Annotated in this window: 58 protein-coding genes (2 of these 58 cut by a window edge); 52 read left to right on the top strand and 6 right to left on the bottom strand. The window is 66.2% G+C overall.

Annotated elements, in window-relative coordinates:
* The 19 genes from rplX to dsbD form a co-directional block, all read left to right on the top strand.
* On the top strand, positions 1 to 79 hold the 3' end of the coding sequence (rplX, locus tag AC3WL8_RS11235; protein ID WP_010812387.1) for a 50S ribosomal protein L24. The gene continues 230 nt to the left of window position 1, outside the view; the window shows 79 of its 309 coding nt (coding positions 231–309); the start codon falls outside the window, past its left edge; the stop codon is at positions 77 to 79.
* Positions 80 to 104: 25 nt separating this feature from the next.
* Positions 105 to 647, top strand: coding sequence for a 50S ribosomal protein L5 (rplE, locus tag AC3WL8_RS11230; RefSeq protein ID WP_010812386.1), 543 nt, complete (start codon positions 105 to 107; stop codon positions 645 to 647).
* 9 nt (positions 648 to 656) lie between these two features.
* A complete protein-coding gene (rpsN, locus tag AC3WL8_RS11225; protein ID WP_010812385.1) occupies positions 657 to 962 on the top strand; it encodes a 30S ribosomal protein S14 in 306 nt (101 codons plus the stop codon).
* A 27-nt stretch (positions 963 to 989) separates the two neighbouring features.
* Positions 990 to 1,385, top strand: a complete 396-nt coding sequence (rpsH, locus tag AC3WL8_RS11220) for a 30S ribosomal protein S8 (RefSeq protein ID WP_010812384.1) — start codon at positions 990 to 992, stop codon at positions 1,383 to 1,385.
* 10 nt (positions 1,386 to 1,395) lie between these two features.
* Positions 1,396 to 1,929: a 50S ribosomal protein L6 gene (rplF, locus tag AC3WL8_RS11215; RefSeq protein ID WP_010812383.1), complete on the top strand. Its 534-nt coding sequence runs from the start codon at positions 1,396 to 1,398 to the stop codon at positions 1,927 to 1,929.
* 11 nt (positions 1,930 to 1,940) lie between these two features.
* Positions 1,941 to 2,297, top strand: a complete 357-nt coding sequence (gene rplR, locus AC3WL8_RS11210; protein WP_010812382.1) for a 50S ribosomal protein L18 — start codon at positions 1,941 to 1,943, stop codon at positions 2,295 to 2,297.
* A gap of 21 nt (positions 2,298 to 2,318) precedes the next feature.
* Entirely contained in the window at positions 2,319 to 2,837 is a 519-nt protein-coding gene (gene rpsE, locus AC3WL8_RS11205; protein ID WP_006160449.1) for a 30S ribosomal protein S5, read from the top strand.
* A gap of 10 nt (positions 2,838 to 2,847) precedes the next feature.
* Positions 2,848 to 3,030: a 50S ribosomal protein L30 gene (rpmD, locus tag AC3WL8_RS11200; RefSeq protein WP_010812381.1), complete on the top strand. Its 183-nt coding sequence runs from the start codon at positions 2,848 to 2,850 to the stop codon at positions 3,028 to 3,030.
* A 22-nt stretch (positions 3,031 to 3,052) separates the two neighbouring features.
* A complete protein-coding gene (gene rplO, locus AC3WL8_RS11195) occupies positions 3,053 to 3,487 on the top strand; it encodes a 50S ribosomal protein L15 (RefSeq protein ID WP_010812380.1) in 435 nt (144 codons plus the stop codon).
* Positions 3,488 to 3,530: 43 nt separating this feature from the next.
* Complete coding sequence (gene secY, locus AC3WL8_RS11190; RefSeq protein WP_013958241.1) at positions 3,531 to 4,874, top strand: preprotein translocase subunit SecY; 1,344 nt, start codon at positions 3,531 to 3,533, stop codon at positions 4,872 to 4,874.
* 23 nt (positions 4,875 to 4,897) lie between these two features.
* Positions 4,898 to 5,116 (top strand): translation initiation factor IF-1, encoded by a 219-nt coding sequence (gene infA / locus AC3WL8_RS11185; RefSeq protein WP_010812378.1) that lies wholly within the window; start codon positions 4,898 to 4,900, stop codon positions 5,114 to 5,116.
* A gap of 30 nt (positions 5,117 to 5,146) precedes the next feature.
* The gene (gene rpmJ, locus AC3WL8_RS11180; protein WP_008642959.1) at positions 5,147 to 5,263 is read left to right on the top strand and encodes a 50S ribosomal protein L36; all 117 of its coding nucleotides are present in this window, start codon (positions 5,147 to 5,149) and stop codon (positions 5,261 to 5,263) included.
* A 19-nt stretch (positions 5,264 to 5,282) separates the two neighbouring features.
* Positions 5,283 to 5,648 carry a 30S ribosomal protein S13 gene (rpsM, locus tag AC3WL8_RS11175; protein WP_010812377.1) on the top strand — a complete coding sequence of 122 codons (366 nt, stop codon included), beginning with the start codon at positions 5,283 to 5,285 and terminating at the stop codon, positions 5,646 to 5,648.
* A 24-nt stretch (positions 5,649 to 5,672) separates the two neighbouring features.
* Positions 5,673 to 6,071: a 30S ribosomal protein S11 gene (gene rpsK, locus AC3WL8_RS11170; RefSeq protein WP_010812376.1), complete on the top strand. Its 399-nt coding sequence runs from the start codon at positions 5,673 to 5,675 to the stop codon at positions 6,069 to 6,071.
* A 302-nt stretch (positions 6,072 to 6,373) separates the two neighbouring features.
* Entirely contained in the window at positions 6,374 to 6,997 is a 624-nt protein-coding gene (gene rpsD / locus AC3WL8_RS11165; protein WP_013958240.1) for a 30S ribosomal protein S4, read from the top strand.
* A gap of 167 nt (positions 6,998 to 7,164) precedes the next feature.
* A complete protein-coding gene (locus tag AC3WL8_RS11160; RefSeq protein WP_010812374.1) occupies positions 7,165 to 8,145 on the top strand; it encodes a DNA-directed RNA polymerase subunit alpha in 981 nt (326 codons plus the stop codon).
* Between the two features lie 135 nt (positions 8,146 to 8,280).
* The gene (gene rplQ, locus AC3WL8_RS11155; protein ID WP_010812373.1) at positions 8,281 to 8,676 is read left to right on the top strand and encodes a 50S ribosomal protein L17; all 396 of its coding nucleotides are present in this window, start codon (positions 8,281 to 8,283) and stop codon (positions 8,674 to 8,676) included.
* A 121-nt stretch (positions 8,677 to 8,797) separates the two neighbouring features.
* The gene (cutA, locus tag AC3WL8_RS11150; protein WP_013958239.1) at positions 8,798 to 9,181 is read left to right on the top strand and encodes a divalent-cation tolerance protein CutA; all 384 of its coding nucleotides are present in this window, start codon (positions 8,798 to 8,800) and stop codon (positions 9,179 to 9,181) included.
* A 73-nt stretch (positions 9,182 to 9,254) separates the two neighbouring features.
* Positions 9,255 to 11,162, top strand: a complete 1,908-nt coding sequence (gene dsbD / locus AC3WL8_RS11145; protein ID WP_211980377.1) for a protein-disulfide reductase DsbD — start codon at positions 9,255 to 9,257, stop codon at positions 11,160 to 11,162.
* A 21-nt stretch (positions 11,163 to 11,183) separates the two neighbouring features.
* Here the strand turns inward: dsbD and AC3WL8_RS11140 are convergent, their stop codons facing one another.
* From AC3WL8_RS11140 to yihA, 3 genes are all read right to left on the bottom strand, one after another.
* Positions 11,184 to 12,395, bottom strand: coding sequence for a magnesium transporter CorA family protein (locus AC3WL8_RS11140; RefSeq protein WP_013958237.1), 1,212 nt, complete (start codon positions 12,393 to 12,395; stop codon positions 11,184 to 11,186).
* A gap of 22 nt (positions 12,396 to 12,417) precedes the next feature.
* Positions 12,418 to 13,410, bottom strand: a complete 993-nt coding sequence (gene hemB, locus AC3WL8_RS11135; RefSeq protein ID WP_010812369.1) for a porphobilinogen synthase — start codon at positions 13,408 to 13,410, stop codon at positions 12,418 to 12,420.
* A 264-nt stretch (positions 13,411 to 13,674) separates the two neighbouring features.
* On the bottom strand, positions 13,675 to 14,376 hold the full coding sequence (gene yihA, locus AC3WL8_RS11130; RefSeq protein WP_013958236.1) for a ribosome biogenesis GTP-binding protein YihA/YsxC: 702 nt from the start codon (positions 14,374 to 14,376) through the stop codon (positions 13,675 to 13,677).
* Between the two features lie 500 nt (positions 14,377 to 14,876).
* Between yihA and AC3WL8_RS11125 the strand changes: the two genes are divergently transcribed.
* The 8 genes from AC3WL8_RS11125 (at position 14,877) to msrQ (ending at position 23,008) form a co-directional block, all read left to right on the top strand.
* The gene (locus AC3WL8_RS11125; RefSeq protein WP_010812367.1) at positions 14,877 to 15,536 is read left to right on the top strand and encodes a c-type cytochrome; all 660 of its coding nucleotides are present in this window, start codon (positions 14,877 to 14,879) and stop codon (positions 15,534 to 15,536) included.
* A gap of 187 nt (positions 15,537 to 15,723) precedes the next feature.
* Entirely contained in the window at positions 15,724 to 17,910 is a 2,187-nt protein-coding gene (locus tag AC3WL8_RS11120; protein ID WP_492378272.1) for a cytochrome c biogenesis protein ResB, read from the top strand.
* A gap of 49 nt (positions 17,911 to 17,959) precedes the next feature.
* Entirely contained in the window at positions 17,960 to 19,129 is a 1,170-nt protein-coding gene (ccsB, locus tag AC3WL8_RS11115; RefSeq protein ID WP_153955135.1) for a c-type cytochrome biogenesis protein CcsB, read from the top strand.
* 159 nt (positions 19,130 to 19,288) lie between these two features.
* Positions 19,289 to 19,717 carry a COG4315 family predicted lipoprotein gene (locus AC3WL8_RS11110; RefSeq protein WP_013958233.1) on the top strand — a complete coding sequence of 143 codons (429 nt, stop codon included), beginning with the start codon at positions 19,289 to 19,291 and terminating at the stop codon, positions 19,715 to 19,717.
* A 30-nt stretch (positions 19,718 to 19,747) separates the two neighbouring features.
* A complete protein-coding gene (locus AC3WL8_RS11105; protein WP_013958232.1) occupies positions 19,748 to 20,290 on the top strand; it encodes an RNA polymerase sigma factor in 543 nt (180 codons plus the stop codon).
* A complete protein-coding gene (locus AC3WL8_RS11100) occupies positions 20,287 to 21,129 on the top strand; it encodes an anti-sigma factor family protein (protein WP_041228210.1) in 843 nt (280 codons plus the stop codon). Before AC3WL8_RS11105 ends, AC3WL8_RS11100 begins: the two co-directional genes overlap by 4 nt.
* Positions 21,130 to 21,308: 179 nt before the next feature.
* On the top strand, positions 21,309 to 22,310 hold the full coding sequence (gene msrP, locus AC3WL8_RS11095; protein WP_153955115.1) for a protein-methionine-sulfoxide reductase catalytic subunit MsrP: 1,002 nt from the start codon (positions 21,309 to 21,311) through the stop codon (positions 22,308 to 22,310).
* A complete protein-coding gene (msrQ, locus tag AC3WL8_RS11090) occupies positions 22,310 to 23,008 on the top strand; it encodes a protein-methionine-sulfoxide reductase heme-binding subunit MsrQ (protein WP_013958229.1) in 699 nt (232 codons plus the stop codon). The genes msrP and msrQ overlap by 1 nt, the downstream gene beginning before the upstream one ends.
* 21 nt (positions 23,009 to 23,029) lie before the next feature.
* Here msrQ and lysA read toward each other — a convergent pair whose 3' ends face one another.
* Positions 23,030 to 24,289 (bottom strand): diaminopimelate decarboxylase, encoded by a 1,260-nt coding sequence (gene lysA, locus AC3WL8_RS11085; protein ID WP_211980375.1) that lies wholly within the window; start codon positions 24,287 to 24,289, stop codon positions 23,030 to 23,032.
* A 381-nt stretch (positions 24,290 to 24,670) separates the two neighbouring features.
* Between lysA and cyaY the strand changes: the two genes are divergently transcribed.
* Positions 24,671 to 25,006 carry an iron donor protein CyaY gene (gene cyaY / locus AC3WL8_RS11080; RefSeq protein ID WP_010812358.1) on the top strand — a complete coding sequence of 112 codons (336 nt, stop codon included), beginning with the start codon at positions 24,671 to 24,673 and terminating at the stop codon, positions 25,004 to 25,006.
* Between the two features lie 71 nt (positions 25,007 to 25,077).
* Here the strand turns inward: cyaY and AC3WL8_RS11075 are convergent, their stop codons facing one another.
* A complete protein-coding gene (locus AC3WL8_RS11075) occupies positions 25,078 to 27,450 on the bottom strand; it encodes a penicillin-binding protein 1A (protein ID WP_211980374.1) in 2,373 nt (790 codons plus the stop codon).
* A 402-nt stretch (positions 27,451 to 27,852) separates the two neighbouring features.
* Between AC3WL8_RS11075 and pilM the strand changes: the two genes are divergently transcribed.
* The 11 genes from pilM to AC3WL8_RS11020 all read left to right on the top strand — a co-directional run bounded on the left by pilM (position 27,853) and on the right by AC3WL8_RS11020 (position 43,638).
* Positions 27,853 to 28,923, top strand: a complete 1,071-nt coding sequence (pilM, locus tag AC3WL8_RS11070) for a type IV pilus assembly protein PilM (protein ID WP_035820419.1) — start codon at positions 27,853 to 27,855, stop codon at positions 28,921 to 28,923.
* Positions 28,924 to 28,940: 17 nt separating this feature from the next.
* The gene (locus AC3WL8_RS11065; RefSeq protein ID WP_013958225.1) at positions 28,941 to 29,600 is read left to right on the top strand and encodes a PilN domain-containing protein; all 660 of its coding nucleotides are present in this window, start codon (positions 28,941 to 28,943) and stop codon (positions 29,598 to 29,600) included.
* Positions 29,601 to 29,602: 2 nt separating this feature from the next.
* Positions 29,603 to 30,274: a type IV pilus inner membrane component PilO gene (locus tag AC3WL8_RS11060; protein WP_114132203.1), complete on the top strand. Its 672-nt coding sequence runs from the start codon at positions 29,603 to 29,605 to the stop codon at positions 30,272 to 30,274.
* The gene (locus tag AC3WL8_RS11055) at positions 30,271 to 30,822 is read left to right on the top strand and encodes a pilus assembly protein PilP (RefSeq protein WP_013958223.1); all 552 of its coding nucleotides are present in this window, start codon (positions 30,271 to 30,273) and stop codon (positions 30,820 to 30,822) included. The genes AC3WL8_RS11060 and AC3WL8_RS11055 overlap by 4 nt, the downstream gene beginning before the upstream one ends.
* Complete coding sequence (locus AC3WL8_RS11050; protein ID WP_211980373.1) at positions 30,819 to 32,951, top strand: type IV pilus secretin PilQ; 2,133 nt, start codon at positions 30,819 to 30,821, stop codon at positions 32,949 to 32,951. Before AC3WL8_RS11055 ends, AC3WL8_RS11050 begins: the two co-directional genes overlap by 4 nt.
* A 345-nt stretch (positions 32,952 to 33,296) precedes the next feature.
* Positions 33,297 to 33,857 (top strand): shikimate kinase, encoded by a 561-nt coding sequence (locus AC3WL8_RS11045; protein ID WP_492378276.1) that lies wholly within the window; start codon positions 33,297 to 33,299, stop codon positions 33,855 to 33,857.
* The gene (aroB, locus tag AC3WL8_RS11040) at positions 33,854 to 34,960 is read left to right on the top strand and encodes a 3-dehydroquinate synthase (protein ID WP_492378271.1); all 1,107 of its coding nucleotides are present in this window, start codon (positions 33,854 to 33,856) and stop codon (positions 34,958 to 34,960) included. Before AC3WL8_RS11045 ends, aroB begins: the two co-directional genes overlap by 4 nt.
* Before the next feature lie 48 nt (positions 34,961 to 35,008).
* The gene (locus AC3WL8_RS11035) at positions 35,009 to 36,145 is read left to right on the top strand and encodes a deoxyguanosinetriphosphate triphosphohydrolase (protein ID WP_013958219.1); all 1,137 of its coding nucleotides are present in this window, start codon (positions 35,009 to 35,011) and stop codon (positions 36,143 to 36,145) included.
* A gap of 101 nt (positions 36,146 to 36,246) precedes the next feature.
* On the top strand, positions 36,247 to 36,972 hold the full coding sequence (locus tag AC3WL8_RS11030) for a transposase (protein ID WP_211980371.1): 726 nt from the start codon (positions 36,247 to 36,249) through the stop codon (positions 36,970 to 36,972).
* 288 nt (positions 36,973 to 37,260) lie between these two features.
* Positions 37,261 to 42,054 carry a glutamate synthase-related protein gene (locus AC3WL8_RS11025; RefSeq protein ID WP_492378270.1) on the top strand — a complete coding sequence of 1,598 codons (4,794 nt, stop codon included), beginning with the start codon at positions 37,261 to 37,263 and terminating at the stop codon, positions 42,052 to 42,054.
* A gap of 120 nt (positions 42,055 to 42,174) precedes the next feature.
* Positions 42,175 to 43,638 carry a glutamate synthase subunit beta gene (locus tag AC3WL8_RS11020; RefSeq protein WP_013958216.1) on the top strand — a complete coding sequence of 488 codons (1,464 nt, stop codon included), beginning with the start codon at positions 42,175 to 42,177 and terminating at the stop codon, positions 43,636 to 43,638.
* An 84-nt stretch (positions 43,639 to 43,722) separates the two neighbouring features.
* Here AC3WL8_RS11020 and AC3WL8_RS11015 read toward each other — a convergent pair whose 3' ends face one another.
* On the bottom strand, positions 43,723 to 44,262 hold the full coding sequence (locus tag AC3WL8_RS11015) for a GNAT family N-acetyltransferase (protein ID WP_492378269.1): 540 nt from the start codon (positions 44,260 to 44,262) through the stop codon (positions 43,723 to 43,725).
* Positions 44,263 to 44,551: 289 nt separating this feature from the next.
* Here AC3WL8_RS11015 and AC3WL8_RS11010 point away from each other — a divergent pair, with 289 nt between their 5' ends.
* The 13 genes from AC3WL8_RS11010 to hisD form a co-directional block, all read left to right on the top strand.
* Positions 44,552 to 45,574, top strand: a complete 1,023-nt coding sequence (locus AC3WL8_RS11010; RefSeq protein WP_371827379.1) for a Bug family tripartite tricarboxylate transporter substrate binding protein — start codon at positions 44,552 to 44,554, stop codon at positions 45,572 to 45,574.
* 133 nt (positions 45,575 to 45,707) lie between these two features.
* Positions 45,708 to 46,526: an ABC transporter ATP-binding protein gene (locus AC3WL8_RS11005; RefSeq protein WP_211980368.1), complete on the top strand. Its 819-nt coding sequence runs from the start codon at positions 45,708 to 45,710 to the stop codon at positions 46,524 to 46,526.
* Positions 46,523 to 47,302 carry a lipid asymmetry maintenance ABC transporter permease subunit MlaE gene (mlaE, locus tag AC3WL8_RS11000; RefSeq protein ID WP_211980367.1) on the top strand — a complete coding sequence of 260 codons (780 nt, stop codon included), beginning with the start codon at positions 46,523 to 46,525 and terminating at the stop codon, positions 47,300 to 47,302. The genes AC3WL8_RS11005 and mlaE overlap by 4 nt, the downstream gene beginning before the upstream one ends.
* Before the next feature lie 62 nt (positions 47,303 to 47,364).
* Positions 47,365 to 47,877 (top strand): outer membrane lipid asymmetry maintenance protein MlaD, encoded by a 513-nt coding sequence (mlaD, locus tag AC3WL8_RS10995; protein ID WP_153955118.1) that lies wholly within the window; start codon positions 47,365 to 47,367, stop codon positions 47,875 to 47,877.
* Positions 47,874 to 48,896, top strand: coding sequence for an MlaA family lipoprotein (locus AC3WL8_RS10990; protein ID WP_492378268.1), 1,023 nt, complete (start codon positions 47,874 to 47,876; stop codon positions 48,894 to 48,896). The genes mlaD and AC3WL8_RS10990 overlap by 4 nt, the downstream gene beginning before the upstream one ends.
* 214 nt (positions 48,897 to 49,110) lie before the next feature.
* Entirely contained in the window at positions 49,111 to 49,740 is a 630-nt protein-coding gene (locus AC3WL8_RS10985; RefSeq protein WP_153955120.1) for an MlaC/ttg2D family ABC transporter substrate-binding protein, read from the top strand.
* Between the two features lie 110 nt (positions 49,741 to 49,850).
* A complete protein-coding gene (locus AC3WL8_RS10980) occupies positions 49,851 to 50,189 on the top strand; it encodes an STAS domain-containing protein (protein WP_492378267.1) in 339 nt (112 codons plus the stop codon).
* A gap of 251 nt (positions 50,190 to 50,440) precedes the next feature.
* The gene (locus tag AC3WL8_RS10975) at positions 50,441 to 51,391 is read left to right on the top strand and encodes an ABC transporter ATP-binding protein (protein WP_153955121.1); all 951 of its coding nucleotides are present in this window, start codon (positions 50,441 to 50,443) and stop codon (positions 51,389 to 51,391) included.
* Positions 51,388 to 52,209, top strand: a complete 822-nt coding sequence (locus tag AC3WL8_RS10970; protein WP_371827378.1) for an ABC transporter permease — start codon at positions 51,388 to 51,390, stop codon at positions 52,207 to 52,209. The genes AC3WL8_RS10975 and AC3WL8_RS10970 overlap by 4 nt, the downstream gene beginning before the upstream one ends.
* A 40-nt stretch (positions 52,210 to 52,249) precedes the next feature.
* Positions 52,250 to 52,498: a BolA family protein gene (locus AC3WL8_RS10965; protein ID WP_010812335.1), complete on the top strand. Its 249-nt coding sequence runs from the start codon at positions 52,250 to 52,252 to the stop codon at positions 52,496 to 52,498.
* A gap of 81 nt (positions 52,499 to 52,579) precedes the next feature.
* Positions 52,580 to 53,830, top strand: coding sequence for a UDP-N-acetylglucosamine 1-carboxyvinyltransferase (murA, locus tag AC3WL8_RS10960; protein ID WP_013958206.1), 1,251 nt, complete (start codon positions 52,580 to 52,582; stop codon positions 53,828 to 53,830).
* A 9-nt stretch (positions 53,831 to 53,839) separates the two neighbouring features.
* Positions 53,840 to 54,514 carry an ATP phosphoribosyltransferase gene (hisG, locus tag AC3WL8_RS10955; protein WP_010812333.1) on the top strand — a complete coding sequence of 225 codons (675 nt, stop codon included), beginning with the start codon at positions 53,840 to 53,842 and terminating at the stop codon, positions 54,512 to 54,514.
* Positions 54,515 to 54,553: 39 nt separating this feature from the next.
* Positions 54,554 to 55,780, top strand: partial view of a histidinol dehydrogenase gene (hisD, locus tag AC3WL8_RS10950; protein WP_013958205.1) — the 5' portion only. 114 nt of this gene lie beyond the right edge of the window; the window shows 1,227 of its 1,341 coding nt (coding positions 1–1,227); it begins with the start codon at positions 54,554 to 54,556; its stop codon lies off the right edge, out of view.

Genomic DNA, 55,780 nt, shown 5'->3' with positions numbered 1-55,780 from the left:
GTCGCGCGTCGGCATCAAGGTGGAAGACGGCAAGCGCGTGCGCGTGCTGAAGACCACCGGCGCCGTCGTGGCAGCTTGATTCTGGGCACGTATAGGAGTTGAGCATGGCAGCACGTCTGCAAGAGTTTTACAAAGAACAGGTTGTGCCGAAGCTGATCGAACAGTTCGGCTACAAGTCGGTCATGGAAGTGCCGCGCATCACCAAGATCACCCTGAACATGGGTCTTGGCGAAGCCATCAATGACAAGAAGATCATTGAGAACGCCGTGGGCGACCTGACCAAGATCGCCGGTCAGAAGCCGGTCGTGACGAAGGCCAAGAAGGCTATCGCCGGCTTCAAGATCCGCCAGGGCTACCCCATCGGTGCGATGGTGACCCTGCGCGGCGAGCGCATGTTCGAATTCCTCGATCGTTTCGTTACCGTGGCCCTGCCGCGCGTGCGTGACTTCCGTGGTGTGTCGGGCCGGTCGTTCGACGGTCGCGGCAACTACAACATCGGTGTGAAAGAGCAGATCATTTTCCCCGAAATCGAGTACGACAAGATCGACGCACTGCGTGGTCTGAACATCAGCATCACGACGACGGCAAAGAACGACGAGGAAGCCAAGGCACTCCTCGGTGCGTTCAAGTTCCCGTTCCGCAATTAAGGGGTAACCGTGGCTAAACTGGCTCTGATTGAACGTGAGAAGAAGCGCGCCAAGCTGGTGGCGAAGTATGCCGCCAAGCGCGCCAACCTCAAGGCCATTATCGACGACCAAGAGAAGTCGGAAGAAGAGCGTTACAGCGCGCGTCTCGAGCTGCAACAGCTCCCGCGCAACGCGAACCCGACTCGCCAGCGTAACCGCTGCGCGATCACCGGTCGTCCCCGCGGTACCTTCCGCAAGTTTGGCCTGGCGCGTAACAAGATCCGCGAAATCGCCTTCAAGGGCGAAATCCCGGGTCTGACGAAAGCCAGCTGGTAATTACGCACAGGCTACAGGAGAAACAGTATGAGCATGAGCGATCCTATCGCCGATATGCTGACGCGCATCCGCAACGCCCAGGGCGTGCAGAAAGCGTCGGTTGTCATGCCGTCGTCGAAGCTGAAAGTGGCAATCGCCAAGGTCCTGAAGGACGAAGGCTACATCGACGACTACGCCGTCCAGGAAGATGGCGGCAAGGCACAACTGAGCATCGGTCTCAAGTACTACGCCGGCCGTCCGGTCATCGAGCGCATTGAGCGCGTCTCGAAGCCCGGCCTGCGCGTGTACAAGGGCCGCAGCGACATCCCCCAAGTGATGAACGGCCTGGGTGTGGCGATCATTTCGACCCCGCAGGGTCTGATGACCGACCGCAAGGCTCGCGCCACTGGCGTGGGCGGCGAAGTTCTCTGCTACGTCGCTTAAGGAGAGAACCATGTCCCGTGTAGGTAAGGCTCCCATCGCGCTCCCCAAGGGCGCGGAAGTGAACGTGGCGGCTGGCGTGCTCTCCGTAAAGGGCCCGCTCGGCACGCTGTCGCAGCCGATTCACAGCCTGGTCAAGGTCAATGTCGAAAATGACACGCTGACCTTCAGCCCGGCTGACGAATCGCGTGAAGCAAACGCTCTGCAGGGCACCATGCGTGCTCTGGTGGCCAACATGGTCAAGGGCGTAACCACCGGTTTCGAGCGCAAGCTGAACCTCGTCGGCGTGGGCTATCGTGCCCAGCTGCAAGGCGCTGCGCTGAAGCTCCAGCTTGGTTTCTCGCACGACGTGATCCATGAGATGCCGGAAGGCGTGAAGGCGGAAACGCCGACGCAGACCGAGATCATCATCAAGGGTGCGGACAAGCAGAAAGTCGGTCAGGTTGCCGCGGAAGTCCGCGCGTACCGCCCGCCTGAGCCCTACAAGGGCAAGGGTGTGCGTTACTCGGACGAGCGCGTCATCCTGAAGGAAACCAAGAAGAAGTAAGGGGTGCAATGATGAACAAGAAAGACGCTCGTTTGCGCCGTGCACGTCAGACCCGCGCCAAGATCGCGGAGATGAAAGTCAATCGTCTGACCGTGTTCCGTACGAATTCGCATATTTACGCCCAGGTTTTCTCGGAGTGCGGCACCAAGGTGCTGGCTTCCGCGTCGACCGCCGAGGTGGAAGTGCGCAAGGAACTGGATGGCAAGGGCGCTACCGCCGCTGCCGCCACCGTGGTTGGCAAGCGCATCGCCGAAAAGGCGAAGGCTGCCGGCGTGGAAACCGTCGCGTTCGATCGCGCCGGCTTCCGTTTCCATGGCCGCGTTAAGGCCCTGGCAGACGCCGCCCGCGAAGCCGGCCTGAAGTTCTAAGCGCATACAGAGAGATACGTCATGGCAAAGATGCAAGCAAAAGTCCAACAGGACGAACGCGACGACGGCCTCCGCGAGAAGATGATCTCGGTCAACCGCGTCACCAAGGTGGTGAAGGGTGGCCGGATTCTCGGTTTCGCTGCGCTGACCGTGGTTGGTGACGGCGATGGCCGCATCGGCATGGGCAAGGGCAAGGCTAAGGAAGTGCCGGTTGCTGTTCAGAAGGCAATGGACGAAGCCCGTCGCAAGATGGTCAAGGTCTCGCTGAAGAACGGCACGCTGCAACACGAAGTCGTTGGCAAGCACGGCGCCGCCAAGGTGCTGATGATGCCCGCCAAGGAAGGTACCGGCGTGATCGCCGGCGGCCCGATGCGCGCGATCTTCGAAGTGATGGGCGTCACCAACGTGGTGACCAAGTCGCACGGTTCCACCAACCCGTACAACATGGTTCGCGCCACGCTGGACGGCCTTCAGAAGATGAGCACGCCGGGCGAAATCGCCGCCAAGCGTGGCAAGTCGGTCGAAGACATCCTGGGTTAAGGTGAACGCAATGTCGCAGAAAACCGTAAAAGTGCAACTCGTGCGCAGCCTGATCGGCACGCGCGAGGATCATCGCGCCACTGTTCGTGGCCTGGGCCTGCGCCGCATCAACTCGGTGTCGGAGCTGCAGGACACGCCCGCTGTGCGCGGCATGATCAACAAGGTCTCGTACCTGGTCAAGGTTCTGGCCTGATACCGGGAACTCGGAGAGCAAGATGCAACTGAACAACCTGAAACCGGCCGCCGGTTCGAAGCACGCCAAGCGTCGCGTCGGCCGCGGTATCGGCTCCGGCCTGGGCAAGACTGCCGGTCGCGGCCACAAGGGTCAGAAGTCGCGTTCGGGCGGCTTCCACAAGGTGGGCTTCGAAGGCGGTCAAATGCCGCTGTATCGTCGTCTGCCCAAGCGCGGCTTCACCTCGCTGACCAAGGCGTTCAACGCCGAAGTCACGCTGCGTGACATCGAGCGCCTGGAAGCGGCCGAAGTCGATCTGCTGGTCCTGAAGCAAGCTGGCCTGGTGGGCGAGCTGGTCAAGAGCGCCAAGGTCATCAAGGCTGGCGAACTGACCCGCAAGGTGACGATCAAGGGTCTGGGCGCCACCGCTGGCGCCAAGGCCGCGATCGAAGCCGCCGGCGGCCAGATCGCAGCCTGACAGGCATTTATCGCAGCATAGGCAGTCATAGTCGGAGCATCGTTTGGCCACGGCGAAACCCAATGCAAGCGCGCAAGCCAGGAACACGGCGAAGTACGGCGACCTCAAGCGCCGGCTGATGTTCCTGGTGCTGGCCCTGATCGTGTACCGCATCGGCGCTCATATTCCGGTGCCCGGTATCGATCCGGAGCAGCTTGCGAAGCTTTTCCAGAGTCAGTCGGGTGGCATCCTCGGGATGTTCAACCTGTTCTCGGGCGGGGCGCTGTCGCGCTTTACCGTCTTCGCGCTCGGCATCATGCCGTACATCTCGGCGTCGATCATCATGCAGTTGCTGACGATCGTGCTGCCGCAGCTGGAAGCGCTGAAGAAGGAAGGGCAGGCAGGGCAACGCAAGATCACGCAGTACACGCGCTACGGCACCGTGGTCCTGGCCACGTTCCAGGCGCTGTCGATTGCGGTGGCGCTGGAATCGCAGCCTGGGCTGGTGCTGGATCCGGGCCTGATGTTCAGGGCCACGGCAGTGATCACGCTGGTGACCGGTACGATGTTCCTGATGTGGCTGGGTGAGCAGATCACCGAGCGTGGTCTGGGCAACGGCATCTCGATCATCATCTTTGGCGGTATCGCGGCGGGCCTGCCCAACGCGATCGGCGGACTGTTCGAACTGGTCCGTACGGGTTCCATGAGCATCATCGCGGCGATCTTCATCGTGGCGATCGTGATCGGTGTGACCTTCGCCGTGGTGTTTGTCGAGCGGGGCCAGCGCAAGATCCTGGTGAACTATGCCAAGCGTCAGGTCGGCAACAAGGTGTACGGCGGCCAGTCGTCGCACCTGCCGCTGAAGCTGAACATGGCAGGGGTGATTCCGCCGATCTTCGCATCGTCGATCATCCTGTTCCCGGCGACGATTGCAGGCTGGTTCACGTCCCAGTCGACGGGTGCGGTTGGCCGGTTCGTCAAGGACCTGGCTGCCACGCTGTCGCCGGGCCAGCCGGTCTACATCCTGCTGTACGCTGCTGCGATTGTATTTTTCTGCTTCTTCTATACGGCCCTGGTGTACAACAGCCGTGAAGTGGCAGACAACCTGAAGAAAAGCGGTGCCTTCATTCCGGGCATTCGTCCGGGCGAGCAGACGACGCGCTATATCGACAAGATTCTGGTGCGCCTGACGCTGGCTGGTGCGGTCTATATCACACTGGTCTGCCTGTTGCCGGAATTCCTGGTGCTGCGGTGGAACGTTCCGTTCTACTTTGGCGGAACCTCGCTGCTGATCATCGTGGTCGTCACGATGGACTTCATGGCTCAGGTTCAGTCTTACGTGATGTCGCAGCAATATGAGTCGCTGCTGAAGAAGGCGAATTTCAAGGGCAATCTGACCTTGCGCTGACTTCGGATCGGTACAGGCTAGGTATGGCAAAAGACGACGTCATCCAGATGCAGGGGGAGGTCCTGGAAAACCTGCCCAATGCGACGTTCCGGGTCAAGCTGGAGAATGGCCACGTAGTACTGGGCCATATCTCCGGCAAGATGCGAATGAACTACATCCGGATTCTTCCGGGTGACAAGGTGACGGTCGAGCTGACCCCATATGATCTGTCGCGCGCACGAATCGTCTTCCGGACGAAGTGAGCGAACAGGAATTGAAGGAAGAGGAAAATTATGAAAGTGCTGGCTTCTGTTAAGCGCATTTGCCGCAACTGCAAAATCATCAAGCGCAACGGTGTCGTGCGCGTGATCTGCTCGTCGGATCCCCGCCACAAGCAACGCCAAGGCTAATCGGAAAGAGGATTGACGAATGGCACGTATCGCAGGGGTTAACATCCCGAACCACAAGCACACCGAAATCGGCCTGACGGCCATTTATGGTGTCGGCCGCTCGCGCGCTCGCAAGATTTGCGAGGCCACCGGTGTACCGTTTGACAAGAAGGTCAAGGATCTGACCGACGCCGACCTGGAAAAGCTTCGTGACGAAGTGGGCAAGGTCACGGTCGAGGGTGACCTGCGTCGTGAAACCACGATGAACATCAAGCGTCTGATGGACCTTGGTTGCTATCGTGGCATGCGTCACCGCAAGGGCCTGCCCATGCGCGGCCAGCGTACCCGGACCAATGCCCGCACCCGCAAGGGTCCGCGCAAGGCCGGCGTGGCTCTGAAGAAGTAAAGCCGAAGGCAGAGGAAGAAACTAATGGCAAAAGGTCCGAATAACGCCGCTCGCGCGCGTAAAAAGGTCAAGAAGAACGTTGCCGACGGCATTGCGCACGTCCACGCCTCGTTCAACAACACCATCATCACGATCACCGATCGCCAGGGCAACGCCCTGTCGTGGGCGACCGCCGGTGGCCAGGGCTTCAAGGGTTCGCGCAAGTCGACCCCGTTCGCTGCCCAGGTTGCTGCCGAGAACGCCGGCCGCGTGGCGCAAGACCAGGGCATCAAGAACCTGGAAGTGCGCATCAAGGGCCCGGGCCCGGGTCGTGAATCGGCTGTCCGCGCGCTGAACGCGCTGGGCATCAAGATCGCGATCATCGAAGACGTCACGCCGATTCCGCATAACGGCTGCCGTCCGCCGAAGCGCCGCCGCATCTGAGCGTTGGTGTGTCCGGGCCCGGTGGGTTTACCTGCCGGTTCCGGATATGGTAGTATTGCGCGCTGACCTGCTGCATTTTAATGCGGCAGGTTTTCGTTTTGCGTCGAAGGAATGTCGCTTACGGCACATTCCCATGCCGGCGCACTGTACATGCTTGCAGCGTCGTTCCCGGCAACGGGGCGCGCTTAATAAGCCCACCGTCCGTCACGGTCTCCCGGGTGCAGAAATGCACTGCGGAAGCACTGCGTTGGCGGACTCGCGGCGCGTCTTGAAGGCGTCGCGATCGATCAAAGGAAGACAACGTGGCACGTTATACCGGCCCGAAGGCCAAACTTTCCCGCCGTGAAGGCACCGACCTGTTCCTGAAGAGCGCCCGCCGCTCGCTCGCCGACAAGTGCAAGCTGGACAGCAAGCCCGGCCAGCACGGCCGTACCTCGGGTGCCCGCACCTCCGACTACGGCAACCAGCTGCGTGAAAAGCAGAAGGTCAAGCGCATCTACGGTGTGCTCGAGCGCCAGTTCCGCCGCTACTTCGCCGAAGCCGACCGCCGCAAGGGCAACACCGGCGAAAACCTGCTGCAACTGCTGGAATCGCGCCTGGACAACGTCGTGTACCGCATGGGCTTCGGCTCGACCCGCGCTGAAGCGCGCCAGCTGGTGTCGCACAAGGCGATCCTGGTGAACGGTCAGACCCTGAACGTGCCGTCGGCCCAGATCAAGTCTGGCGACGTCGTCACCATCCGCGAACAGTCGAAGAAGCAAGTCCGTATCGCTGAATCGCTGTCGCTGGCAGAGCAGTCGGGCTTCCCGACCTGGGTGGCGGTGGATTCGAAGAAGTTCGAAGGCACCTTCAAGCAAGTACCGGATCGCGCCGATATCTCGGGCGACATCAACGAAAGCCTGATCGTCGAACTGTACTCGCGTTAATCACGCGAGCGGAACGGCCCAGAGCTTGCGTTCGCCGCAAAGCTTCCCTTTCAGCCCGACGCGCTGTGTGCGCGGTCGGGCTTCGCCCATCTCGCGATGGGATTTTCAGGTTCCAAACGTCAGCCTTATCGGTGTAACGAGCCGAGGGTATTGAAAAGGACAACCTAATGCAAACAGCACTCCTCAAGCCAAAAATCATCGCCGTCGAGCCTCTGGGCGACCATCACGCCAAAGTCGTGATGGAGCCGTTCGAGCGCGGCTACGGCCATACGCTCGGTAACGCCCTGCGTCGCGTGCTGCTGTCGTCGATGGTCGGCTATGCACCGACCGAAGTCACGATCGCTGGGGTGGTCCACGAGTATTCCACCATCGACGGCGTGCAGGAAGACGTCGTTAACCTGCTGCTCAACCTGAAGGGCGTGGTGTTCAAGCTGCACAACCGCGACGAAGTCACGGTGTCGCTGCGCAAGGATGGCGAAGGCGTGGTCACGGCTGCCGATATCGAGCTGCCGCACGACGTCGAGATCATCAACCCGAACCACGTGATCGCCCATCTGTCCGCCGGCGGCAAGCTGGACATGCAGATCAAGGTCGAGCAAGGCCGCGGCTATGTGCCGGGCAACGTGCGCAAGTTCGGCGACGAGTCGGGCAAGGTCATCGGCCGCATCGTGCTGGACGCTTCGTTCTCGCCGGTGCGCCGCGTGTCGTACGCCGTGGAATCCGCTCGCGTGGAACAGCGTACCGACCTGGACAAGCTGGTGATGAACATCGAAACCGACGGCGTGATCTCGCCCGAGGAAGCGATCCGCCAGTCGGCCCGCATCCTGGTCGACCAGCTGTCCGTGTTCGCCGCGCTGGAAGGCACCGAGTCGGCGGCAGAAGCCGCTTCGAGCCGCACGCCGCAGATCGATCCGATCCTGCTGCGCCCGGTCGACGACCTGGAGCTGACGGTGCGTTCGGCCAACTGCCTGAAGGCCGAAAACATCTACTACATCGGCGACCTGATCCAGCGTACCGAGAACGAACTGCTCAAGACCCCGAACCTGGGTCGCAAGTCGCTCAACGAGATCAAGGAAGTCCTCGCCTCGCGTGGCCTGACCCTCGGCATGAAGCTCGAGAACTGGCCGCCCGCAGGTCTGGAGAAGTAATTGTGGTGCGGGGCACTTGTCCCGCACCGCGGTAACCGCCCTGGCTTCGGCCGGGGCTCGTATGACTACCGGCCCGCGTCCAGCCGCATCGGACGATAGAAGAGCTGGTCAAACACTTAACTGAAAGGAATCATCATGCGTCACCGTCATGGTCTGCGGAAACTGAACCGCACCTCGTCGCACCGTCTCGCGATGCTGCGCAACATGTCCAACTCGCTGTTCCAGCACGAGCTGATCAAGACCACCGTGCCCAAGGCCAAGGAACTGCGCAAGGTTGTCGAGCCGCTGATCACGCTGGCCAAGAAGGACACCGTTGCCAACCGCCGCCTGGCTTTCGCCCGCCTGCGCGACCGCGACATGGTCACCAAGCTGTTCACCGAACTGGGCCCGCGCTACGCCACCCGTCCGGGCGGCTACACCCGCATCCTGAAGTTCGGTTTCCGTCAGGGCGACAATGCGCCGATGGCGCTGGTCGAACTGGTGGATCGTCCGGAAATCACCGAAGCCCCGGCCGAAGAAGCCGCGGAATAAGGTAGTTTCCCGCCCGCCGCTGCGGCGACGGGTCCGGGCACACCGCTTACAATCGAGCCAGGCTTCTGCCTGGCTCTTTTGTTTTTTGGGCCGCTGCCGTGCCTGCCGCAAGGAGATGTCGATGCAAAGCCATGCCAGCCAGCCGGATGCCGGCGCCCCGGGCGATCCGGCCGAGGTGATCGTCGTGATCACCAATACCCCCGATGCCGAGACCGCGGCGCACCTGTCGCAGGTAGTGCTGCAGGCGCGCGCCGCCGCCTGCGTGAACCGCCTGGCGCCGGTCGAGTCCGAGTACTGGTGGCAGGGCAAGCTGGAGCGCGCGCAGGAGTGGCCGTTGCTGATCAAGACCACGCGCGCACGCTACGCTGCGCTGGAGGCCGTGATCCGGCAACATCACCCCTACGACGTGCCGGAGCTCATTGCCTGGCCGGTGACGGCGGGTTACGCGCCGTACCTGGCCTGGGTCCGCAGCGAGACCGAGACCGCCGCAGCGCCGGCAAAGTAGGGGGCAACGGCGCCCGCAGCGCAGCAGCAGGTACGCAGGTAACCCCGGTTCAAGACAGACAGGAAACAGCGACATGAACATCGGTTTGGCACTTCCGGAGCGCGCGCGCGGGCAGGACTGGGCGCGGCATATTGCCGCAGCGCTGCTGGCGGCATTGGCCTGGGTGTGCCTGGCGGGCGGCGCGCATGCCGCCACCGAAGACGACTTCCTGCCGCCGGAGCAGGCCTTCCGCTTCGCCGCGAGCCAGCTTGACGACAAGACGGTCGAGGTGCGCTTCGAGGTTGCGCCCGGCTACTACATGTACCGCGAGCGCTTCGCCTTTGCCGCGCAGCCCGCCGACGTAAAGCTGGGAGCGCCGGTGTATCCGCACGGCAAGGTCAAGTTCGACGAGACCTTCGGCAAGGAGATGGAGACCTACCGCGACAGCGTGGTCATCCGCGTGCCGGTGGACGCGGCGCCGGCCGACGGCAAGTGGTCGCTGACGGTCACTTCGCAGGGTTGCGCCGACAAGGGCCTGTGCTATCCGCCGATGGAGAGCGTGTACAAGGTCGGCAGCAGCGGGCTGGCCGACCTGTTCGGCAAGCGCGGGCGCTCGGACGCGCCCGCGGCGGCGCTGGCACCGGAGCCGGCCACGCCCGGCGCGGCGGCGGTGCTGCGTGCCGACGACAGCGACCGCATCGCCGGTGCGCTGGCGAGCCGCAACCTGGCCCTGATCGCGGCGCTGTTCTTCGGCCTGGGCCTGCTGCTGACGTTCACCCCCTGCGTGTTGCCGATGGTGCCGATCCTGTCATCCATCGTGGTGGGCGAGCACGTCACGCGCGGCCGTGCGCTGCTGGTGTCGCTGGCCTACGTGCTGGGCATGGCGGTGGTGTACACAGCGGTCGGCGTGGCTGCCGGGCTGCTGGGCGAGGGCCTGTCGGCCGCGCTGCAGACACCGTGGGTGCTGGGCCTGTTCGCGGCGCTGATGGTGGCGCTGGCGCTCTCGATGTTCGGGCTGTACGAACTGCAACTGCCGCGGCGCTGGCAGACCCGCCTGACCGAATCGTCGAACCGCCGTCAGGGCGGCCAGGTGGCGGGTGCGGCGGCGATGGGCGCGATCTCGGCGCTGATCGTCGGGCCATGCGTCACCGCGCCGCTGGCCGGGGCGCTGGCCTATATCGCGCAATCCCGCGATGCCGTGATCGGCGGCGCGGCGCTGTTCGCCATGGCGCTCGGCATGGGCGTGCCGCTGGTGCTGGTGGGCGTCGGCGCGGGCAACCTACTGCCGCGGGCCGGGCGCTGGATGGAGGTCACCAAGCGCTTCTTCGGCTTCCTGCTGCTGGGCGTGGCGCTGTGGATGCTGGGGCCGGTGCTGCCGGCCTGGGCCTCGATGCTGGCGCTGGCGGTGCTGCTGCTGGTGGCGGCGGTGTTCCTGGGCGCCTTTGACGGCCTGGGCCCGGATCCGCGCAACCTGGCGCGGGTGGGCAAGGGCGTGGGCGTGCTGTTTGCGATCGCAGCGGCGATCGTGCTGATCGGCGTGGCCTCGGGCGGGCGCGATCCGCTGCAGCCGCTGTCGCACCTGAGCGTGGCACGCGGTGGCGCAGAAGCCTCTTCTGGCGCGCAGACGGTGCGCTTCGAGCGCGTGCGCAGCGTGGCCGAGCTCGATGCCCGCGTGGCGCAGGCCGCGGCCGCAGGCAAGCCGGTGCTGCTGGATTTCTACGCCGACTGGTGCGTCAGCTGCAAGGAAATGGAGCACATAACCTTCGTCGATCCGCGCGTGCGCGCGCGGCTGTCGGAGATCGTGCTGCTGCAGGCGGACGTGACCGCCAACAATGCCGACGACAAGGCGCTGCTCAAGCGCTTCGGCCTGTTCGGGCCGCCGGGCATCATCCTGTTCGGGGCCGACGGGCGCGAGCGCCCGGTGCGCGTGATCGGCTACCAGTCGGCCAACCGCTTCTTGGAAAGCCTGGAGCGGGCCTTTGGCACGCGTACCAGTACCTGAGGCGTACCTGGCGCTGCGCTGCTAGCGCTCCAGCCGCCGCCCCAGCGCCCACAGTGCGGCCAGCCCCAGCGCCACGGCGCCCATCAGGCCGATCGACCACCAGAACCCGTCCGGCTCGCGCAGCCAGGGCATGCGGTCGAAGTTCATGCCGAAGACGCCGGTGATCAGCGTCAGGGGCATGAACAGCGCCGTGATCAGCGTCAGCGTGCGCATGGTGCGGTTGGTCCGGTGCGCCACCGCCGAGAAGTGAATCTGCACCGCCGACTCGATCGAATCCTCCAGTCGCCTGGCGTGCGCCAGCACGCGCTGGATGTGCTCCATCACGTCGTTGATGCGCACCAGCAGCACCTCGTCGCGTCCCGGCGCATTGGCCGGGCCGCCGGGCTGGTCGCTGCTGTAGCGGTTATCGAGCAGGCTGTCACGGAATTCCTGCAGCGCGTCGCGTTGCTCTTCGCTCAGGTGTTCCAGCTTGCGCAGCTGGATGCGGGCATCCAGCAGTCCCTCCCAGCTTGAAAAGCTGCGGCGCGAGTTCAGCAGCGCGCGCTGCCAGCGGTCGAGCTGGCGCGTCAGCGGCGCGCGCAGTTCCAGGTAGCGGTCGACCATCGCATTGAGCAGGCGCAGCATCAGGTCCTCGGGCCGGCTGGGCGGGCGCACGCCGTGCAGCAGCGGCTGGCCGTTGCGCACGGGCGTGGCCTGCGGGCGCGGTGCCTGGCACAGCTCCAGCAGGCGCTGGCGCACTTGGTCGACCGTGCGCGACTGCCCCGAGCGCACCGTGACCAGCACCGTGTCGAACATGAAGAACGTGACCGGCTGTGTGTCGATCCTGGCCAGTGCCGGGAGGAAGCCGGGCGGATAGCGCTTCTGGCGGGCGGCAGTCTCGGCAGCAGGCGGCTTCGCCGTGCCGGTCGCGGGATCCTGCGGCTCGGCCTCGGCGATGGCGCGGCTGGTCTCGAAGGTCAGCTTGCGGAAGATCACCATGTCGTACGCATTGGTCGTATCGAAATACGACGGATGCGCGGCATTGGTGGCGTCGGTCAAGTGCAGGTCCAGGATCGGCGCGCCGGCAAGCTGGCGCACGCTCTCGCGCCAGGCATCCGGCGCGGCGGTGACTTCCTCGGTGGAAAAGTCCGCCCAGACGAAGAGCGCGGCGGCATTGCCGTTGAGGAAGTTGCCCGCCTCGGTGAGCGAGGCGAGCGGGTGTACCTGGCTGGCCGAGAAGCCTAGCAGTTCCATAGGCGCTCTGTCCGTTGGCCGCTCAGGCCGTCAGCAGCCGCGCGGCGTCGCGCGCGAAATAGGTCAGGATGCCGTCGGCGCCGGCGCGGCGGAAGGCCAGCAGCGATTCCATCATCACCTTGTCGTGGTCCAGCCAGCCGTTCTGCGCGGCGGCCTTGAGCATCGCGTATTCGCCGCTGACCTGGTAGACGTAGGTGGGGAAGCGGAATTCGTCCTTCACGCGGCGCACGATGTCCAGGTACGGCATGCCGGGCTTGACCATCACCATGTCGGCGCCTTCCAGGATGTCCTGCGCCACTTCGCGCAGGGCTTCGTCGGTATTGGCCGGATCCATCTGGTAGGTCATCTTGTTGCCCTTGCCCAGGTTGGCGGCCGAGCCCACCGCGTCGCGGAAGGGGCCGTAGAACGCCGACGCATACTTGGCCGAGTACGCCATGATGCGCGTATGGATATGGCCGTTGTCTTCCAGCGCCGTGCGCACCGCGCCGATGCGGCCATCCATCATGTCGGATGGGGCCACGATGTCGACACCGGCTTCGGCCTGTGCCAGTGCCTGGCGCACCAGGATCTCGACGGTCACATCGTTGATGACGTAGCCGTTGTCGTCCAGCACGCCGTCCTGGCCGTGGCTGGTGTACGGGTCGAGCGCCACGTCGCAGAGCACGCCGAGCTCGGGGAAGCGGTCCTTGAGCGCGCGCACGGCACGCGGCACCAGGCCCTCGGGGTTGGTGGCCTCGATGCCGTCCGGCGTCTTCAGCGACGGGTCGATCACCGGGAACAGCGCGATCACTGGGATGCCCAGCTTGACGCAGTCTTCGGCCACCGGCATCAGCAGGTCGACCGACACGCGCTCGACGCCCGGCATCGACGCCACCGCCTGGCGCTGGTTCTGGCCGTCGAGGATGAAGACGGGGTAGATCAGGTTGTCCGGAGACAGGCGATGCTCGCGCATCATGCGGCGGGAGAAATCATCGCGGCGCATGCGGCGCGGGCGGTATTCGGGGAAGGTGGACATGGCGGGCTTCTTGACTGTAGAGCTGGACAGGAAAGCGGGCCGGCAAGCACGGCGCGCGCGGCAAAGCGCGGTCCAAGGCGGCTGGCCGAAGAAAAACTAAACTTTTGAGCGTGCCCGCTATCATACTCGCGGACACTTTGCGTTGCGCCCTGCGTGGCGCGGTGTCCCCCGCTACTCCTCCCTGAGCGGGTACCCGCCCCTGCGGCGGGAAAGTTTGTCCCCGTTGCTTGCAGCGGGGCTTTTTTTTGTGTGCTGACCTGGTGATTACACCGCCGGGTCGGCAGCAGGCGGCTCGCTCGTCTCCGCTGCGGACTTGGCTTCGGCCTTCTGCGCTTCCGGCAGGTTCAGCCAGCCGGCGATCACGCCCTGCGCCTCTTCGATGCCGCGGCGCTTCAGGCTGGAGAAGAGCTGTGCCGTCATGGGCACCGGCGTTTCCATCTGCTCGGCGTAGCCCTGCAGCATCTTGCGGGTCTCGCGCAGCGCCTTGGCGTTGTCGCTGTTGGTGAGCTTGTCGGCCTTGGTCAGCAGCACGTGGATGGGGCGCCCCGTCGGCAGGAACCACTCCACCATCTGGCAATCGAGATCCGTGAACGGACGGCGCGCGTCCATCATCAGGATCAGGCCGGACAGTTGCTGGCGCGTCTGCACATAGTCGCTCAGCAGCCCCTGCCAGTGGTACTTGGCCGTGCCCGAGACCTCGGCATAGCCGTAGCCGGGCAGGTCGACCAGGAAGGCGAGCGGGTCGGGCGCCTTGACCGGCGCCACCGAGAAATAGTTGATGTGCTGCGTGCGCCCGGGAGTGCGCGACGAGAACGCCAGCCGCTTCTGGTTGCACAGGATGTTGATGGCCGTGGACTTGCCGGCGTTGGAGCGGCCGGCGAACGCCACCTCCGGCACGGCCGTGGCGGGCAGGTCGCGCAGGTGGTTCACGGTGATGAAGAAGCGGGCCTGGTGAAGAAGGGACATGCGCTAGAGCGGTGGGGCGGGCCGCGGAGGCTGTGCGCATTGCGCAAGCCGGGGCCGGGGTCTCGCCAGGGTGGGATGGCTGGCGGCCTGGGCCGCCCGCCGGGGTTGATCTGGCGCAGCCCGAAAGGGGCATGACAAGGCGCAAGGCATCAATCCGGCACATAACTTATTGTACAATACGCCGGTTAACGGTCTCCTGAACGGGTGACGCGTGGCATCCATGGCCGCGTGCCTTGGCTGCCGTCGTCCGGGCGGGAAGCCTAGTGTGTCGTTCCATCGTGGGCAGGGCCCTTGCCCCGCATTGCGTGTTGCACCGGAGGGTGCGGCGGCGGCGGGAGCGGGCTGGCGGGGTCTGCCGCCACGGCCAGCGCTTTGCGGATCGGTCAGCCGCGCGCGGGTCGCCACGATACCAGCCTTTGCACCGGCGCGTCCTCACCGCCTGCAAAGCGCCGGGCCGGCACGCATCACGGTATCCAAAACAATTCAGAGAAGGTGTGCGAATGAACCGCATTGCGAAGATTCTGGGTGTCCTGGCTTTGGCCGTTCCTGCCGCCGCCCTTTCCGGAATGGCATCTGCCGCAGAGCAGGCCGCCGCAAAGGCTGACCCGGCCAAGGGTGAAACGCTGTACACGCAAGGTGCCCCCGACCGCAATGTGCCCGCCTGCCTGAGCTGCCACGGCGCCGCCGGCAATAGCGCCGCCGCCGCCAACCCGAAGCTGGCCGCCCAGCATCCCGAGTACGTCCACAAGCAGCTGGCCGACTTCAAGTCCAAGGCACGCAACAACGCGATCATGGTGCCGATGGCGTCGGTGCTGACCGACGAGGAAATGCGCAACGTCGGCGCCTACCTGGCCAAGCAGTCGCTCAAGCCGGCGACCGCCAAGAACAAGGACACCATCGAAGCCGGCCAGAAGATCTACCGCGGCGGCATCGCTGCCAAGGGCGTGCCCGCCTGCGCCGCCTGCCACGGTCCTACTGCCGCCGGCATTCCCGCCCAGTACCCGCGCATCGGCGGCCAGTGGGCGGACTATACCGAAGCACAACTGGTGGCATTCCGCCAGGGCACCCGCAAGAACAACCCGGTCATGACGACCATCGCCGCCAAGATGTCGGATGCCGAGATCAAGGCGGTGGCGGATTACGTCGCCGGCGTTCGATAACGATTCCGCGACTCCGCTGGCGCCCGCCAGGCGCCGGCGCGTTGGTCTGGCGGCCCCCGTTCCGGCGGGTGTGCCGCGGCATGCAACCGAACGCGCCTGTCACAATCGAAAAGGGTGGCCTGCTTGCCAAAGCATGTCCGCCCTTTTTTCATTTCCAAGCCGCACGTTGTTTTAGGTTTCCCTGCACATGTCGACCGCTTCCACTTCAGGGCTGCACCTGAAGACCTCTCACCGCGTGCTGCGCGACGCGGTCGAATTGTTGTCCTCGATGCGCTTTGCGATCGCGCTGCTGACGGTGATCTCCATCGCCAGCGTGATCGGCACCGTGCTCAAGCAGAACGAGCCGTATCCCAACTACGTCAACCAGTTCGGGCCGTTCTGGGCCGATGTGTTCCATACGCTGTCGCTGCAGAAGGTCTACGGGTCCTGGTGGTTCCTGCTGATCCTGGCCTTTTTGGTGGTGTCGACCAGCCTCTGCCTGATCCGCAACGCGCCCAAGATGGTGGCGGACATGCGCTCGTGGAAGGACCATGTGCGCGAGCGCAGCCTGCGCGCCTTCCATCACCGCGGCGAATTCGACGGCGCGCGCCCGCGCACCGAGGCGGTGAGCCGCCTGTCGGCGCTGCTGCGCAACCGCGGCTACCGCCTCAAGGCGGTCGAGCATGACGGCGCCACGCTGCTGGCGGCCAAGGCCGGCGCGGCCAACAAGGCCGGCTATATCCTGGCGCACACCGCTATCGTGGTGATCTGTATTGGCGGCCTGCTGGATGGCGACCTGCTGATCCGCGCGCAGATGTGGGTGGGCGGCAAGTCCCCGATCAGCGGCAACGCGGTCATCAGCGAGATCCCGCCGCAGCACCGGCTGTCGGCGAGCAACCCGGGCTTTCGCGGCAACGCTTACGTGCCCGAGGGCTCGACCGTGTCCACCGCCATCCTGAACATCGCCGACGGGGCGCTGGTGCAGGACCTGCCGTTCGCGATCACGCTGAAAAAGTTCAAAGTCGATTTCTACGAGACCGGCATGCCCAAGCTGTTTGCCTCGGATGTGGTCGTGACCGACCGCGCCACCGGCAAGCAGACCGAGGCCACCATCAAGGTGAACGAGCCGCTGATCGTCGACGGCATCGCCATCTACCAGTCCAGCTTCGAGGACGGCGGCTCGCGCCTGAAGTTCGTCGGCTACCCGATGCAGGGCAGCGGCCACGCCACCTTCACCATCGATGGCGCGGTGGGCGGCAACAAGCCGCTGGCGGGCACCGGCACCAGCGCCGACAGCGAAGGCCTGACGGTCGAGTTCAGCGACTTCCGGCTGATGAATATCGAGAACGTCACCGATGCCTCGGGCAAGCCCGACGCGCGCGGCGTGGCGCGCAAGTCCTTCAACGAGACGCTGGAGAAGCACCTGGGCGCCGCCGCCAGCACCGACCGCGCCAAGACGCTGCGTAACGTCGGCCCGTCGGTGCAGTACAAGCTGCGCGACCGCACCGGCCAGGCGCGCGAGTACAACAACTACATGGTGCCGGTGCAGATGGACGGCCAGTCGGTGTTCCTGGCCGGCATGCGCGAATCGCCCAGCGAACAATTCCGCTATCTGCGCATCCCCGCCGACGACCAGGGCAGCGTGGCCGACTGGATGCGCCTGCGCGCCGCGCTGCAGGACCGCGCGCTGCGCGGCGAGGCCGCGCGCCGCTTTGCGCTGGCGTCGATGCCAGGCGATGACAAGGCCGACCTGCGCCGCCAGCTGGCGGAAAGCTCGCTGCGTGCGCTCGACCTGTTCGCCGGCGCCACGCGGCCCTCGCCGGATTCGCCCCCGGGCGGCTTCACCGCGATCGCGGCCTTCCTGGAGAAATCCGTGCCCCCGGCCGAGCAGCAGAAGGCGGCCGACGTGCTCCTGAAGATCCTGAACGGCTCGATGTGGGAGCTGTGGCAGCTGGCGCGCGCCCAGGACAAGCTGCCGGTGGTGGCCAACAGCGCCCAGAGCGGCACCTTCCTGCAGCAGGCCATCAACGCGCTGTCGGACAGTTTCTTCTACGGCGCGCCGGTGTTCCTGCAGCTCGACGACTTCAAGGAGATCAAGGCCAGCGTGTTCCAGTTGACCCGTGCGCCGGGCAAGAACATCGTGTATCTTGGCTGTCTGCTGCTGGTGCTGGGCGTGTTCGCGATGTTCTATATCCGTGAGCGCCGGGTCTGGATCTGGGTGAAGGACAAGCCCGCCGAGGGCGACACCGAGCCTGGCAGCCATGTGCTGATGGCGATGTCGACTCAGCGCCGCACGATGGATTTCGAAAAGGAATTCACGGCGCTGCGCGACGATATCGGCCGCGCCGCAGGGGGCCGCAGCGATGCGCCCGGGCCCGCCGGCACTCCCCACTGAATTGAGCAGGTACGCTATGTCCTCAAATGTGAACCAGGCCGGTCCCGCCATGCGCGGCACCACGCGCGCCGACACCGGCGCGGCTGACGAGGCCTATCTCGAACCTTCCTTCCTGCGCCGCCTGACCTGGGTGGACTGGCTCTTTGCGCTGGCGCTGGCGGTTGGCGCCGGCGTGGCGCTGTCGCAATACGGGCAGTGGATGGACGGCTACGACAAGGCCGTGCTGATCGGCGCCGTGCCTACCTTCGCGCTGCTCGGCTGGCACTGGAAGGCGGTGCGCCCGCTGATGCTGGCGCTCACCGCGCTGTCGCTGTTCGCGATCCAGCTCTACCAGGGGCAGCTGGCGCGCGCGGACCAGGCCTTCTTCCTGAAGTATTTCCTGTCGAGCCAGTCGGCCATCCTGTGGATGAGCGCACTGGTATTCCTGTCCACGCTGTTCTACTGGCTCGGGCTGGCGACGCGCTCGGACACGGGCTACAGCATCGGCAGCAAGCTGTGCTGGGGCGCGGTGGTGCTGGGCTTCACCGGCCTGCTGGTGCGCTGGTATGAGTCCTACCTGATCGGCACTGACATCGGCCATATCCCCATTTCCAACCTGTATGAAGTGTTCGTGCTGTTCACGCTGATCACTTCGCTGTTCTACCTGTACTACGAAGGCCGCTACGCCACGCGCGCGCTGGGCCCGTTCGTGATGCTGGTGGTGTCGGCCGCGGTGGGCTTCCTGCTGTGGTACACGGTCAGCCGCAATGCGCAGGAGATCCAGCCGCTGGTGCCGGCGCTGCAAAGCTGGTGGATGAAGATCCACGTGCCGGCCAACTTTATCGGCTACGGCACCTTTGCGCTGGCGGCAATGGTCTCGGTAGCCTACCTGCTCAAGCAGCGCGGCATCCTGGCCGAGCGCCTGCCATCGCTGGAGCTGCTTGATGATGTGATGTACAAGGCAATCGCGGTCGGCTTTGCCTTCTTCACCATTGCCACCATCCTGGGCGCACTGTGGGCGGCCGAGGCCTGGGGCGGCTACTGGAGCTGGGACCCGAAGGAAACTTGGGCGCTGATCGTCTGGCTGAACTACGCGGCGTGGCTGCACATGCGGCTGATGAAGGGCCTGCGTGGCACGGTGGCGGCCTGGTGGGCGCTGGTCGGCCTGCTGGTGACGACCTTCGCGTTCCTGGGCGTCAACATGTTCCTGTCGGGACTGCACAGCTACGGCGAACTGTGACGCGGCCTCATGCTGCAATGCAAAAACCTGCCTCCGGGCAGGTTTTTTTTCGTCTTTTTTTAATTTTTTTGGACGCCAAAGGAATAAAGGCATCACATCCGGTGTTTACTTGAGGAGCGGTGCCGGTTGGCGGCACCGGTTTGCATGGAGAACAAGATCATGGCAAGTCCGCGTCGTAACGCTGCAGCATCCCTCGTTCGTCCCGCCGCGCTCGCGCTCGGCTGCGCGGCGGTCCTGCTCGCCGGCTGTGCCGGTATGGGCGGCACTGCCGGCAATATGCCGCCCACGGTGAAGGTGACCAGTGGCGTGCTGACCGATCCGCAGGGCCTGACGCTGTACACCTTCGACCGCGACACCGCCGGCAGCGGCAAGAGCGCCTGCAACGGCCCGTGCGCCACCAACTGGCCGCCGCTGATGGCAGCACCTGGCACCAATGCGTCAGGACAGTACACCATCATCACGCGCGAGGACGGCGGCAAGCAGTGGGCGTACCGCGGCATGCCGCTGTACCGCTTTGCCAAGGACGCCAAGCCGGGCGACCGCGCCGGCGACAACCTCAACAACGTCTGGCACGTGGCCAAGCCCTGACGCTTCAGCAGCCACCACCGCAGCCACGGCATGGAAGGGTTTGACGGCCAGCTCGTCGCGCTGGCGCCGCGGCTGCGGCGCCATGCGCGCGGCCTCACCGGCGACGCGGCGCTGGCCGACGACCTGGTGCAGGACACGCTCGAGCGCGCGCTGCGCTACCGCTGGCGCTTCCGCCTGCGCCCCGGCGCCTGGTGGGGCGACGGCGCCGATGGCCTGCTGCCGTGGCTGCTGACCCTGATGCACCGCCTGCGCCTGAATACCGTGCGCAGGAAGGAACTGGTGGTCACCACCGATACGCTGCCCGAGGTCAGCGCCCCCGCTGACGACCCCGGCCTGCGCCGCGACCTGGTGCAGGCGCTGGCGCAACTGCCGGAGGCGCAGCGCGCGGTGCTGCTGCTGGTCAGCCTGGAGCAACTGACGTATGCGGAGGCCGCGCGCGTGCTCGACGTGCCGCAGGGTACGGTCATGTCGCGCCTGGCGCGGGCGCGCGAGCAGATGCGCCGGCTGCTCGACGGCAAGGCGCCCGCTGCCGCGCCGGCGGCTTCCGGCAAGCCCCTGCAGCGGGTGAAATGATGTCCGCCATCCACGAAGCCGATCTCCACGCCTACGCCGATGGCCAGCTTTCCGGCGCGCGCCGTGCGGCCGTGGAGGCGTACCTGGCGCAGCACCCGGACGCGGCGGCGCAGGTTGCCGCCTGGCGCCGGCAGGCCGATGCCTTGCACGGGGGGCTGGATCCGATATTGAACGAACCGGTGCCGCTCGCGGCCTTGCCGCCCGGGCTGCATGGCGATGGCCGGCGCGACAACGCGCGACTACGGCGGCCGCGCTGGACCATGGCGCTGGCGGCCACCTGCGCGTCGGTGGCGCTGCTGTCTGTCGGCGGCGTTCTCGGCTGGCTGGCCCATGGCCGCCTTGGCGGCGTGTCCGTGGCGATGGCGCCCGGCGAGCGCTTTGCGCGCGAGGCGCTGGCCACGCACGCGGTCTACGCTCCGGAAATGCGCCACCCGGTGGAAGTCGCGGCGACGGAAGAGGCCCACCTGATCGCATGGCTGTCCAAGCGCCTGGGCAAGGCGCTGCAGGTGCCGGACCTGCGCGCGCAGGGCTTCCACCTGATCGGCGGCCGGCTGGGCGTGGCCGAGGGCGGCCCGTCGGCCATCCTGATGTATGAAGCGGACGACGGTACGCGCCTGTCGCTGCAGCTGCGGCGCATGGCACAGGGCACGCCCGATACGGGCTTCCGCGTCGAGCGCATGCCAGGCGCGGGCACCAGGCGGCCAGCCCCCGGCCGCGACCCAATGATGGCCTTCTACTGGATCGACCGCGACCTCGGCTTTGCGCTGGCGGGCCCGCTGGAACGGGCGCGGCTGCTGACGCTGGCGCAGGTGGTGTACCAGCAATACCAGGGCGGATAGCCGGGCGCGAGGTGCAGGCGGCACATTGCGTGCGTCTGACGCCTCATGACCCGCGGCATTCCGACGCAGGCACAAAAAACTGTCAGGACTGGCCCGCACTCTCCGACCAAGGCCAGAGTCCAATTCTGCAAGCGTGTTGGCGCAACCGGCGCCGGCACGGCCAGGCAACGAGGAAAACCATGCTGATCCCTTCCCCCAAATGGCTGCGCGGCGGCGATATCGCCGCCAGCGAGATCACGCCCCGTCACGTCTTCGAAGCGCGCCGCCGCGTGCTGGCGCTGGCCGCCGCCGGCGCCGCCGGGAGCACGCTGGCGCCGTGGTTTGCGCGCCAGGCCCTGGCGCAGGGGCAGCACGGCCACAAGCTGGCCGCCACACCCAACAACGCCTACATCATCACCGACAAGCGCACGCCCTTCGAGGATGTCACCACCTACAACAACTTCTACGAATTCGGCACCGACAAGTCCGACCCGGCGCGCAACGCCGGCACGCTGCGCCCGCGCCCGTGGCAGGTGTCGGTGGAAGGGCTGGTGAAGAAGCCCAAGGTCTATGACCTGGACGAGCTGATGAAGCTGGCGGCAATGGAAGAGCGCGTCTACCGCCTGCGCTGCGTGGAGGGCTGGTCGATGGTGATCCCGTGGGTCGGCTACCCGCTGGCCGAGCTGATCCGGCGCGTCGAGCCGCAGCCTGGTGCCAGGTACATCCAGTTCATCACGCTGGCCGACAAGAAGCAGATGCCCGGCGTCAGCAGCGGCGTGCTCGACTGGCCGTACAGCGAGGGCCTGCGCATGGACGAGGCCATGCACCCGCTGGCGCTGCTGACCTTCGGCCTGTATGGCGAGGCCCTGCCCAACCAGAATGGCGCGCCGGTGCGCATGGTGGTGCCGTGGAAGTATGGCTTCAAGAGCGCCAAGTCGATCGTGAAGATCCGCTTTGTCGACAAGCAGCCGCCCACCAGCTGGAACCTGGCCGCGCCACAGGAGTACGGCTTCTATTCGAACGTGAACCCGGACGTGGACCATCCGCGCTGGAGCCAGGCCACCGAGCGCCGCATCGGCGAGGAGCGCGGCAGCGGCTTTGGCGCGTTGTTCGCACCCAAGCGCAAGACCCTGCCGTTCAATGGCTACGGCCAGCAGGTCGCCTCGCTGTACCAGGGCATGGACCTGAAGAAGTTCTTCTGATGCAAGGCGAACACATGGCTACCTCATCCACCAGCGCCGCCGCCGTGGCGGCGCGCAAGCCGGTCGGCCTGGCCACGTTGTCGCCGCAGCGCGTGCGCGCGCTCAAGCTTGCGCTCTGGCTGCTGGCGCTGCTGCCGTTCGTACGGCTGCTGTACCTGGGTGCCACGGAACAGTTCGGCGCCAATCCGCTTGAATTCGTGACCCGCTCCACCGGCACCTGGACGCTGGTGATGTTGTGCCTGACGCTGACCATCACCCCGCTGCGCCGCCTCACTGGCTGGAACTGGCTGATCAAGCTGCGGCGCATGCTGGGCCTGTTTGCGTTCTTCTACGGCCTGCAGCACTTCCTGCTGTGGATCGGGGTGGATCGCGGTTTTGACCTCGCCTACATGATCAAGGACGTGTACAAGCGGCCCTTCATTACGGTCGGTTTCACTGCCTTCATGCTGATGATCCCGCTGGCGCTGACTTCGACTAACGGCATGGTGCGCTGGCTGGGCGGCAAGCGCTGGCAGGCGCTGCACAAGCTGGTCTATGCGATCGCCGTGCTGGCCATCCTGCACTACTGGTGGCACAAGGCGGGCAAGAACGACTTTGGCGAAGTGTCGATCTACGCCGCGGTGGTGTTCGTGCTGCTGGGGATGCGGCTGTGGTGGCGGCTGCGCAAGCCCGCGGGGGCGCGCCAGCCCGCCGCGTAGGCGGGCCGGGCGTTTTGGGATTCAGTCCTGCAGCAGGCGTTCGTCGCGGAACAGGTCCTCGACCAGTTCGCGCTCGCGCACCAGGTGCACCGTGGCGCCATCGACCATCACTTCGGCGGCACGCGGGCGGGTGTTGTAGTTGGAGCTCATGGTGAAGCCGTAGGCACCGGCCGACATCACTGCCAGCAGGTCGCCCGGCTGCACCGCCAGCGCGCGGTCGCGGCCCAGCCAGTCGCCCGATTCGCACACCGGGCCGACGATGTCGTAGGTCACCGCTTGCGCGTCGCGCCGCACCACCGGCTCGATGCGGTGGTAGGCCTCGTACATCGCCGGGCGTGCCAGGTCGTTCATGGCGGCATCGACGATGCAGAAGTTCTTGGCCGCGCCGGGCTTGAGGAACTCCACCTGCGTCAGCAGCACGCCGGCGTTGCCCACCAGCGAGCGGCCCGGCTCGAACAGCACCTCGCGGTGGCCGTGACCGCGCGCGGCCACGCGTTCCAGCAGCGTAGTGGCAAAGCCGGTGATGTCCGGCGGGGTTTCGTCGGTGTAGGTGATGCCCAGGCCGCCGCCAACGTCGATATGCTCCAGGCGGATGCCGTCGCGCTCCAGCGCCTCGACCACGTCCAGCACCTTGTCCAGCGCTTCAAGATAGGGCTCCACCTCAGTGATCTGCGAACCGATATGGCAGTCGATGCCGGTCACTTCCAGGTGCGGCAGCGCGGCCGCGGCGCGGTAGGTCGGCAGTACGTCCTCGAAGGCGATGCCGAACTTGTTGCCCTTCAGGCCGGTGGAGATATACGGGTGCGTCTTCGCATCAACGTCCGGATTGATGCGAAGCGACACGCGCGCACGCTTGCCCATGCGGCCGGCCACTTCGTTCAGGCGGTCCAGCTCGGGGATCGACTCGACATTGAAGCAGCGCACGTCGTGTGCCAGCGCCAGTTCCATTTCCGCCGCGCTCTTGCCCACGCCGGAGAACACCACCTTGCGAGGGTCGCCGCCGGCGGCCAGCACGCGCTTGAGCTCGCCGCCCGAGACGATGTCGAAGCCGGCACCGAGCTTGGCAAACACCTGCAGCACCGCCAGGTTGGAGTTTGCCTTCATGGCGTACTGGACCTGCGCCTTGCGGCCCTGGCAGGCGGCGGCGTAGGCCTGGTAGGCAGCGGTCAGCGCCGCGCGCGAGTACACATAGGTCGGCGTGCCGAATTCAGCGGCAATGCGCGCCAGCGGCACCTGCTCGACGGCAAGCGCGCCGTCCTGGCGATGGAAAAATGCGGTCATGGTTATCGGGTGGTGGGGGCGGCAGGGGACGAGGCCGGTTGCGTGGCGGGGGCAGGGGTGGAGGGCGGGGCCGGCATGGCATCGGCGCGGCCCAGGCCCGGATCCGTCACGGTCGGCGGGGTCGGCTCGGGTGGCACTTTGGGCATGGTCAGCGGCCCGCGGATGCCGCATCCGCCCAGTAGGGGCATCGCAAGGGCGGCGGCAAACGCCGATACAATCGCAACACGACGCAGCATCGGGTCGTCCTTTAGGCTGTTGGCAAGGCGTTGGATGGCCCGACGCGCAACGGCCGGGCATCCGAAGGATTCTTAACAAAAAAGCCGTTCGCGCCACGTACGCCCGGTCCGGGCAGCGGCGGCAACGGCGGTCTCGGAGTTTAGCATGCCCCCCTTGAGCGAAAGCGAGTTCCTGGCCCTGGCCACGCAGGAGCTGGACCGCATCGAAGCCACGGTCGAGGCGGCCGCCGACGCGGCCGACGCCGATATTGAGATCAGCCGTACCGGCAACGTGATGGAGCTGGAGTTCGAGAACGGCACCAAGATCATCATCAACAGCCAGGCGCCGATGCAGGAGCTGTGGGTGGCCGCGCGCGCCGGCGGCTTCCACTTCCGCCGCGACGGCGAGCGCTGGATCGACACCCGCAACGGCGGCGAGCTGTACGCGGCGCTGTCGGGCTACGTCAGCGAGCAGGCCGGCGCGGCCCTCACGCTGGGCTGACGCAAAGCCTGCCTCGCGGGCAAAAGAAAAGCCGGCCTCGTGGCCGGCTTTCTGCTGTCTGGCGGCCGTGATCAGGCGCCGCCGAACATCTCCAGGATCTTCTTCTTCTCGGCCTCGGTGTCGGCCGGCGCGGTGGCCGATTCCTCCTGCTTGCCCGGCCACGGATCGCCCAGGCCCACCGAAGCCACGCCGGCGCCGCCGGCGTTCTCTTCGAAGGTCCAGTCGCCGCCCACCATCAGCACGCCTTCCGGCGCAGGGCGCTCGGGCGACTCCGGCACGCCCTTGAGCGCCTTGCTCATGTAGCCCACCCAGATCGGCAGGGCCAGGCCGCCACCGGTTTCGCGCACGCCCAGGCTCTTGGGCTGGTCGTAGCCCATCCAGGCGATCGCCACCAGGTTGGGCGTGTAGCCGGCGAACCAGGCATCGACCGCGTCGTTGGTGGTGCCGGTCTTGCCCGCCAGGTCGTTGCGGCCCAGGCGCTGCTTGGCGCTGTTGGCGGTGCCCATGCGCACCACGTCGCGCAGCATGGTGTCGGCGATAAAGGCGGTGCGTGCGTCCAGCACCCGCACCGCGTCGCTGCCGGCGCGCTGCGGCTGGGTTTCGGAGATCACGTTGCCGCGCGCGTCCACCACCTTCTGGATCAGGTACGGGTTGACGCGGTAGCCGCCGTTGGCGAACACCGAGTACGCGCCCGCCATCTGCAGCGGCGTCACGGCGCCCGAACCCAGCGCCATCGGCAGGTAGGCCGGGTGCTTGTCCGCCTCGAAGCCGAAGCGCGTGATGTAGTCCTGCGCGTACTGCGTGCCGATCGCGCGCAGGATCCGCACCGAGACCAGGTTCTTGGACTTGGCCAGCGCGCGGCGCATGGTCATCGGGCCCTCGAAGCGGCCGTCATAGTTCTTCGGTTCCCACACCTGGCCGCCGGTATCGGGGCCGATCGTCAGCGGCGCGTCGTTGATCACCGTGGCCGGCGAGAAGCCCTTTTCCAGCGCGGCCGAGTAGATGAACGGCTTGAAGCTGGAACCCGGCTGGCGCCAGGCCTGGGTCACGTGATTGAACTTGTTGCGGTTGAAGTCGAAGCCGCCCACCATCGAACGGATCTCGCCGTCCTGCGGGTTGATCGACACGAACGCCGCGGCCACTTCCGGCAGCTGGGTCACCGACCAGTCGCGTTTCTCGTCCTGGGTCACGCGGATGACCGCGCCGGGGCGCATCTTCATCTTGGGTTGCGCGTTGGACGACAGCGACGGCGAGATAAAGCGCAGCGCCGGGCCTTCGATGGTTGCCACTTCGCCGGATAGCAGCGTCGCCTTCACCTGCCTGGCCGACACGCTGGTGACCACGGCCGAGCGCAGGTCGCCGCTGCCGGGGTGCTCGACCAGCGCATCGTCGATGGCCTGCTCGCGCTCGGCCGGGTCAGAGGGCAGGTCGATAAAGGCTTCGGGGCCGCGGTAGCCGTGCTTGCGCTCGTAGTTCATGATGCCGGAGCGCACGGACTCATAGGCGGCGTCCTGGTCCGGCTTGGTCAGCGTGGTGTAGACCGTCAGGCCGCGCGTGTAGGTTTCTTCGCGGTACTGCGCGTACATCAGCTGGCGCACGATCTCGGCGACGTACTCGGCGTGGGTGGAGAACTCGTTGCCCTCGGTGCGCACCTTCAGCTCGGCATGCACCGCCTGCTCGTACTGGTCGGGCGTGATATAGCCCAGGTCGCGCATGCGCTGCAGGATGTACTCCTGGCGCACCTTGGCGCGGCGCGGGTTGACCACCGGGTTGTACGCCGACGGCGCCTTGGGCAGGCCGGCCAGCATGGCGGCCTCGGCCGGCGTCACGTCGCGCACCGACTTGCCGAAATACACGCGCGCGGCGCTGTCGAAGCCATAGGCGCGCTGGCCCAGGTAGATCTGGTTCATGTACAGCTCGAGGATCTGGTCCTTGCTCAGATTGGCCTCGATCTTGTACGCCAGCAGCATCTCGTAGATCTTGCGCGTGTAGGTCTTCTCGCTGGACAGGAAGAAGTTGCGCGCCACCTGCATGGTGATGGTGGAGGCGCCCTGCGACAGCCCGCCGCGCAGGTTGGCCAGCCCGGCGCGCAGCACGCCGACGAAGTCGACGCCGCCGTGCTCGTAGAAGCGGTCGTCCTCGATCGCCAGGACCGCCTTTTTCATCACGTCCGGAATCTCGGCGATGGGCACGAAGTTGCGCCGCTCTTCGCCGAATTCGCCGATCAGCACATTGTCCGCGGTGTAGATGCGCAGCGGGATCTTGGGCCGGTAGTCGGTGATGGTGTCCAGCGATGGCAGGTTGGGCGCAGCCACCAGCAGCGCGTAGCCAAGCAGCAGCGCGATCACGACGGCTCCGGCGACAACCAGTCCGACCGCCCCGAACATGAGCCGCGCCCAGATCGAGCGGCGGGCGGGGTGGGACTTGTGTTGTGCGGTGGCCATAAGGGAAATACCTAGTCAGGGGTGCCCGGGATTATATCTTCCGGCATAGGCCCGTCCGGGCGTACAGTGGTGCGGGCGCCGCTATCGCGCTGTTACAAGATGTAATGTGGCGAATGCTGGCATGCACGGCGACGTTGCATGCAGCTAAAGGCGTACGGGCGGGCGCACAAGCGCGCACGGAAGGGAACCCGACGACCGTGGGGTTTTGGCAACGGATTGGCGAGGGGCTTCTCAAAAAGAACTCGGCGCCAGTTCGGCACATTGCCACCGATGCTGGATTTTGTGAGAATCGACCAACATAAAAGAGCAAACGTTTCATTCAAGAAACAAGGCTCGCCCGATTAGAGCGTTCAAGCCAGGGGCGAGTTCAAAAGTCAGGGGGTCACCTTGCGTCGGGGCATTTTGTCGGGGCTTCTACGCCGGACTACGGTCGGTGTGGATATCGGGTCGTCCAGTGTCAAGGTAGTCGAGCTGTCCGTAGGGGGCAGCAGGCAAGATTACCGGCTGGAAAAATGCGCCAGCGAACTGCTGGACCGCAACGCCGTTGCCGATGGCAACGTCATCAATATCGAGGCCGTCGGGATCGCGCTCAAACGCGCGCTGGGCAAGGCCGGCATCCGTTCGAAGGACGTGGTGCTGGGTGTGCCATCCATGTTGACGGAGTCACAGACGGTCAGCCTGCCGGACAACCTGTCCGAAGACGAGCTGTATTCCCAGGTCGAATCCGAGGCGCACCGGCTCTATCCGCCGTCGCAGGCGGTCAACTTCGACTTCGCCGTGATCGGCCCCAGCGAGACCGAGGGCGGGATCGGCGTGCGCGTCACGGCGGCCAACAGTGACCGCGTGCAGGAGCGCGTGACCGCGGCCGAGATGGCCGGGCTCAAGCCCCAGGTCATGGATGTCGAGGAATACGCGGTGCAGCGCTCGATCGTGCAGATGCTGGGCGTGCCGCACGAGATGCCCGAGGCCGATGCGCGCGCGCTGCCGGTGGTGGCGGTGATCCACCTGGGCGGCAGCCGTTCCAAGGCAATCTTCTACCAGGGCTGGAAAGAACTCTACGAGCAGCCGCTGAACAGCTACGGCGACCAGCTCACGCAGAGTGCGGCGCGCATGTTCACCCTCGATGCGCTCAAGGCCGAGATCAAGAAACGCAAGAACACGCTGCCTGAAGCCTGGCGCGCGCAGTTGCTCAAGCCGTCGCTGGATGCACTGGCGATGGAAGTGCAGTCCGCGGTCGGCAACTTCATCGCCAGTTCCAGCCTGGGCCGGGTCGACGAGATCCTGCTCTCGGGCGGGCATGCGTCGCTGCTCGGCGTGCAATCGGCGATCCAGCACCAGACCAAGATCACCACCACGCTGGCGAACCCGTTCGCCAACATGGCGACCAACGCCAAGGTCAACGAGCGCTACCTGCAGCGCGACCTGCCGGCGTATATCGTCAGTGCCGGCCTGGCCCTGCGCGGCCTGCAATAACGCACCGGAGGCATCAGATGTCTACGAACACACTGCCTTCGGTCAACCTGCTGCCTTACCACGAAGCCCGCAAGGCAGCACGCCGCAAGAAGGTCTATACGATGCTGGCCGGCGCCGCAGTGGCTGGCGCTGCCGTGGTGCTGCTGGGTGGCTACTATATCGACGGGCGCATCGCTTCGGTGGTCGCGCTCAACCAGGTATTGAGCGCTGAGAACGCCAAGCTGGACGGGCAGATCCGCGAGGTCAACAGCCTGAAGAAGGACATCGACGCGCTGCTGCAGCGCCAGAAGGCCGTTGAAAGCCTGCAGACCGAGCGCAACCGCCCGGTGCAGCTGCTTGAGGAACTGGTGCGGCAGGTGCCAGAAGGCGTCTACCTGACCAGCCTGAAGCAGACCGGCGAGGCCTTCACCATCGCGGGCGTGGCGCAGTCCAACGAGCGCATTTCCGAGCTGCTGCGCAACCTGAGCGGGGTGGCCTGGCTGGACAAGGCCGAGCTGGTCGAATCCAAGGCCGTCACCATGACCAACAACCTGCGCGAGCAGCGCCGGTTGTTCGAGTTCTCGATGCGCTTCACGTATCGCGCGCCGGAAGCGGCGGCCGACGGCAAGAAGGCCGTGCCGGGCGCCTCCGCACCCGCAGCCGCCCCAGTTCCCGCACCCGCAGCCGGAAAGGCCTGACCATGGCGCTCAATACTGAAATCAACCTGGCCGACCTGACCGGCCAGTTCCGCGGGCTCAACCTGAGCGAACCGGAGACGTGGCCGGCCGCGCCGCGCGTGCTGTTCGCGGTGCTGGCCGCGGCCGTGGTGCTGCTGCTGGGCTGGCAGTTCTACTGGAGCGCCAGGTTCGACGAACTCGACCGCCAGCGCCAGGAGCAGGAAAGCCTGAAGCAGGCGTACCAGTCCAAGGTGGCGCAGGTGGCCAACCTGGACGCGCTGCGCGAGCAGAAGAAGCAGGTGGAGCAGCGCGTGGCGCTGCTGGAGCGGCAGCTGCCCAACAAGGCCGAAATGGATGCACTGCTGGCCGACGTCAACCACGCCGGCGTCGCACGCGGGCTGCAGTTCGAGCTGTTCAAGCCGCAGGGGGCGGTGATCAAGCCCTACTTCGCCGAGATCCCGGTGAACCTGCGCGTGACCGGGCGCTACCACGAGGTGGCGCAGTTCAATGCCGACGTGGCGGCACTGTCGCGGATCGTCTCGATGCAGAACCTGCAGCTGGCCAATACCAAGGATGGCGGGATGTCGATGGAGGCGGTGGCGATGGCCTACCGCGCGCTCGACCCGGACGAGCAGGCCGCGCAGCGCAAGGCCGCGGCAGCCGCTGCGGCAGCCAAGGCAGGAGGTGCCAAATGAGCCGCACCGCGCGTACCCGCAGCCTCGCCTGGACCACGGCGCCACGCACGTTCGCGGCGGCGGCGCTGGCCGTCGGCCTGCTGGGAGCCTGCGGCGCCAGCGATGAAGACGCCTTGCGCCAGTGGATGGATGCCACCCGCAGCGCGCGCGCCAAGCCGCCCGAGCCGCTGCCCGACGCCCGGCCCTATGTGCCGCGCGAGTACGCCGCAGCCAAGGCGCCCGAGCCGTTCGCGCAGGCCAAGATCGGCGAGCTGAACAAGACGCTGGCGGATTCGCCCGAAGCCGGGCGGCGCCGCGAGCCGCTGGAGGACTACCCGCTCGAGAACTTCAAGATGCTCGGGATGATGATGAAGCACGGGGAGACCTTCGGCATCGTGCGGGTTGATAACAAGATCCACCATGTCAAGGTGGGTCAGTATCTCGGCCAGAGCTATGGCCGGGTGGTCCGCATCACCGATCAGGAGATCGTGCTGCGCGAATTGGTCCGGGAGGGGGTATCAGAGTGGAAAGAGAAAATGACCAGCCTGAAGCTGGAGGTGGCGGCATGACCCTTACGCGCTGGTACCGTGCGCTTGCGGGCGCCGCAAAGACAACGATGGCGCTGGCGCTGTTGCTGGTGATTGCCGCGCCGGCCGCGCTGGCACAGAGCAACCGGATCAAGGCGGTTGACGTCAGCATGGTCGGGGAGCAGACCGTGTTCACGATTGAGCTCGAACGGCCGCTGGCGCAGAAGCCGGCGGATTTCACCACGCAGAACCCGGCACGGCTCGCGATCGATTTCTTCGATACCGGCTTTGCCAACCGGCGCGCGCAGTACGACTACGGCGGCAAGCTGGTCAAGTCCGCCAACGTGGTGCAGATCGGCGACCGTACCCGCGTGATCCTCGACCTCACGCGCAACGCCACCTATCGCACCGACCAGCGCGGCAACTACTTCGTGGTGGCGCTGGATAACGTGGCGCCGGCGCTCAAGAACGCCGCGCCCACGTTTGCGCCGGCGGCGACGCCTGCAGCCGCTGCGGCGCGGCCGTCGGTGCGCAATGTCGACTTCCGCCGCGGTGCCGATGGCGCCGGGCGCGTGGTGGTGGACCTGTCCTCGCGCGATTCGGGCATCAATATCGCGCAGCAGGGCAAGAACGTCGTGGTCGATTTCCTCGGCACCACGCTGCCAGACAACCTGCGGCGTCGCTTCGACGTCAGCGACTTCGGCACGCCGGTGCAGGGCATGCATGCCTCGGACGCCAACGGCAACGCGCGCCTGACGATCGAGCCGCGCGGCAACTGGGAATACAGCTCGTACCAGACCGATACCCAGTTCGTGGTAGAGGTGCGCCCGGTCAAGGAAGACCCGACCAAGCTGATCAGTGGCCCGGGCTACCGCGGCGAGCGCCTGTCGCTGAACTTCCAGAACATCGACATCCGCTCGCTGCTGCAGGTGTTCGCCGATTTCACCAACCTGAACATCATCACCAGCGAAAGCGTGCAGGGCAACATCACGTTGCGCCTGAAGGACGTGCCGTGGGACCAGGCGCTGCAGATCGTGATGGATGCCAAGGGCCTGGCCTCGCGCCGCAACGGCAATGTGCTGTGGGTAGCGCCCAAGGCGGAGCTGCAGACCAAGGAGAAGCTGGAGCTGGAGTCGCAGCAGCAGATCAGTGACCTGGAGCCGATCCGCAGCCAGGTGTTCCAGCTCAACTACCAGCGTGCCGAAGACGTGCGCAAGATGCTGCTGGGCCTGGGGGCGGGCGGCGGTGCTGCTGCGGCGGCGCCCATTGGCGTGGCAGGGGCGGCGGGCGCCAGCACGCGCATGCTGTCCAAGCGCGGTTCGCTGACGGCCGATGCGCGCACCAACCAGCTCTTCGTCTCGGATATCGCCACCAAGCTGGAGGAGGTGCAGAACTTCATCGGCAAGATCGACATCCCGGTGCGCCAGGTGATCATCGAGGCGCGTATCGTCGAGGCCACCGATACCTTCAGCCGCAACCTGGGCGTGAAGCTGGGCTTTGCCGGGCAGTACAACAACGCCAAGGTCGGCAACACCTACAACAACGTGCTGCCGGGCTCCACCTCGGACAACGGCCCGTTCCTGAGCCTGCCGGCAGGCGCCATCAACGGCACCAACCCGGCCAATATCGCGGTGAGCCTGTTCAACAGCGCCGCCACGCGTTTCCTGGCGCTGGAGCTGTCGGCACTGGAAGCGGACGGCAAGGGCAAGATCATCTCCAGCCCGCGCGTGGTCACGGCCAACAACATCAAGGCGCTGATCGAGCAGGGTACCGAGCTGCCGTACCAGGCGGCGACCTCCAGTGGCGCGACCTCGGTGCAGTTCCGCAAGGCCAACCTGAAGCTGGAAGTGACGCCGCAGATCACGCCCGAAGGCAATGTGCTGCTCGATGTGGACGTGAACAAGGACAGCGTGGGCATCCAGACCACCTCGGGCTTTGCCATCGACACCAAGCACGTGCAGACCCAGGTGCTGGTGGAGAACGGCGGCACGGTGGTGATCGGCGGCATCTACACCCAGACCGAGTCCAACGACACCGACAAGGTGCCGCTGCTGGGCGATATCCCGGTGCTGGGCAACCTGTTCAAGAGCAACGCCAAGGTGCGCAACCGCACCGAGCTGCTGGTGTTCCTGACCCCGCGCATCCTGAACGAGAGCGTGTCGCTCAGGTAGGGACATGGCGTCCGGAGGCGCCGGATACAGTAGACTGGCAGGCCGCATCGAGGGATGCGGCCTTTTTTTGCGCGTCGCGGGAGGCCCGGAGGCGGCCCTGGGACGGGCCAGCCATGTGGGCCATGCCGCATTCGCCACTTGCCGGCCGCGCCACAACATAAGAAGATGATGCAGTTCCCAACCGGGGAGGACGGCCCACATGCCACGCTCCCGAACGACAGTCCAGTGACAGCCTCAGCGACAGGCCCGGCGGCACAGCGCCAGGCCCAGGATCGGCGCGACGCCGATCGATCCGACTCCGAGCGACCGGAATCCGATCGACCCAACCTCTTTTTCGTCGGCCTGATGGGCGCCGGCAAGACCACCGTGGGCCGCACGGTGGCGCGGCGCCTGCACTATCCGTTTTTCGATTCCGACCATGAACTGGAAGCGCACTGCGGTGTGCGCATCCCGGTGATCTTCGAAGTCGAGGGCGAAGCCGGCTTCCGCGACCGCGAGGCCGCAATGATCCGCGAGCTGGCTGCGCGCCAGGGCATCGTGCTGGCCACCGGCGGCGGCGCCGTGCTGCGCGCCGAGAACCGCGAGGTGCTGAAGGCCCGCGGCACGGTCGTGTACCTGCGCGCCAGCCCGCACGACCTGTGGCTGCGCACCCGCCACGACCGCAACCGCCCGCTGCTGCAGACCGAGGACCCCAAGGGCAAGCTCGAGGCGCTCTATGCCGAGCGCGACCCGCTTTACCGCGAGGTCGCGGACTTCATCATCGAAACCGGCAAGCCCTCGGTGGCGCAGCTTGCTAATATGGTGTTGATGCAACTTGAAATGGCCGGTTTCCCGATCGATCCCCCGCAGCCGGCCTCCGCGCCGCCGGAAACGTCGGAGCCGCCGGCGCAGGACCCCAATCCATGATTACGCTTGAAGTCGACCTGGGCGAGCGCAGCTACCCCATCCATATCGGTACCGGCCTGCTGGACAACGCCGAACTGCTGCGCCCGCACGTGCGCGGCCAGCACGCCGTCATCGTCACCAATGAAACCGTGGGGCCGCTGTACGCGGTGCGGGTGGAAGCCAGCCTGAAGGCGCTCGGCAAGACCGTGCGCACCGTGACGTTGCCCGACGGCGAAGCCTTCAAGCACTGGGAAACGCTGAACCGGATCTTCGACGCGCTGCTGCAGGCCGGCGCCGACCGCAAGACCACGTTGGTCGCGCTGGGCGGCGGTGTGGTGGGCGACATGACCGGGTTTGCCGCCGCCTGCTACATGCGCGGCGTGCCTTTCATCCAGATGCCGACCACGCTGCTGGCGCAGGTGGATTCGTCGGTGGGCGGCAAGACCGGCATCAACCATCCGCTGGGCAAGAACATGATCGGCGCGTTCCACCAGCCCAACGCGGTGATCGCCGACATCGACACGCTGCGCACGCTGCCCCCGCGCGAGCTGGCCGCCGGCATGGCCGAGGTCATCAAGCACGGCGCGATCGCCGATGCCGAGTACTTCGGTTGGATCGAGCGCAACATCAAGCCGCTGAATGCCTGCGACCCGGACCTGATGGCGCTCGCCGTGCAGCGCTCCTGCGAGATCAAGACCGGCGTGGTGGCCCAGGACGAGCGCGAGGGCGGCCTGCGCGCCATCCTCAATTTCGGCCACACCTTCGGCCATGCGATCGAGGCCGGCATGGGCTACGGCGCCTGGCTGCACGGCGAGGCCGTCGGCTGCGGCATGGTGATGGCCGCCGACCTGTCGCACCGGCTGGGCTTTATCGACACTGAAACCCGCGCCCGCATCCGCGAGCTGACGCAGGCCGCCAACCTGCCCGTGGTGGCGCCGGAACTCGGTGCCGACCGCTATATCGAACTGATGAAGGTCGACAAGAAGGCCGAGGCGGGCAGCATCAAGTTCATCCTGCTGAAGCAGCTCGGCGAAGCGTTCATCACCACCGTGCCGGACGCTGACCTGCGCGCCACGCTCGCGCACGCCGTGCTCAAACCTCCCACCGAGGCCCCGGTCGCCTGACCGATCGGTTATGCCTCGCCACCCCGCCCCAGCCACCGGACGCGCCGCATGACCGACTTTGAAAGCCATCTCGCCCCTTACGCCGCCCGCTCTGCGCAGACGCGCGGGCGGGTGCATGCCGAACCCGCATCGCTGTCGCGCAGCGAATTCCAGCGCGACCGCGACCGGGTCATCCACAGCACGGCGTTCCGGCGGCTCGAGTACAAGACCCAGGTCTTCGTCAACCATGAAGGGGACCTGTTCCGCACCCGGCTGACCCACAGCCTGGAGGTGGCGCAAATCGCCCGCTCGATCGCGCGCAACCTGCGCCTCAATGAAGACCTGGTCGAGGCGATCTCGCTGGCGCACGACCTGGGGCACACCCCCTTCGGCCACGCTGGGCAGGATGCGCTCAATACCTGCATGAAGAACCATGGCGGCTTCGAGCACAACCTGCAGAGCCTGCTGGTGGTGGACGAGCTGGAAGAGCGCTACGGCGGCTTCAACGGGCTGAACCTGACCTTCGAGACGCGCGAGGGCATCCTCAAGCATTGCTCGCGGGTCAATGCCTCGGCGCTGGGCGAGCTGGGCCGGCGCTTCCTGGAGGGCACGCAGCCGTCGCTGGAGGCGCAGCTGGCCAACTTGGCCGACGAGATCGCCTACAACAACCACGATATCGACGACGGCCTGCGCTCGGGGCTGCTGACGCTGGAGCAGCTGGACGAGGTGCCGATGTGGGCCCGCCACCGCGCCGAGGTGGCCGCTGTCTTCCCCGCCGTCAACGGCCGGCGCGCCATCAACGAGACGGTCCGGCGCATGATCAATACGCTGATCGTCGACCTGATCGAGACCACCAGCCGCAATATCGCCGCGGCCAACCCGCGCAATATCGACGCGGTGCGCGCCGCCGGCCCGCTGGTCGGCTTCAGCCCGCAGATGCATGAAGAAGCGGCCGAACTCAAGCGCTTCCTGTTCCGGCACCTGTACCGGCACTATCTGGTGATGCGCATGTCGGCCAAGGCGCAGCGCATTGTCGGTGACCTGTTCCAGGCCTTCATGTCCGACCCGCGCCTGCTGCCGCCGCAGTACCAGGCCAGCCATGGGGGCGACCAGTCGCGGCTGATTGCCCACTACATCGCGGGCATGACCGACCGCTACGCGATCCGCGAGCACCGCCGCATCTTCGCCGTCAGCGAAGGCAACTGACGGCCGCGTTCGGGCTGGCCCTCCGATCGGCGCGCCAGCCTGCCGCATAAGTGGGGACGGATCAGGCTATCATGCGGGCATCAATGCTCGCATCACCTGTCATGGCACGCCTTCCCCGCTTTTCCCCCGCCGGTCTTCCCGCCCTGGTGTTGCAGCGCGGCAACAACCGCCAGCCCGTGTTCCTGGGGCCGGACGACTACCTGCACTACCTCGACTGCCTGCGCATGGCCGCGCGCGAGCATGACCTTGCCATCCACGCCTACGCGCTGCGGCCCAACCACGTGCACCTGGTGGCCACGCCCAAGGAGGCAGACTCGCTGAGCCTGACCATGCAGGCGGTGGGGCGGCGCTATGCGCGCTACTTCAACCGGGTGGCCAGCCGCACCGGCACTCTGTGGGAAGGGCGCTTCCGTTCCGCGGTGTTCGACCCCGCCCGGTGGATGCTGCCGGCGATGCTCTATGTCGAGGGTAACGCGCTGCGCGCGGGGGAGGTGACCACCCCCGAGGCCGATTGCTGGAGCAGTTACCACCATCACGCCGGCATCGAGGCCAGCCCGTTTGTGAGCGACCACTCCGCGTACTGGGAGCTGGGCAATACGCCGTTCGAGCGGCAGTCGAACTACCGGATGCTGACCGCCGAGGGCCTGTCGGGCAAAACTCTGGAGACACTGCGCGGCCATGCCCATAGCGGCTGGCCGCTTGGCGACGAAGCGTTCCTGGCCCAATTGGAGCGGCATGCAACGCGGCGCGTGCAGCCGTTGCCGAAAGGACGCCCCAAAAAGGTGCAAGCCGCATCATCGAATGGGTCAGAATCGCCGCAAAATTAATATGTCCCTATTTAAATGGATCACGGAAATGGTGCGTAACTTAGTGTGATCTGACCCCATTTAAAAATTTTGCGAGACGAACGCGATTCCCATATAGTTGCTCCACCCACAGTCATTGTGCGGCGCGTCACGCTCGTGTACGCCGCTGCGGCCCGCTGACAGCTTCGTCCCCATTTTCCGTCCCGCCGGTTTCCGGTTTGGGTGGAGGAATAAAGAAAACGAGAAAGCGCGCGGTCCCCGTTCCGGTACGCCCAGCCAGTTCGCGCAGCCTTCACCGGAATTCAGCCCGTGGACCAAACGAAAAATCTTTCGGCCCAAGCGCAGACCAGCGAGTCTTCCCACGCCATTGACCTGCGCCCGCAAGCGCAGGGCATGTACGATCCCAGCAACGAGCATGACGCCTGCGGCGTCGGCATGGTCGCGCACATCAAGGGCAAGAAATCCCACGAGATCATCTCGCAGGGCCTGAAGATCCTGGAGAACCTGGACCACCGGGGTGCGGTCGGCGCCGATGCGCTGATGGGCGACGGTGCCGGTATCCTGATTCAGATCCCGGACCAGTTCTACCGCGAGGAAATGGCCGCGCAGGGCGTGAGCCTGCCGCCCGCCGGCGAATACGGCGTGGGCATGATCTTCCTGCCGAAGGAACACGCCTCGCGCCTGGCCTGCGAGCAGGAACTGGAGCGCACGGTCCGCCTGGAAGGCCAGGTCGTGCTGGGCTGGCGCGACGTGCCGGTCGACGCCAAGATGCCGATGTCGCCGACGGTGCGCACCACCGAGCCGGTGATCCGCCAGATCTTCATCGGGCGCGGCCGCGACATCATGACCACGGACGCGCTGGAACGTAAGCTCTACGTTATCCGCAAGACCGCCAGCCACGCCATCCAGGCGCTCAAGCTCAAGCACGGCAAGGAATACTTCGTGCCGTCGATGTCGGCCCGTACCGTGGTGTACAAGGGCCTGCTGCTGGCCAACCAGGTCGGCGAGTACTACCTGGACCTGCTGGACCAGCGCGCCGTCTCGGCCCTGGCCCTGGTGCACCAGCGCTTCTCGACCAACACCTTCCCGGCCTGGGAACTGGCCCACCCGTACCGCATGGTCGCCCACAACGGCGAAATCAACACGGTCAAGGGCAACGTCAACTGGATCAACGCACGTACCGGCGCGATCTCGTCGCCGGTGCTGGGCGACGACCTGCCCAAGCTGTGGCCGCTGATCTACCCGGGCCAGTCCGACACCGCATCGTTCGACAACTGCCTCGAACTGCTGACGATGGCCGGCTACCCGCTCGTCCACGCGATGATGATGATGATCCCGGAAGCCTGGGAACAGCACACGCTGATGGACGACAACCGCCGCGCCTTCTACGAGTACCACGCCGCCATGATGGAGCCGTGGGACGGCCCGGCCGCGATCTGCTTCACCGATGGCCGCCAGATCGGCGCCACGCTGGACCGCAACGGCCTGCGCCCGGCACGTTTCTACGTGACCGAGGATGACATCGTGGTGCTGGCCTCGGAAGCCGGCGTGCTGCCGTTCCCGGAGTCGCGCATCGTTGAGAAGTGGCGCCTGCAGCCGGGCAAGATGTTCCTGATCGACATGGAACAGGGCCGCATCATCGACGACAAGGAACTCAAGGACAACCTGGCCAACGCCAAGCCGTACAAGAGCTGGATCGACGCCGTGCGCATCAAGCTCGACGAGCTCGACGCCAAGCCGGAAGACGTTGCCGCCGAGAAGAAGCCGGCGGCCAAGCTGCTGGACCGCCAGCAGGCCTTCGGCTACACCCAGGAAGACGTCAAGTTCCTGATGGCGCCGATGGCGCTGGCAGGTGAAGAAGCCACCGGCTCGATGGGCAATGACAGCCCGCTGGCGGTGCTGTCGTCCAAGAACAAGACGCTGTACCACTACTTCAAGCAGCTGTTCGCCCAGGTGACCAACCCGCCGATCGACCCGATCCGCGAGAACATGGTGATGTCGCTGGTGTCGTTCATCGGGCCGAAGCCGAACCTGCTGGAGCTGAACAACATCAACCCGCCGATGCGCCTCGAAGTGTCCCAGCCGGTGCTGGACTTCAAGGACATCGCCAAGATCCGCAACATCGAGCACTACACCGGCGGCAAGTTCCGTTCATACGAGCTGAACATCTGCTACCCGAAGGCCTGGGGCAAGGAAGGCATTGAAGCCCGCCTGGCCTCGCTGTGCGCCGAAGCCGTGGATGCGGTGCGTTCGGGCTTCAACATCCTGATCGTGTCGGACCGCCGCGTGGATGCCGAGCATGTCGCGATTCCCGCGCTGCTGGCCACGTCCGCCATCCACCACCACCTGGTGGAGAAGGGCCTGCGCACGTCCACCGGCCTGGTGGTCGAAACCGGCACCGCCCGTGAAGTGCACCACTTCGCGCTGCTGGCCGGCTATGGCGCCGAAGCCGTGCATCCGTACCTGGCGATGGAAACGCTGGCCGAAATGGCTCAGGGCCTGTCCGGCGACCTGTCGCCCGAGAAGGCCGTCAAGAACTTCGTCAAGGCGATCGGCAAGGGCCTGTTCAAGGTGATGTCCAAGATGGGCATCTCCACGTACATGTCGTACACCGGCGCGCAGATCTTCGAAGCCATCGGCCTGTCGCGCGAACTGGTGCAGAAGTACTTCCATGGCACCCCGTCGAACGTCGAGGGCATCGGCATCTTCGAGGTGGCCGAGGAAGCCCTGCGCCTGCACCGCGACGCCTTTGGCGACAACCCGGTGCTGGAAAGCATGCTGGACGCCGGCGGCGAATACGCCTTCCGCATCCGCGGCGAAGAGCATATGTGGACCCCGGACTCGGTCGCCAAGCTGCAGCACTCGGTGCGCGCCGACGACGGCAAGGGCGCCTACCAGACGTACAAGGAATACGCCAACATCATCAACGACCAGAGCAAGCGCCACATGACGCTGCGCGGTCTGTTCGAGTTCAAGGTCGATCCGGCCAAGGCGATTCCGCTGGAAGAAGTGGAATCGGCCAAGGAGATCGTCAAGCGCTTCGCCACGGGTGCGATGTCGCTCGGCTCGATCTCGACCGAAGCCCACACCACGCTGGCGCTGGCGATGAACCGCATCGGCGGCAAGTCGAACACCGGCGAAGGCGGCGAGGACGAGAAGCGCTACCGCAACGAGCTGCGCGGCATTCCCATCAAGCAGGGCGATACCCTCAAGGGCCTGCTGGGCGACGGCGTGATCGAGAACGACCTGGAACTGCGCGACGGCGATTCGCTGCGCTCCAAGATCAAGCAGGTGGCGTCGGGCCGTTTCGGCGTGACCGCCGAATACCTGGCTTCGGCCGACCAGATCCAGATCAAGATGGCGCAGGGCGCGAAGCCCGGCGAAGGCGGTCAGCTGCCCGGCCACAAGGTCTCGGACTACATCGGCAAGCTGCGTTACTCGGTGCCGGGCGTGGGCCTGATCTCGCCGCCCCCGCACCATGACATCTACTCGATCGAGGATCTGGCACAGCTGATCCACGACCTGAAGAACGTCAACCCGTCGTCGGATATCTCGGTCAAGCTGGTGTCCGAAGTGGGCGTCGGCACTGTGGCCGCGGGCGTGTCCAAGGCCAAGGCCGACCACGTGGTGATCGCCGGCCATGACGGCGGCACCGGCGCCTCGCCGTGGTCGTCGATCAAGCACGCCGGTACGCCGTGGGAGCTGGGCCTGGCCGAAACGCAGCAGACCCTGCTGCTCAACGGCCTGCGCAACCGCATCCGAGTGCAGGCGGACGGCCAGATGAAGACCGGCCGCGACGTCGTCATCGGCGCGCTGCTGGGCGCTGATGAATTCGGCTTCGCCACTGCGCCGCTGGTTGCGGAAGGCTGCATCATGATGCGCAAGTGCCACCTGAACACCTGCCCGGTGGGCGTGGCCACGCAGGATCCGCAGCTGCGCAAGAAGTTCCAGGGCAAGCCGGAACACGTGGTCAACTTCTTCTTCTTCGTTGCAGAAGAGGCCCGCGAGATCATGGCCCAACTGGGCATCCGCAAGTTCGACGAGCTGATCGGCCGCGCCGACCTGCTCGACACCAAGCCGGGCATCGAGCACTGGAAGGCACGCGGCCTGGACTTCAGCCGCATCTTCCACCAGGTGTCGCTGGGCGCGGACGTGCCGCTGTACCACACCGACGTGCAGGACCACGGCCTGTCGGCGGAAGCCGGCAAGGCGCTGGACCACGTGCTGATCGCCAAGGCGCGTCCGGCGATCGAGAAGGGCGAGCGCGTCTCGTTCATCCAGCCGGTCAAGAACGTCAACCGTACCGTCGGCGCGATGCTGTCCGGCGTGGTCGCCAAGCAGCATGGCCACGAAGGCCTGCCTGACGACACCATCCACATCCAGCTGCAAGGCACCGCCGGCCAGTCGTTCGGCGCGTTCCTGGCGCATGGCATCACGCTGGACCTGGTGGGCGACGGCAACGACTACGTCGGCAAGGGCCTGTCGGGCGGCCGCGTGATCGTGCGCGCCCCGCACGAGTTCCGCGGCGACCCGACCCGCAACATCATCGTCGGCAACACCGTGCTGTACGGTGCCATCGCCGGTGAAGCGTTCTTCAATGGCGTGGCCGGCGAGCGCTTCGCGGTGCGCAACTCAGGCGCGGTTGCCGTGGTGGAAGGCACCGGCGACCACGGTTGCGAGTACATGACCGGCGGCACGGTGGTGGTGCTGGGCGGCACGGGCCGCAACTTCGCGGCCGGCATGTCGGGCGGCGTGGCCTACGTCTATGACGAGGACGGCCTGTTCGACAAGCGCTGCAACACCTCGATGGTGGCGCTGGAAGCGGTGCTGGCCTCGGCCGACCAGGAGAAGGGCCAGCCCCAGGCTTCGTGGCACAAAGTCGACGGCAAGCGCGTGCTGGATGAAGTCATCCTGCGCAACCTGATCGAGCAGCACTTCCGCTACACCGGTTCCGAGCGCGCCAAGGCGCTGCTGGCTGACTGGACCACGGCACGCCGCAAGTTCGTCAAGGTCTTCCCGACCGAGTACAAGCGCGCGCTGGGCGAGATGTACGCCAAGGAACAGGCCGCCCGCGACAGCGACCGCGAAGCCATCGCGGCCTGAGCGAGCGCAACGCAACGACGCAGAGGGGCCGCGGCAGCCGCCGCGGTCCTGACAAGATTCTGACCCCACCGCAGGGCCGGCGACGCCGCCGGTCCCGCGCAGCATGACCAAGGACGCAACATGGGTAAGGCGACTGGCTTTCTCGAATTTCCGCGCCAGAACGAAGGCTACGAAGCGGTAGTCAAGCGCGTGAAGCACTACAAGGAATTCGTGTTCGCGCTGTCCGACAGCGAAGCGAAGATCCAGGGTGCGCGCTGCATGGACTGCGGCATCCCGTTCTGCAACAACGGCTGCCCGGTCAACAACATCATTCCCGACTTCAACGACCTGGTGTACCGCCAGGACTGGAAGTCGGCGATCGAGGTGCTGCACCAGACCAACAACTTCCCCGAGTTCACCGGCCGCATCTGCCCCGCACCGTGCGAGGCCGCCTGCACGCTGGGTATCAATGAACTGCCGGTGGGCATCAAGTCGATCGAGCACGCCATCATCGACAAGGCCTGGGAAGAGGGCTGGGTCAAGCCGCAGCTGCCGCGCCACAAGACCGGCAAGACCGTGGCCGTGGTCGGCTCCGGCCCCGCCGGCTTGGCTGTCGCGCAGCAGCTGGCACGCGCCGGCCATGACGTGACCGTGTTCGAGAAGAACGACCGCATCGGCGGCCTGCTGCGCTACGGCATCCCCGACTTCAAGATGGAGAAGACGCTGATCGACCGCCGCATCGAGCAGATGCAGGCCGAAGGCGTGACCTTCCGCGCCGGCGTAATGGTGACCGACGGCGAACTGCCGGCCGGGATCAAGAACTACGCCCGTGAAACCATCTCGGCCCAGGCCCTGATGGACCAGTTTGACGCCGTGGTGCTGGCGGGCGGCTCGGAAGTGCCGCGCGACCTGCCGGTGCCGGGCCGCGACCTGGCCGGCATCCACTTCGCGCTGGAATTCCTGATCCCGCAGAACAAGGAAGTGGCCGGCGACGGCGAAAACGAGATCCGCGCCGAAGGCAAGAACGTGATCGTGATCGGTGGCGGCGATACCGGCTCCGACTGCGTGGGTACGTCCAACCGCCATGGCGCCACCTCGGTGACGCAGTTTGAACTGCTGCCGCAGCCGCCGGAAGAAGAGGACAAGCCGCTGGTGTGGCCGTACTGGCCGATCAAGCTGCGCACCTCGTCGTCGCACGATGAAGGCTGCGAGCGCGACTGGTCGGTAGCGACCAAGGAATTCATCGGCGAGAACGGCAAGGTCACCGCTCTGAAGGCCTGCCGCGTCGAATGGAAGGATGGCCGCATGCAGGAAGTCGAAGGCAGCGAGTTCATCCTGCCGGCTGACCTGGTGCTGCTGGCGATGGGCTTCACCAACCCGGTGGGCTCGATGCTGGAAGCGTTCGGCGTGGATACCGATGCGCGCAAGAACGCCAAGGCCTCGACCGAGGGCGAACGTGCTTACCACACCAACGTGCCCAAGGTGTTCGCCGCCGGCGATGTGCGCCGCGGCCAGTCGCTGGTGGTGTGGGCGATCCGCGAAGGCCGCCAGGCTGCGCGTTCGGTCGATGCCTTCCTGATGGGCCACACCGAACTGCCGCGCTGATTCACCCCGGCAAGAACAAAAAGCCCGCCTGGCGCAAGCCGGCGGGCTTTTTGTCGTCCTGGCGCCAGTGTGCTGATGGAGCGCTCAGTCGGCCAGCTTGCGCTCCATCAGCATCGCGCTGGCGCCGTAGCTGGCCAGCTTGGCCGCATGGGCGGCGGCCGTGTGCGCCGCCACCGGGGCGTACCCGAGCCTGCGCCACCACGGCGCGGCCGACTGCACCGCGATCAGCCGCGAATGCCGCAGCCCCGCCGCGCGCGCGGCCGCCAGTGCCGCCGCGTACAGGCGCGGCGCCAGGCCGGCGCCGCGTCCGGCGGGCGCCACCGCCATGTCGTGCACGAACCAGGTGAGGGCATCCGGCCCGGCGCCATGACGCCAGCCATCGTCGAGCACGCCGTCCAGCGGCGGCAGGGTGGCTTCGGGCCAGGCGTGGGTAAAGAGGTAGGCGGCGAGCGCGCCGGGATGCCCGGGATCGTCCGCGACCCAGCAGGTGGCGGGGGACAGCGCCAGCCGGCTTGCCAGCGCTGCCAGGCTCTCCAGCAGGACTTCGGTATAGCAGCTGGCTTGCACCGCCAGCACGGCCGGCAGGTCGGTGGTGACCATGGGCCGCAGGGTGTAAATCGTCATCGGCCGATTATAGCCGGCGAGGTCCGTGCGCCTGGCCGCCATGGCGCGTTTGGCAAGGCCTGGCGGGGCCTTCAGGGTTCTCCCGGCTATGGTTTACGTGTCTGTGGTGGCCTGGGTAATGTCCTTACAATTTTCAAAAACAACTAACGGAAAACTGCCTCGCAAATCCTTTTTCCCCAGAACCAGCTTGCCGCCTCCTCAGGAGACCGGCCGGAGGAAATTGATGCCCGAAGTGCGCAAGTTGTCGCGGCTTTGGCGAGGTAAAGCAAAGTTGGCGCCGCGCCCCCCAATGGGCCCAGTCCGGCGCTGGCTCCAGCCTTTCCTGTGCCTGTATGCCCTGGGGTGTGCCACGCTGGCGCTGGCGGTGCCAGCCATGCCGGCGCATGCCGGGACCCAGCAGCTCGCCCGCAGCATGTCGTTCCCCGACCGCCCGATGCGTCTGATCGTGCCGTTCCCGGCCGGCGGCGTTGCCGATGCGGTGGCGCGCATGCTGGCCGAGCGTCTTTCCGCCCGGCTGGGCGTGCCGGTGGAGGTCGACAACCGGCCCGGCGCCGCCGGCACCATTGCCGGCGACGTGGTCGCCAAGGCCAGCTCCGATGGCCACACCCTGTTGTTGCACCAGGCCAATATGCTGATCCAGCCCGGACTGGAGCCGGTGCCGTATGACGTCGTGCGCGATTTCACGCCGGTGGCGCGCGTGGCCACCACGCCGCTGTTCCTGGTGATCGATGCCAGGCTGCCCATGCGCACGCCCGAGCAATGGATGACCGCGGTGAAGTCGAATCCCGGCTCCTACAGCTATGGCTACGGCCAATCGGGCAGCCCCTCCCACCTGTACGCCGAGTACGCCGTGCGCGGCATCCGCAGCGGCGTGCCGCTGGTCACCGCCAAGGGCGAAGCCGCCGTGGTCCAGGAAATGCTGGCCGGCCGCATCAGTGCCTGTTTCTGTTCGTTTGCCGCGGTCCAGGGCCAGGTCAGGAGCGGCGGGTTGCGCCTGGTCGGGGTGACGGGCGTGGCCCGCTCGCCGCTGGCGCCGCTGGTGCCGACCCTGCAGGAATCGGGGCTGGAAGGCTATGCCGCGGCCGCCTGGTTTGGCGTGATGGCGCCAGCCAAGACGCCGCGCGCGATCGTCGCCAGGCTGGCGGTCGAGCTCGACGCCGTCATGTCCGAGCGCGAGGTGCGTTCGCGCCTGCAGGCAGCGGGGGTCACGCCGCTGCGCGACTCGCCGGAGGCGTTCGCCACTGCGATCCGCTCGGAATCGATCCAATGGCAGGTGATCCTGAAGGACGTTGCGCCGACACAGGAGCCTTGAGCAGCAAAGGGGGGGACCGGTTTGGGAGGCTAGGGCAAGTCTGAGAGAGGGGGCATGTGGCGCGGGGCACACGGGCGCCAGCAGGGCTAGGTAGTACACCTTATAATGCGCGCCTGTCCTGACCGGTGCCCACGTGACCGATTCTGCTCAAAACCTCGTCGAACTGACTGCGGTGGACTTCGCCTATGCGGACCACGGCAAGCCGATCCTGTCCGGCCTGACCATGCATTTCCCGCGCGGCAAGGTGATTGCGGTGATGGGCGGCTCGGGTTGCGGCAAAACGACGGTGCTGCGGCTGATCGGCGGCCAGATCCGCCCGCAGGCGGGCACGGTCAGCTTTGCCGGCACCGATATCCACACGCTGGATACCCGCGGCCTGTACGCGGTGCGCCGCCAGATGGGCATGCTGTTCCAGTTCGGCGCGCTGTTTACCGACCTGTCGGTGTTCGACAATGTGGCGTTCCCGCTGCGCGAGCACACCGACCTGCCCGACTCGATGATCCGCGACCTGGTGCTGATGAAGCTCAACGCGGTCGGCCTGCGCGGCGCGCGCAACCTGCTGCCGTCGCAGATCTCGGGCGGCATGGCGCGGCGCGTGGCGCTGGCTCGCGCGATCGCGCTGGATCCGGCGCTGCTGATGTATGACGAGCCCTTCGCCGGGCTGGACCCGATCTCGCTCGGGCTGACCGCGCGGCTGATCCGCAGCCTGAACGACGCGCTGGGCGCCACCACGATCATCGTCTCGCACGACGTGCACGAGACCTTCCAGATCGCCGACTACGTCTATTTCATTGCCGACGGCCGCATCGTCGCGCAGGGCGAGCCTGAGGCGCTGCGCGCCTCCACCGACCCGTTCGTGCACCAGTTCGTCCATGCCGAGGCCGACGGCCCGGTGCCGTTCCACTACGCCGGACCTTCGCTGGCCGAGGATTTCGCCGGAGGTGCGCGGTGACGGACTTCTTTACCACCATCGGCGCGGCCGTGCGCCGCAGCCTGTCGGGGCTGGGCCATGCCACGCGCATGTTCCTGACGCTGCTGGGCCTGTCCCCGGCGCTGCTGCGCCGCTTCCGGCTGGTGACCGACCAGGTCTTCTTTGTCGGCAACCTGTCGCTGGTGATCATCGCGGTGTCGGGCCTGTTCGTGGGCTTCGTGCTTGGCCTGCAGGGCTACTACACGCTGAACCGCTACGGGTCCGAGCAGGCACTCGGGCTGCTGGTGGCGTTGTCGCTGGTGCGCGAACTGGGCCCGGTGGTGACCGCGCTGCTGTTCGCCGGCCGCGCCGGCACCTCGCTGACTGCCGAGATCGGCCTGATGAAGGCGGGCGAGCAGCTGACGGCCATGGAAATGATGGCGGTGAACCCGCTGCAGCGCGTGATCGCGCCGCGCTTCTGGGCCGGCGTGATCGCCATGCCGGTGCTGGCGGCGATCTTCAGCGCGGTCGGCATCCTGGGCGGCTACGTGGTGGGCGTGCAGTTGATTGGCGTTGACGCCGGCGCCTTCTGGTCGCAGATGCAGGGCGGTGTCGATGTGCGCGCCGACGTGCTCAATGGCGTGATCAAGAGCTTTATCTTTGGCATTGCCGTGACGTTTATTGCCCTGTACCAGGGCTTCGAGGCCAAGCCCACGCCGGAAGGCGTCGCGCGCGCGACCACCCGTACCGTGGTGATTGCGTCGCTGGCCGTGCTGGGGCTGGATTTCCTGCTGACCGCGCTGATGTTCAGCAAATGACGCGGCCGTACCAACGACAAGACAGCGACAAGAACACTACGGGGTTGAAGAAAGAGATTCCAATGAAAAAGAATGCACTCGATTTCTGGGTGGGGCTGTTCGTCGCGGCGGGCTTTGTCGCCGTGCTGTTCCTGGCCCTCAAGGCGGGGAACATGAGCGCCTTTTCCTTCCAGGACACCTATAGCGTGCAGGCGCGCTTTGATAATATCGGCGGGCTCAAGCCGCGCGCGCCGGTCAAGAGCGCGGGCGTGGTGGTCGGCCGCGTGGCGGCGATCCGCTTCGACGACAAGACCTACCAGGCCACCGTCGAGATGAGCCTGGAGAAGCGCTACCAGTTTCCCAAGGACACCTCGGCCAAGATCCTGACATCCGGACTGCTCGGCGAGCAGTACATCGGCCTGGAAGCCGGCGGCGACACCGCCATGCTGGCCGAAGGCGGACGCATCATCATGACGCAGTCGGCGGTGGTGCTGGAAAACCTGATCGGCCAGTTCCTGTACAACAAGGCGGCAGATGCCGGCGGCGGTGCGTCCGCCGGTGCCAGCGCACCGGCGCCGGCAGGGGACCTCAAATGAGCGTTGCCCCATCCTTCTGCAAGGGCCTGGCCGCGGTGGCTGCCGCGGCCGTGCTTGCCGGTTGCGCCACGGGCCCCACCGCCAATCCGAAAGATCCGCTGGAGCCGTTCAATCGCGAAGTCGCGAAGATCAACGAGGACTTCGACAAGGGCATCCTGCGCCCGGTGGCCCAGGTCTATGCCGACTACATGCCCACGCCGGTGCAGCGCGCGGTGGAGAACTTCTTCTCCAATGTGAGCGATGTCTACTCGGCGGCGAACAACCTGCTGCAGGGCAAGCCCGCCCGCGCCGCAGAGGACACCATGCGCGTGGCCATGAACACCGTGCTGGGGATCGGCGGCCTGATCGACATCGCCACCCCGGCCGGCCTGCCCAAGTACAAGGAAGACTTCGGCCAGACGCTGGGCGTGTGGGGCGTGCCGCCCGGGCCGTACCTGGTGCTGCCGCTGTTCGGGCCCAGCACGGTGCGTGACACCGGCGGCATGCTGGTGGACCGCAGTTTCGATCCATCGGCCTATTTCTATCCGGTATCGCTGCGCAACTCGCTGACCGGCGTGCGCATCGTCGCCGGCCGGGCGCAGCTGCTGGGCGCGAGCAACCTGCTGGAGCAGGCGGCGCTGGACAAGTACTCGTTCATGCGCGATTCCTACCTGCAGCGGCGCCAGTACCTGGTCTACGACGGCAACCCGCCGGAAGGCGACGAGGATGCAGACAGCGCCCCGGAGGCGCCGGCGGCGCGCCCTGAAGCCCCTGGCGGGGCCGAAGGTGAAAAGCCTGCCACGCCCGCTACGCCCGCTACGCCCGCTACGCCGGCGCAGCCTGCAGCACCGGCACCGGCACCGGCACCGGCACCGGCACCGGCACCCGCCGCGCCGCCGGCCGACGCCTCGGCCCCGGCCGCCACCCCGGCGCAGCCTGCGCAGACGCCCCCGGGCGACCTGCAGCCTGAGAGCCAGAGCCTGCCGATACCGCCCATGGATCCGATGCAGCGGATCGTGCCGGGTGTTCGTATCCGCTGACTCTGCGTGGCGCGGGCGGCTCCAGGGCCCGCGCCAGGCTGTGAATGCCCTGTGAGGGCTGAAACAATTTGTTTATAAGTAGTGGAAAAGGCGCTTGTTGGGGCAACCACCGCTCCGCGCTTATGTTCCAATCACCGCAAGGCCGCGCGCCAGCCAATGGCGCCCGGCCAGTTCGCCTTCGGCGAAAAATGTCTTTGATAAAGAAGGAAAATCCATGATAAAGCGACTGTTGGTCCCCTTCCTTACGGTAGTTGCCTTCGCAGGCACGGCGCACGCCCAGGTGGCGGCCCAGGACGCAGCGACCCCGGACGGGCTGGTCAAGGCCGTGGTCAGTGACGTGATGACGACCGTCAAGGCCGACAAGGACATGCAGGCCGGCAATATCGCCAAGATCACCGCGCTGGTCGAGCAGAAGATCATCCCCAACGCCAACTTCCAGAAGACCACGCAGATCGCCATGGGCCGCAACTGGTCCAAGGCCACGCCCGAGCAGCAGAAGCAGATCACCGAGGAGTTCAAGACCCTGCTGATCCGCACCTATGCCGGCGCCATCGCCCAGATCCGCGACCAAACCGTGCAGTACCGCCCGTACCGCGGCACGGCTGACGATACTGATGCCACCATCCGCACCCAGGTCGTCAACAAGGGCGAGCCGATTCAGATGGACTACCGCCTGGAAAAGACCGCCCAGGGCTGGAAGGTCTATGACATCAACGTGCTGGGCGCCTGGCTGACCGAAGCCTACAAGGGCAGCTTCAACACCATCGTCGGCCAGCAGGGCGTCGAGGGCGTGATCAAGACGCTGCAGGACCGCAACCGCCAGCTGGCCAGCGCCAAGAGCTGAGGCGCGCGTGCCCAACGGTGCGCCGCTGCAATGCAGCACGGCACGCCGATCTGCTCTACAATGGCCGTTCGCGGCACAGACTCCCGCCCGATGTGCGGGAGTCGTCGTTTTTGCCACCGTATTCAAGCTACCGATCCCCAGGCCACGCATCCATGCTCTCGCTAGGCACCTCGCTGACCAACCAGAACGCCGCCGCCGTGCTGCGTGACGGGCTGGCACGCGTGGCGCAGGGCGAGGTGCAGGTCGACTGCACCGGCCTGGCGCAGGTGGATTCCTCTGCGGTCGCCGTGCTGCTGGCATGGAACCGCGCCGCCGCCGCGCGCAGCCAGGCGCTGTCGCTGCGCGGCGTGCCGCCGCAGCTGTCGCAACTGGCCAGCCTGTACGGCGTGGACGGCCTGCTGGGCCTGGCCCCCGCGGCCGCGCCGCAAGGGCACCACCACCGACATTGATCCGGCATCGCCGGTCGCCAGCACGGCGGCCGCCCGCGATGCCGCGGCGACGGCCCTGCGCGGTCGCCGAGCCCCTGGGGGCAGATCAAGCGGGACCCTCCCCGCATCCCCTATAATTCCGGGTTGTTCGCCCATCCCCCCGCCTGTTACCGGTTCATGCCACGCCGGGCCAGGAAGTCCGGGCACGCAGTTGCTCCCCAATTCCCGGCGGCCGGCCCCGAAAAAGCCGGACCCGCCACAAACAATCGGCCATGAAAGCCATTGAAATCCACGACGTTCGCAAGCGCTACCGCAACCTGCAGGCGCTCAAGGGCGTCAGCTTCACCGTCGAACGCGGCGAATTCTTCGGCCTGCTCGGGCCCAACGGCGCCGGCAAGACCACGCTGATCTCGATCCTCGCCGGCCTGAACCGCGCCGATTCCGGCCGCGTCAGTGTGCTTGGTCACGATGTCGTCGCCGACTACCGGATGGCCCGGCGTATGCTGGGCGTGGTGCCGCAGGAGCTGGTGTTCGATCCGTTCTTCACGGTGCGCGAGACGCTGCGGCTGCAGTCGGGCTACTTTGGCCTGACCCGCAACGATGACTGGATCGACGAGATCATGGCCAACCTGGACCTGACCGGGAAAGCCGACGCCAATATGCGCCAGCTCTCGGGCGGCATGAAGCGGCGCGTGCTGGTGGCGCAGGCGCTGGTGCACCGCCCGCCGGTTATCGTGCTGGACGAGCCCACCGCCGGTGTGGACGTGGAACTGCGCCAGACGCTGTGGAAGTTCATCTCGCGCCTGAACCGGGAAGGGCACACCATCATCCTGACCACGCACTATTTGGAAGAGGCCGAGGCCCTGTGCGACCGCATCGCCATGCTCAAGTTCGGCGAAGTGGTGACGCTGGACCGCACCAGCAACCTGCTGACGCAGTTTGCCGGGCTACAGCTGGTGCTGACCTTTGCGCGCGGCGTCCTGCCGCCGGCGCTGGAGCCGCTGCGCATGCCGGCCAACCCCGGCGAGCGCGCGGTGCGCCTGCGGTTGTCGGGCTACCAGGCGGTTGAACCGATCCTGGCCGCCTGCCGCGAAGCGGACTGTGACATCGAAAACATGGAAATCAACAAGGCCGACCTCGAGGACGTATTTGTGCAGATCATGCGCCGCGAGGGGCATATGCCCGGTGCGTTGCCCGATCCGGCGATGGAGGCCGTGGCATGAAGCAGCCTGGCGATATCGAGGTCCTGGACGACACCGGCCTTGGGCCGATGGCCGTGGGCGGCCTGGTGGGTTTCCGCACCCTGCTGTACAAGGAAGTGCTGCGTTTCTGGAAGGTCAGCTTCCAGACCGTGGCCGCGCCGGTGCTGACCGCGGTGCTGTACCTGCTGATCTTCGGCCATGTGCTGGAAGACCGGGTCAAGGTCTATGACCAGATCAGCTACACCGCCTTCCTGGTGCCCGGCCTGGTGATGATGAGCGTGCTGCAGAACGCGTTTGCCAACAGCTCGTCATCGCTGATCCAGTCCAAGATCACCGGCAACCTGGTGTTCGTGCTGCTGCCGCCCTTGTCGCACTGGGAGATGTTCGGCGCCTATGTGGTGGCCTCGGTGATCCGCGGGCTGACCGTGGGCCTGGGCGTGCTGCTGGTGACGGCGTGGTTTGCCAACCTGCATTTTGCCTATGTGGCCTGGATCCTCGTCTTTGCGCTGCTGGGTGCGGGCATCCTCGGCACGCTGGGCCTGATCGCCGGTATCTGGGCCGAGAAATTCGACCAGCTGGCCGCGTTCCAGAACTTCCTGATCATGCCGGCGACCTTCCTGTCCGGTGTGTTCTATTCGATCCATTCGCTGCCCGCCTTCTGGCAGGCGGTGTCCCATGCCAATCCGTTCTTCTACATGATCGACGGCTTCCGCTATGGCTTCTTCGGCGTCTCGGACGTGTCGCCGCTGTTCAGCCTGGCAGTGGTCGGATCGGCGTTCGTGGTGCTGGCCGCGCTGGCGCTGCGCTTGCTGAAGTCCGGATACAAGCTGCGCCACTGAACTGTGGCCGGCCATACTGAATCACGCTGAAGAGAACCCCATGCTGCCTACACCGGAACAAGTCAGGGATTACATTGCCCAAGGACTGCCCTGCGAACATCTGCAAGTCGAGGGCGATGGCCAGCACTTCTTTGCCACCATCGTCAGCGCCGAATTTGAAGGCAAGCGGCTGATCCAGCGCCACCAGCGCGTCTATGCCGCGCTGGGCGACCGCATGCGTGCCGAGATCCACGCGCTGTCGATGAAGACGCTGACGCCTGCCGAGTGGCAGGCGGGCGAAGGCAAGTAAGCCCCGCCAATATGCGCCGCGCCACCCGCGCGGCCCCAGAACCATGACGCCGGGCGCGTGCCCGGCTCCAGACGACAGAACATGGACAAATTCCAGATCCACGGCAATGGCCCGCTGAAGGGCGAAATCCGCGTGTCGGGCGCCAAGAACGCCGCCCTGCCGATCCTGTGCGCGGGCCTGCTGACGGCGGATACCGTCTCGCTGGACAACGTGCCGAACCTGCAGGACGTGCGCACCACCCTCAAGCTGCTGCGCCAGATGGGCATGCAGGCCGAGTTGGATGGCGCCCGCGTGACCCTGAACGGCGCCGACGTCAACGTGCTCGAGGCCCCGTATGAGCTGGTCAAGACCATGCGCGCCTCGATCCTGGTGCTGGGCCCGCTGGTGGCCCGCTTCGGCGAGGCCCGCGTGTCGCTGCCCGGCGGCTGCGGCATCGGCGCGCGCCCGGTCGACCAGCACATCAAGGGCCTGCAGGCGATGGGCGCCGAGATCAGCATCGAACACGGCTTTATCCATGCCCGCGCCAAGCGCCTGAAGGGCGCGCGCGTGGTCACCGACATGATCACCGTGACCGGCACCGAGAACCTGCTGATGGCTGCCACGCTGGCCGAAGGCGAGACCGTGCTGGAAAATGCCGCGCGCGAGCCCGAGGTGACCGACCTGGCCCACCTGCTGGTCAAGATGGGCGCGAAGATCGAAGGCATCGGCACCGACCGCCTGGTGGTGCAGGGCGTGGAGCGCCTGCATGGCGCCAGCCACAGCGTGATCGCCGACCGCATTGAGGCCGGCACCTTCCTGTGCGCCGCCGCCGCGACGCTGGGCGACCTGGTGCTGCGCGGCGTGCAGCCGGACATCCTCGACACCGTGCTCGACAAGCTGCGCGAAGCCGGCGCAAAGCTCGAGACCGGCGCCGATTGGATCCGCCTGGCGATGCCGCAGCGCGCGAAGGCCGTGAGCTTCCGCACCTCGGAGTACCCGGCCTTCCCGACCGACATGCAGGCCCAGTTCATGGCACTCAATGCCGTGGCCGAAGGCACCGCGCGCGTGACCGAGACCATCTTCGAAAACCGCTTCATGCACGTGCAGGAACTGAACCGCCTGGGCGCGGACATCGCGGTCGAAGGCAATACCGCGGTGGTCAACGGCGTGCCGCGCCTGTCGGGCGCCAACGTGATGGCGACCGACCTGCGCGCCTCGGCCAGCCTGGTGATCGCCGGCCTGGTGGCCGATGGCGAGACCGTGATCGACCGCATCTATCACCTGGACCGCGGCTACGACCGCATGGAAGACAAGCTGTCGGCAGTGGGCGCGAAGATCCGCCGCATTGCCTGAGGAAGTCCGATGAGCCCCACTTTCAACGCATCGCCCAACCAGCTGACGCTGGCGCTGTCCAAGGGCCGCATCTTCACCGAGACGCTGCCGCTCCTGGAAGCCGCCGGCATCCGCGTCACCGAGGACCCCGAGACCTCGCGCAAGCTGATCCTGCCGACCTCCGACCCGGCCGTGCGCGTGGTGATCGTGCGCGCCTCGGACGTGCCGACCTACGTCCAATATGGCGCCGCCGACTTCGGCGTGGCCGGCAAGGACGTGCTGATGGAAAGCGGCATGGCCGGCCTGTACGCGCCGATCGACCTGAACATCGCGCGCTGCCGCATGTCGGTGGCGGTGCCGGCCGGGTTTGACTACGCCAACGCGGTGCGCCAGGGCGCGCGCCTGGCCGTGGCTACCAAGTACGTGCAGACGGCGCGCGAGCATTTTGCGAAAAAGGGCGTTCACGTCGACCTGATCAAGCTGTACGGTTCGATGGAGCTGGGTCCGCTGGTGGGCCTGTCCGATGCCATCGTCGACCTGGTCAGCACTGGCAGCACGCTGCGCGCCAACAACCTGGTCGAAGTCGAAGAGATCGTGCAGATCTCGTCGCGGCTGGTGGTGAACCAGGCCGCGCTCAAACTCAAGCGCGAGCGGCTTGCGCCGATTCTCGACGCATTCGAACGAGCTTCGGCGGCGCTGGCGTAAGGCCACACCAGGCCCGCGCCGACTGAGAGGAAAGTAGTCATGAACGCAACCGAAATGGAAAACCTGCCGATCCGCCGGCTCGATTCCAGCAAGCCTGGCTTTGCCGAGGCGCTGGGCCAGGTGCTGGCCTTCGAGGCTGGCGAGGACGAGGCCATCGATCGCGCCGCGGCGCAGATCCTGGCCGACGTGAAGGCGCGCGGGGATGCCGCGGTGCTGGAATACACCAAGCGCTTCGACCGCGTGGAAGCGTCGTCGATGGGCGCGCTGGAGGTGTCGCAGCAGCAGCTGGAAGCCGCGCTCGAAGACCTCGAGCCCAAGCGCCGCGCCGCGCTGGAGGCCGCCGCCGCGCGCGTGCGCGCCTACCACGAGAAGCAGAAGATCGAATGCGGCAGCCACAGCTGGGAATACACCGAGGCCGACGGCACCATGCTCGGCCAGAAGGTGACGCCGCTGGACCGCGTCGGCATCTACGTGCCGGGCGGCAAGGCCGCGTATCCGTCGTCGGTGCTGATGAACGCGATCCCGGCGCGCGTGGCGGGCGTGAAGGAAATCATCATGGTCGTGCCCACGCCGGGTGGCGTGCGCAATGAGCTGGTGCTGGCCGCCGCGCAGATCGCCGGCGTAGACCGCGTGTTTACCATCGGCGGCGCCCAGGCGATTGGCGCGCTGGCCTACGGCACGGCGACGCTGCCGCAGGTCGACAAGATCGTCGGCCCCGGCAACGCCTATGTGGCCGCGGCCAAGCGGCGCGTGTTCGGCACCGTCGGTATCGACATGATTGCCGGCCCGTCCGAGATCCTGGTGATCTGCGACGGCACCACCGACCCCGACTGGGTGGCGATGGACCTGTTCTCGCAGGCCGAGCACGACGAGCTGGCGCAGTCGATCCTGCTGTGCCCGGACGCTGGCTATATCGCCCGCGTCGAAGCCAGCATCCAGCGCCAGCTCGGCACCATGCCGCGGCGCGAGGTGATTGCCGCGTCGATCTCCGGCCGTGGCGCGCTGATCAAGGTGCGCGACATGGAAGAGGCCTGCGAGATCGCCAATGCGATCGCGCCCGAGCACCTGGAGATCTCCGCCGAGAACCCGCGCCAGTGGAGCGAGAAGATCCGCCACGCCGGCGCCATCTTCCTGGGCCCCTATACCAGCGAGTCGCTGGGCGATTACTGCGCGGGCCCGAACCACGTGCTGCCGACCTCGCGCACCGCGCGCTTCTCTTCGCCGCTGGGCGTCTATGACTTCCAGAAGCGTTCGAGCCTGATCGAA

The sequence above is a fragment of the Cupriavidus sp. FW305-F7 genome (genome assembly GCF_058782875.1).
The sequence above is the reverse complement of the archived record's forward strand: the minus strand, read 5'-3'. Positions and strand labels throughout refer to the sequence as shown.

Coding starts and splice junctions, on each gene's coding strand:
- AC3WL8_RS11105 (WP_013958232.1), top strand. CDS start 19,748: ATGGAAGGGTTTGACGGCCAGCTCGTCGCGCTGGCGCCGCGGCTGCGG.
- AC3WL8_RS11060 (WP_114132203.1), top strand. CDS start 29,603: ATGGCGCTCAATACTGAAATCAACCTGGCCGACCTGACCGGCCAGTTC.
- lysA (WP_211980375.1), bottom strand. CDS start 24,289: ATGACCGCATTTTTCCATCGCCAGGACGGCGCGCTTGCCGTCGAGCAG.
- hisG (WP_010812333.1), top strand. CDS start 53,840: ATGAGCCCCACTTTCAACGCATCGCCCAACCAGCTGACGCTGGCGCTG.
- rpsM (WP_010812377.1), top strand. CDS start 5,283: ATGGCACGTATCGCAGGGGTTAACATCCCGAACCACAAGCACACCGAA.
- mlaD (WP_153955118.1), top strand. CDS start 47,365: ATGAAAAAGAATGCACTCGATTTCTGGGTGGGGCTGTTCGTCGCGGCG.
- rplF (WP_010812383.1), top strand. CDS start 1,396: ATGTCCCGTGTAGGTAAGGCTCCCATCGCGCTCCCCAAGGGCGCGGAA.
- rpsE (WP_006160449.1), top strand. CDS start 2,319: ATGGCAAAGATGCAAGCAAAAGTCCAACAGGACGAACGCGACGACGGC.
- AC3WL8_RS11110 (WP_013958233.1), top strand. CDS start 19,289: ATGGCAAGTCCGCGTCGTAACGCTGCAGCATCCCTCGTTCGTCCCGCC.
- infA (WP_010812378.1), top strand. CDS start 4,898: ATGGCAAAAGACGACGTCATCCAGATGCAGGGGGAGGTCCTGGAAAAC.
- AC3WL8_RS11050 (WP_211980373.1), top strand. CDS start 30,819: ATGACCCTTACGCGCTGGTACCGTGCGCTTGCGGGCGCCGCAAAGACA.
- AC3WL8_RS11020 (WP_013958216.1), top strand. CDS start 42,175: ATGGGTAAGGCGACTGGCTTTCTCGAATTTCCGCGCCAGAACGAAGGC.
- rplQ (WP_010812373.1), top strand. CDS start 8,281: ATGCGTCACCGTCATGGTCTGCGGAAACTGAACCGCACCTCGTCGCAC.
- rpmD (WP_010812381.1), top strand. CDS start 2,848: ATGTCGCAGAAAACCGTAAAAGTGCAACTCGTGCGCAGCCTGATCGGC.
- AC3WL8_RS10965 (WP_010812335.1), top strand. CDS start 52,250: ATGCTGCCTACACCGGAACAAGTCAGGGATTACATTGCCCAAGGACTG.
- AC3WL8_RS11030 (WP_211980371.1), top strand. CDS start 36,247: ATGGCACGCCTTCCCCGCTTTTCCCCCGCCGGTCTTCCCGCCCTGGTG.
- AC3WL8_RS11125 (WP_010812367.1), top strand. CDS start 14,877: ATGAACCGCATTGCGAAGATTCTGGGTGTCCTGGCTTTGGCCGTTCCT.
- AC3WL8_RS11160 (WP_010812374.1), top strand. CDS start 7,165: ATGCAAACAGCACTCCTCAAGCCAAAAATCATCGCCGTCGAGCCTCTG.
- rplR (WP_010812382.1), top strand. CDS start 1,941: ATGAACAAGAAAGACGCTCGTTTGCGCCGTGCACGTCAGACCCGCGCC.
- AC3WL8_RS11075 (WP_211980374.1), bottom strand. CDS start 27,450: ATGGCCACCGCACAACACAAGTCCCACCCCGCCCGCCGCTCGATCTGG.
- cutA (WP_013958239.1), top strand. CDS start 8,798: ATGCAAAGCCATGCCAGCCAGCCGGATGCCGGCGCCCCGGGCGATCCG.
- AC3WL8_RS11120 (WP_492378272.1), top strand. CDS start 15,724: ATGTCGACCGCTTCCACTTCAGGGCTGCACCTGAAGACCTCTCACCGC.
- AC3WL8_RS11015 (WP_492378269.1), bottom strand. CDS start 44,262: ATGACGATTTACACCCTGCGGCCCATGGTCACCACCGACCTGCCGGCC.
- AC3WL8_RS11010 (WP_371827379.1), top strand. CDS start 44,552: ATGGGCCCAGTCCGGCGCTGGCTCCAGCCTTTCCTGTGCCTGTATGCC.
- AC3WL8_RS11140 (WP_013958237.1), bottom strand. CDS start 12,395: ATGGAACTGCTAGGCTTCTCGGCCAGCCAGGTACACCCGCTCGCCTCG.
- rplE (WP_010812386.1), top strand. CDS start 105: ATGGCAGCACGTCTGCAAGAGTTTTACAAAGAACAGGTTGTGCCGAAG.
- AC3WL8_RS11055 (WP_013958223.1), top strand. CDS start 30,271: ATGAGCCGCACCGCGCGTACCCGCAGCCTCGCCTGGACCACGGCGCCA.
- rpsH (WP_010812384.1), top strand. CDS start 990: ATGAGCATGAGCGATCCTATCGCCGATATGCTGACGCGCATCCGCAAC.
- aroB (WP_492378271.1), top strand. CDS start 33,854: ATGATTACGCTTGAAGTCGACCTGGGCGAGCGCAGCTACCCCATCCAT.
- ccsB (WP_153955135.1), top strand. CDS start 17,960: ATGCGCGGCACCACGCGCGCCGACACCGGCGCGGCTGACGAGGCCTAT.
- AC3WL8_RS11065 (WP_013958225.1), top strand. CDS start 28,941: ATGTCTACGAACACACTGCCTTCGGTCAACCTGCTGCCTTACCACGAA.
- dsbD (WP_211980377.1), top strand. CDS start 9,255: ATGAACATCGGTTTGGCACTTCCGGAGCGCGCGCGCGGGCAGGACTGG.
- AC3WL8_RS10975 (WP_153955121.1), top strand. CDS start 50,441: ATGAAAGCCATTGAAATCCACGACGTTCGCAAGCGCTACCGCAACCTG.
- AC3WL8_RS10970 (WP_371827378.1), top strand. CDS start 51,388: ATGAAGCAGCCTGGCGATATCGAGGTCCTGGACGACACCGGCCTTGGG.
- AC3WL8_RS11100 (WP_041228210.1), top strand. CDS start 20,287: ATGATGTCCGCCATCCACGAAGCCGATCTCCACGCCTACGCCGATGGC.
- murA (WP_013958206.1), top strand. CDS start 52,580: ATGGACAAATTCCAGATCCACGGCAATGGCCCGCTGAAGGGCGAAATC.
- msrP (WP_153955115.1), top strand. CDS start 21,309: ATGCTGATCCCTTCCCCCAAATGGCTGCGCGGCGGCGATATCGCCGCC.
- cyaY (WP_010812358.1), top strand. CDS start 24,671: ATGCCCCCCTTGAGCGAAAGCGAGTTCCTGGCCCTGGCCACGCAGGAG.
- rpsK (WP_010812376.1), top strand. CDS start 5,673: ATGGCAAAAGGTCCGAATAACGCCGCTCGCGCGCGTAAAAAGGTCAAG.
- msrQ (WP_013958229.1), top strand. CDS start 22,310: ATGCAAGGCGAACACATGGCTACCTCATCCACCAGCGCCGCCGCCGTG.
- AC3WL8_RS11035 (WP_013958219.1), top strand. CDS start 35,009: ATGACCGACTTTGAAAGCCATCTCGCCCCTTACGCCGCCCGCTCTGCG.
- AC3WL8_RS10990 (WP_492378268.1), top strand. CDS start 47,874: ATGAGCGTTGCCCCATCCTTCTGCAAGGGCCTGGCCGCGGTGGCTGCC.
- yihA (WP_013958236.1), bottom strand. CDS start 14,376: ATGTCCCTTCTTCACCAGGCCCGCTTCTTCATCACCGTGAACCACCTG.
- AC3WL8_RS11045 (WP_492378276.1), top strand. CDS start 33,297: ATGGGCGCCGGCAAGACCACCGTGGGCCGCACGGTGGCGCGGCGCCTG.
- AC3WL8_RS10985 (WP_153955120.1), top strand. CDS start 49,111: ATGATAAAGCGACTGTTGGTCCCCTTCCTTACGGTAGTTGCCTTCGCA.
- rplO (WP_010812380.1), top strand. CDS start 3,053: ATGCAACTGAACAACCTGAAACCGGCCGCCGGTTCGAAGCACGCCAAG.
- rpmJ (WP_008642959.1), top strand. CDS start 5,147: ATGAAAGTGCTGGCTTCTGTTAAGCGCATTTGCCGCAACTGCAAAATC.
- hemB (WP_010812369.1), bottom strand. CDS start 13,410: ATGTCCACCTTCCCCGAATACCGCCCGCGCCGCATGCGCCGCGATGAT.